This window comes from Desulfocurvus vexinensis DSM 17965, assembly GCF_000519125.1.
Taxonomy (GTDB): Bacteria; Desulfobacterota; Desulfovibrionia; order Desulfovibrionales; family Desulfovibrionaceae; genus Desulfocurvus; species Desulfocurvus vexinensis.
In genome coordinates this window covers 57,672-115,143 of record NZ_JAEX01000002.1, presented here as the reverse complement: position 1 = coordinate 115,143, position 57,472 = coordinate 57,672, and the positions used below count along the sequence as shown (strand labels likewise).

The 57,472-nt window shown below is 71.1% G+C and carries 47 protein-coding genes and 3 tRNA genes (2 of these 50 only partly in view); 19 read left to right on the top strand and 31 right to left on the bottom strand.

Annotated features, from left to right (window positions below):
* From G495_RS0103445 to G495_RS0103430, 4 genes are all read left to right on the top strand, one after another.
* A protein-coding gene (locus G495_RS0103445) for a hypothetical protein (RefSeq protein WP_028586659.1) crosses the window boundary here: on the top strand, positions 1-145 show its final stretch. Its footprint begins 488 nt before the window's first position; the window shows 145 of its 633 coding nt (coding positions 489-633); its start codon lies beyond the left edge, outside the window; the stop codon is at positions 143-145.
* Positions 145-1,770, top strand: coding sequence for a LamG-like jellyroll fold domain-containing protein (locus G495_RS0103440; protein ID WP_084457815.1), 1,626 nt, complete (start codon positions 145-147; stop codon positions 1,768-1,770). Before G495_RS0103445 ends, G495_RS0103440 begins: the two co-directional genes overlap by 1 nt.
* Before the next feature lie 16 nt (positions 1,771-1,786).
* Positions 1,787-2,218, top strand: a complete 432-nt coding sequence (locus G495_RS17395) for a hypothetical protein (protein ID WP_035250865.1) — start codon at positions 1,787-1,789, stop codon at positions 2,216-2,218.
* 216 nt (positions 2,219-2,434) lie between these two features.
* Positions 2,435-3,205 (top strand): DNA adenine methylase, encoded by a 771-nt coding sequence (locus G495_RS0103430; protein ID WP_211234126.1) that lies wholly within the window; start codon positions 2,435-2,437, stop codon positions 3,203-3,205.
* Between the two features lie 544 nt (positions 3,206-3,749).
* Here the strand turns inward: G495_RS0103430 and G495_RS0103425 are convergent.
* The 7 genes from G495_RS0103425 to tmcD form a co-directional block, all read right to left on the bottom strand.
* A tRNA-Asp gene (locus G495_RS0103425) sits at positions 3,750-3,826 on the bottom strand.
* Positions 3,827-4,007: 181 nt separating this feature from the next.
* Positions 4,008-4,084, bottom strand: a tRNA-Asp gene (locus G495_RS0103420).
* Positions 4,085-4,103: 19 nt separating this feature from the next.
* A tRNA-Val gene (locus G495_RS0103415) sits at positions 4,104-4,179 on the bottom strand.
* A 173-nt stretch (positions 4,180-4,352) separates the two neighbouring features.
* Positions 4,353-4,748: an acidic tetraheme cytochrome c3 TmcA gene (tmcA, locus tag G495_RS0103410; RefSeq protein WP_028586656.1), complete on the bottom strand. Its 396-nt coding sequence runs from the start codon at positions 4,746-4,748 to the stop codon at positions 4,353-4,355.
* Between the two features lie 37 nt (positions 4,749-4,785).
* Complete coding sequence (gene tmcB / locus G495_RS0103405) at positions 4,786-6,219, bottom strand: electron transfer complex ferredoxin TmcB (protein WP_245588360.1); 1,434 nt, start codon at positions 6,217-6,219, stop codon at positions 4,786-4,788.
* Positions 6,220-6,261: 42 nt separating this feature from the next.
* Positions 6,262-6,924 carry a TmcC family electron transfer complex membrane anchor subunit gene (tmcC, locus tag G495_RS0103400; RefSeq protein ID WP_028586654.1) on the bottom strand — a complete coding sequence of 221 codons (663 nt, stop codon included), beginning with the start codon at positions 6,922-6,924 and terminating at the stop codon, positions 6,262-6,264.
* A 9-nt stretch (positions 6,925-6,933) separates the two neighbouring features.
* On the bottom strand, positions 6,934-8,187 hold the full coding sequence (gene tmcD / locus G495_RS0103395; protein WP_028586653.1) for an electron transfer complex subunit TmcD: 1,254 nt from the start codon (positions 8,185-8,187) through the stop codon (positions 6,934-6,936).
* Positions 8,188-8,562: 375 nt separating this feature from the next.
* On the opposite strand from tmcD, the gene G495_RS17390 reads away from it, so the two are divergent.
* Positions 8,563-9,612, top strand: coding sequence for a hypothetical protein (locus tag G495_RS17390; protein WP_035250863.1), 1,050 nt, complete (start codon positions 8,563-8,565; stop codon positions 9,610-9,612).
* Positions 9,613-9,699: 87 nt separating this feature from the next.
* On the opposite strand, the gene G495_RS17385 is transcribed toward G495_RS17390, so the two are convergent.
* Positions 9,700-10,482: a DsbA family protein gene (locus tag G495_RS17385; RefSeq protein WP_051445022.1), complete on the bottom strand. Its 783-nt coding sequence runs from the start codon at positions 10,480-10,482 to the stop codon at positions 9,700-9,702.
* A 201-nt stretch (positions 10,483-10,683) separates the two neighbouring features.
* Positions 10,684-12,525, bottom strand: coding sequence for a UbiD family decarboxylase (locus G495_RS0103380; protein WP_028586652.1), 1,842 nt, complete (start codon positions 12,523-12,525; stop codon positions 10,684-10,686).
* Between the two features lie 118 nt (positions 12,526-12,643).
* On the opposite strand from G495_RS0103380, the gene G495_RS0103375 reads away from it, so the two are divergent.
* Positions 12,644-12,925: a c-type cytochrome gene (locus G495_RS0103375; RefSeq protein WP_028586651.1), complete on the top strand. Its 282-nt coding sequence runs from the start codon at positions 12,644-12,646 to the stop codon at positions 12,923-12,925.
* Between the two features lie 42 nt (positions 12,926-12,967).
* On the opposite strand, the gene G495_RS0103370 is transcribed toward G495_RS0103375, so the two are convergent.
* The 17 genes from G495_RS0103370 to G495_RS0103290 form a co-directional block, all read right to left on the bottom strand.
* The gene (locus tag G495_RS0103370) at positions 12,968-14,269 is read right to left on the bottom strand and encodes a radical SAM/SPASM family putative metalloenzyme maturase (protein WP_028586650.1); all 1,302 of its coding nucleotides are present in this window, start codon (positions 14,267-14,269) and stop codon (positions 12,968-12,970) included.
* A gap of 89 nt (positions 14,270-14,358) precedes the next feature.
* A complete protein-coding gene (locus tag G495_RS0103365) occupies positions 14,359-15,558 on the bottom strand; it encodes a type IV pilus twitching motility protein PilT (RefSeq protein WP_028586649.1) in 1,200 nt (399 codons plus the stop codon).
* Entirely contained in the window at positions 15,555-16,505 is a 951-nt protein-coding gene (locus G495_RS22180; protein WP_211234125.1) for a hypothetical protein, read from the bottom strand. The genes G495_RS0103365 and G495_RS22180 overlap by 4 nt, the downstream gene beginning before the upstream one ends.
* Positions 16,506-16,639: 134 nt before the next feature.
* Positions 16,640-16,879: a hypothetical protein gene (locus G495_RS0103355; protein WP_028586647.1), complete on the bottom strand. Its 240-nt coding sequence runs from the start codon at positions 16,877-16,879 to the stop codon at positions 16,640-16,642.
* 160 nt (positions 16,880-17,039) lie between these two features.
* On the bottom strand, positions 17,040-19,319 hold the full coding sequence (locus G495_RS0103350) for a hypothetical protein (protein WP_028586646.1): 2,280 nt from the start codon (positions 19,317-19,319) through the stop codon (positions 17,040-17,042).
* 11 nt (positions 19,320-19,330) lie between these two features.
* Entirely contained in the window at positions 19,331-19,885 is a 555-nt protein-coding gene (locus tag G495_RS22175) for a prepilin-type N-terminal cleavage/methylation domain-containing protein (RefSeq protein ID WP_028586645.1), read from the bottom strand.
* Positions 19,866-20,273, bottom strand: coding sequence for a type II secretion system protein (locus G495_RS0103340; RefSeq protein WP_028586644.1), 408 nt, complete (start codon positions 20,271-20,273; stop codon positions 19,866-19,868). The genes G495_RS22175 and G495_RS0103340 overlap by 20 nt, the downstream gene beginning before the upstream one ends.
* Positions 20,270-20,767: a prepilin-type N-terminal cleavage/methylation domain-containing protein gene (locus tag G495_RS0103335; RefSeq protein WP_028586643.1), complete on the bottom strand. Its 498-nt coding sequence runs from the start codon at positions 20,765-20,767 to the stop codon at positions 20,270-20,272. The genes G495_RS0103340 and G495_RS0103335 overlap by 4 nt, the downstream gene beginning before the upstream one ends.
* A gap of 2 nt (positions 20,768-20,769) precedes the next feature.
* The gene (locus G495_RS17380; protein ID WP_035250860.1) at positions 20,770-21,177 is read right to left on the bottom strand and encodes a type II secretion system protein; all 408 of its coding nucleotides are present in this window, start codon (positions 21,175-21,177) and stop codon (positions 20,770-20,772) included.
* A gap of 65 nt (positions 21,178-21,242) precedes the next feature.
* Positions 21,243-21,647 carry a prepilin-type N-terminal cleavage/methylation domain-containing protein gene (locus tag G495_RS17375; RefSeq protein ID WP_035250858.1) on the bottom strand — a complete coding sequence of 135 codons (405 nt, stop codon included), beginning with the start codon at positions 21,645-21,647 and terminating at the stop codon, positions 21,243-21,245.
* 64 nt (positions 21,648-21,711) lie between these two features.
* A complete protein-coding gene (locus G495_RS0103320) occupies positions 21,712-22,929 on the bottom strand; it encodes a type II secretion system F family protein (RefSeq protein WP_028586642.1) in 1,218 nt (405 codons plus the stop codon).
* 34 nt (positions 22,930-22,963) lie between these two features.
* Positions 22,964-24,673, bottom strand: a complete 1,710-nt coding sequence (locus tag G495_RS0103315) for a GspE/PulE family protein (protein ID WP_035250857.1) — start codon at positions 24,671-24,673, stop codon at positions 22,964-22,966.
* A 30-nt stretch (positions 24,674-24,703) separates the two neighbouring features.
* The gene (locus G495_RS17370; protein ID WP_051445021.1) at positions 24,704-26,233 is read right to left on the bottom strand and encodes an AAA family ATPase; all 1,530 of its coding nucleotides are present in this window, start codon (positions 26,231-26,233) and stop codon (positions 24,704-24,706) included.
* Positions 26,234-26,242: 9 nt separating this feature from the next.
* The gene (locus G495_RS17365) at positions 26,243-27,877 is read right to left on the bottom strand and encodes a secretin N-terminal domain-containing protein (protein ID WP_051445020.1); all 1,635 of its coding nucleotides are present in this window, start codon (positions 27,875-27,877) and stop codon (positions 26,243-26,245) included.
* Positions 27,864-28,406 (bottom strand): hypothetical protein, encoded by a 543-nt coding sequence (locus G495_RS0103300; protein WP_028586640.1) that lies wholly within the window; start codon positions 28,404-28,406, stop codon positions 27,864-27,866. Before G495_RS0103300 ends, G495_RS17365 begins: the two co-directional genes overlap by 14 nt.
* Positions 28,407-28,409: 3 nt before the next feature.
* Positions 28,410-28,973, bottom strand: a complete 564-nt coding sequence (locus G495_RS0103295) for a hypothetical protein (RefSeq protein ID WP_028586639.1) — start codon at positions 28,971-28,973, stop codon at positions 28,410-28,412.
* A complete protein-coding gene (locus tag G495_RS0103290) occupies positions 28,970-31,060 on the bottom strand; it encodes a hypothetical protein (protein WP_028586638.1) in 2,091 nt (696 codons plus the stop codon). Before G495_RS0103290 ends, G495_RS0103295 begins: the two co-directional genes overlap by 4 nt.
* Before the next feature lie 321 nt (positions 31,061-31,381).
* Here G495_RS0103290 and G495_RS17360 point away from each other — a divergent pair, with 321 nt between their 5' ends.
* Positions 31,382-32,020 carry a response regulator transcription factor gene (locus tag G495_RS17360; protein ID WP_051445019.1) on the top strand — a complete coding sequence of 213 codons (639 nt, stop codon included), beginning with the start codon at positions 31,382-31,384 and terminating at the stop codon, positions 32,018-32,020.
* Between the two features lie 141 nt (positions 32,021-32,161).
* On the opposite strand, the gene G495_RS0103280 is transcribed toward G495_RS17360, so the two are convergent.
* The 3 genes from G495_RS0103280 to G495_RS21565 form a co-directional block, all read right to left on the bottom strand.
* Positions 32,162-33,904, bottom strand: coding sequence for a c-type cytochrome (locus G495_RS0103280; RefSeq protein WP_028586637.1), 1,743 nt, complete (start codon positions 33,902-33,904; stop codon positions 32,162-32,164).
* Positions 33,905-34,068: 164 nt separating this feature from the next.
* Positions 34,069-35,478, bottom strand: coding sequence for a sigma-54-dependent transcriptional regulator (locus tag G495_RS0103275; RefSeq protein WP_028586636.1), 1,410 nt, complete (start codon positions 35,476-35,478; stop codon positions 34,069-34,071).
* On the bottom strand, positions 35,471-37,405 hold the full coding sequence (locus tag G495_RS21565) for a hybrid sensor histidine kinase/response regulator (protein ID WP_051445018.1): 1,935 nt from the start codon (positions 37,403-37,405) through the stop codon (positions 35,471-35,473). The genes G495_RS0103275 and G495_RS21565 overlap by 8 nt, the downstream gene beginning before the upstream one ends.
* Before the next feature lie 498 nt (positions 37,406-37,903).
* On the opposite strand from G495_RS21565, the gene G495_RS17350 reads away from it, so the two are divergent.
* From G495_RS17350 to G495_RS0103210, 12 genes are all read left to right on the top strand, one after another.
* The gene (locus tag G495_RS17350) at positions 37,904-39,913 is read left to right on the top strand and encodes a CoB--CoM heterodisulfide reductase iron-sulfur subunit A family protein (protein WP_035250855.1); all 2,010 of its coding nucleotides are present in this window, start codon (positions 37,904-37,906) and stop codon (positions 39,911-39,913) included.
* Between the two features lie 24 nt (positions 39,914-39,937).
* Positions 39,938-40,360, top strand: coding sequence for a hydrogenase iron-sulfur subunit (locus tag G495_RS0103260; RefSeq protein WP_028586635.1), 423 nt, complete (start codon positions 39,938-39,940; stop codon positions 40,358-40,360).
* Positions 40,361-40,379: 19 nt separating this feature from the next.
* On the top strand, positions 40,380-41,528 hold the full coding sequence (locus G495_RS0103255) for a 4Fe-4S dicluster domain-containing protein (RefSeq protein ID WP_028586634.1): 1,149 nt from the start codon (positions 40,380-40,382) through the stop codon (positions 41,526-41,528).
* Between the two features lie 16 nt (positions 41,529-41,544).
* A complete protein-coding gene (locus G495_RS0103250; protein ID WP_028586633.1) occupies positions 41,545-44,991 on the top strand; it encodes an FAD-dependent oxidoreductase in 3,447 nt (1,148 codons plus the stop codon).
* The gene (locus G495_RS0103245) at positions 44,988-45,563 is read left to right on the top strand and encodes a 4Fe-4S dicluster domain-containing protein (RefSeq protein ID WP_035250853.1); all 576 of its coding nucleotides are present in this window, start codon (positions 44,988-44,990) and stop codon (positions 45,561-45,563) included. The genes G495_RS0103250 and G495_RS0103245 overlap by 4 nt, the downstream gene beginning before the upstream one ends.
* Positions 45,560-46,480 carry a CoB--CoM heterodisulfide reductase iron-sulfur subunit B family protein gene (locus G495_RS0103240; RefSeq protein WP_245588359.1) on the top strand — a complete coding sequence of 307 codons (921 nt, stop codon included), beginning with the start codon at positions 45,560-45,562 and terminating at the stop codon, positions 46,478-46,480. Before G495_RS0103245 ends, G495_RS0103240 begins: the two co-directional genes overlap by 4 nt.
* Before the next feature lie 129 nt (positions 46,481-46,609).
* Positions 46,610-47,566: a universal stress protein gene (locus G495_RS0103235; RefSeq protein WP_028586630.1), complete on the top strand. Its 957-nt coding sequence runs from the start codon at positions 46,610-46,612 to the stop codon at positions 47,564-47,566.
* Positions 47,567-47,662: 96 nt separating this feature from the next.
* Positions 47,663-49,021 carry a (Fe-S)-binding protein gene (locus G495_RS0103230; RefSeq protein WP_051445017.1) on the top strand — a complete coding sequence of 453 codons (1,359 nt, stop codon included), beginning with the start codon at positions 47,663-47,665 and terminating at the stop codon, positions 49,019-49,021.
* A 332-nt stretch (positions 49,022-49,353) separates the two neighbouring features.
* Positions 49,354-50,946 carry a sigma-54-dependent Fis family transcriptional regulator gene (locus G495_RS0103225; protein ID WP_028586628.1) on the top strand — a complete coding sequence of 531 codons (1,593 nt, stop codon included), beginning with the start codon at positions 49,354-49,356 and terminating at the stop codon, positions 50,944-50,946.
* Positions 50,947-51,066: 120 nt separating this feature from the next.
* Positions 51,067-51,876, top strand: coding sequence for an outer membrane lipoprotein-sorting protein (locus G495_RS0103220; RefSeq protein ID WP_028586627.1), 810 nt, complete (start codon positions 51,067-51,069; stop codon positions 51,874-51,876).
* A gap of 33 nt (positions 51,877-51,909) precedes the next feature.
* Positions 51,910-54,708, top strand: coding sequence for an MMPL family transporter (locus G495_RS0103215; protein WP_028586626.1), 2,799 nt, complete (start codon positions 51,910-51,912; stop codon positions 54,706-54,708).
* A gap of 4 nt (positions 54,709-54,712) precedes the next feature.
* Positions 54,713-56,272, top strand: coding sequence for a hypothetical protein (locus G495_RS0103210; protein ID WP_028586625.1), 1,560 nt, complete (start codon positions 54,713-54,715; stop codon positions 56,270-56,272).
* Between the two features lie 111 nt (positions 56,273-56,383).
* On the opposite strand, the gene G495_RS0103205 is transcribed toward G495_RS0103210, so the two are convergent.
* Both G495_RS0103205 and G495_RS0103200 read right to left on the bottom strand, forming a co-directional pair.
* The gene (locus tag G495_RS0103205; RefSeq protein WP_028586624.1) at positions 56,384-56,629 is read right to left on the bottom strand and encodes a hypothetical protein; all 246 of its coding nucleotides are present in this window, start codon (positions 56,627-56,629) and stop codon (positions 56,384-56,386) included.
* Positions 56,630-56,698: 69 nt separating this feature from the next.
* A protein-coding gene (locus tag G495_RS0103200) for a radical SAM protein (protein ID WP_051445016.1) crosses the window boundary here: on the bottom strand, positions 56,699-57,472 show its 3' portion. 525 nt of this gene lie beyond the right edge of the window; 774 of the gene's 1,299 nt are visible here — the last part of the coding sequence; the start codon falls outside the window, past its right edge — the gene reads right to left on this strand; its stop codon occupies positions 56,699-56,701.

The following is a 57,472-nucleotide window of genomic DNA, read 5'->3' as shown; positions in this document are numbered from 1 at the left end:
GGCTGCCGCCTTCGTGGGGCATGGCGTGGGCCTGGTCGAGCAGTATGGCAGCTGCGCCGACATGCTGGCGGGGCGGACCTACCTGGTCCACCTGCTCGGCCAGGGCGACGGGCAGTTGCACGCCTACATCGAAGAGGTGCTCTGATGTCCGCGCCGCTGACGCCCTCGCTGCCGATCCGCCGCTGCTCGTGCCGGTATCCGGTGCAGATCGGGAACGGCCTGTTGCTGGACAGCGCCGCCGGGACGGCTCAATACCTGTCGCGCACGCCGCCCAGCACGGCGGGCAATCGGTCCACCTGGACGTGGAGCGGGTGGGTGCGCCGGGGCTCGCTGGCCGGGATCGCGGGGCTCTTCGGCGCGCGCCAGGCCGGGGCGACCAGCGCCACCTACCTGGCGATCGTATCCCACTGTCTGGTGTACTACGACGTGCTGGCTGGCGTCGTGCAGGCCCACGCCACCTCCGCCCCGCTGCTGCGCGACGTGGGCGGCTACTACCACATCGTCTGCGCCGTGGACTATACCCACGCCGACCCCCTGGAGCGCGTGCGGCTCTACGTCAACGGGGAGCGCCAGGCGCTCACGCTGGTGGCTACGCCGACCCCCTCCCACCAGAGCCGCGTCAACAGCGTGCAGCCGCACAGCCTGGGCCGCAGCGTGGACGGGGCGGGCACTGCTTCCTACCTGGACGGGTTCCTGGCCGCCGTGGATTTCGTGGACGGCGCGGCCCTGGGCCCGGAGGCGTTCGGGGCCCCGCGCGGGGACCACTGGGTGCCGCTGGTCTACACGGGGGAGCGGGGCTTCAACGGCACGCGGCTGGAGTTCGGGGCCCCGGGCGACCTCGGCGCCGACACCAGCGGCGCGGGCAACCACTGGACGGTCAACGGTGCCCCGGTCCAGACCCTGGACAGCCCGACCAACACCTACCCGACGCGGCAGCAGGCGTGTGGCTCGGACTACTACTCCGGCACCGAGTACGGCGTGACCACGCTGGGCGGGCTGCGGACCCGGGCGAGCGCCTACACGTTCGCGTGGTGGCCGACGATCCACCTGCCTGCCCGAGGTCGCTGGTATTTCGAGGTCCGGCAGAGCGTGGCGGGCGATATCGGCCTGCGGCTCGGCGTGGTGGTGCCGACCCAGCGCGACCTGAACCATGGCGCCTACACGCTTGGGGACACCGTGGCCGGAGGCGGCGTGCTGTATCGCGTGGACAACAGCACTGTCGTCCGCTGGGCCGGGGCCTCGTACGAGACGCTGGCCACGGGCCTGGGCACCAACGTCGCCAACAACGTCCACGGCGTGGCCGTGGATCTGGACGCCCGGGAGATGAGATGCACCTGCAACGGCGTTCAGGTCAGCGGCCCCCACGCGCTGCCCGCAGTTGGCGACCGTTGGAGCTTCGTCCTCGCCGCGCACCTGGCGGGGAGCAACATCCTGATGGACTTCGGGCAACTCGGCTGGTGGTACGGCCCGCCTGCGGGCTACCAGCCCCTCTGCACGGCAAACCTGCCCTGCGGCCTGGCCACGGTGTCGGGCACCTACACCGGCACCGGCCTCGCAAACGGGCCGTATGTGCCCACGGGCTGCGAGCTGGACTCGCTGACCATCAACGGCACGGCACTCTACAACGACGGCTCGGCGCGGGGCGTGGTCGATTTCCTGGCCGCTGGATTCAAATTGCGCTCGTCTGCGCACAACGCCAACGGCACAACCTACACCTGGACTGGCGTGGTGCGCACCGAGCAGCGGTGCGCCAACGCCGTGGTCAACTAGAGCTAGGAGAGCAAGCATGTACCAATACCCTGACGGCACCGAGCACCGGGGGCTGCCCCCGACCGTGGAGCGGGACGGCGTGCAGTACTACACCGCGCGCCTGGCGGAGGCGCATCTGGTAGGCCTGGGCTACCGGCGGATCGTGGACGTGACAGAGGTGCCCCCGGGCCAGCAGCGGGCCAGCACCTACACCGACGCAGTGGTGGACGGGCGCGTCCTGCGCACCTACGACCTGGAGCCGGAGCCCGCCCCGTCCCCCGAGGCCCGGCGCGAGGAGATCCTGGCCGAGCTGACGGCCCTGGACGCCGCCAGCGCCCGGCCCCTGCGCGCGGTGCTGACCGCCCAGACCGCCGGGCAGCCCCCCGCCGCCGAGGACGTCGCCCGCCTGGCCGACCTGGAAGCCCAGGCCCAGGCCCTGCGCACCGAGCTGGCGGGGCTGGCCGAGTAGCCGCAGGCTCTTTGACAAGGAGGCCCGGCCCCAAGACGGGGCCGGGCGCATGAGAGGAACAGGCGGGGGTGCTGCCGCACCCCCACTGGCCCGGTGCGCGAACACCGGACCACCGCCCGCAGGCAGCTGCTCCATTCCCCTGATCAGGGTGGAGATTCCCTAGCAGGCGCGGGCCGAATCGTAAAGAGAGCCATGACAACCCAGGAGACCGCCTCAGTGTCACCGGTCGCCCCCTACATCGGGGGCAAGCGCCGCCTGGCGGCGCGCGTCATCGAGCACATCAACGCCTGGCCGCATGAGACCTACGCCGAGCCCTTCGTGGGCATGGGAGGCGTGTTCCTGCGGCGGCCCACCCCGGCCCGGTGCGAGGTCATCAACGACGCCTCGCGCGACGTGGCCACCTTCTTCCGGATTCTCCAGCGCCATTACCCGCAGTTCATGGAGACGCTCAAGTTCCAGATCACGAGCCGCGCAGCGTTCGAGCGGCTGTGCGTCACGGACCCAGACACCCTCACGGACCTGGAGCGCGCCGCCCGCTTCCTTTACCTCCAGCGGCTGAGTTTCGGGGGCAAGGTCACAGGCCGGACGTTCGGTGTGGACCAGGGCCGGGGAGCCCGTTTCAACCTCAACACCCTGGGCACGCGCCTGGAGGAGCTGCACGAGCGCCTGGCCGGAGTGGTCATTGAGTGCCTCGACTTCGAGGTGTTCCTGCGCCGCTACGACCGCCCGGGAACCCTGTTCTACCTGGACCCGCCTTACTACGGAACCGAGGGCTACTACGGCCCCGGCCTGTTCGGGCGCGATGATTTCGAGCGCCTGGCCCGGGCCCTGGGCCAGCTCCGGGGGCGCTTCCTGCTCTCCCTCAACGACTGCCCCGAGGTCCGGGCGCTGTTCCAGGGGTTCGAGCTGATCCCGCTGACAACCACCTACACGGTCCGTGGCCGAGGCGCCGCCGCCCCGGCCCGTGAGCTGTTGATCACCTCATGACCACACAAACGCCCCTGGCCAGGTTGCTAGCCAGGGGCGTTTCTGTAATGCTGTTGCACATAGTGCAACGGCAAGGGCCGTTCAATTATCGCGATTTTGGCGCGGATTTATCGCGACGCGCTTCAGCTGCCGTTCGCGATGATAGACGTATCTCCCACCTCTCCGGCGCCCCCGGCCACGCACGCCCCGGCATCGGCCTCCCTCCTGCGCCGCGCGCGAAGAGGCAATCTTGTGGTTGAGGAACGTGCGCACGCGCGCGCCAGAACAAAGTCCCAAAGCACGCACTCCCCGGCTTGCTGTCTGGTCAGGCGCGACGGCACGCGCTTTTCCAGAACCGCACTCCCTTCCCCGCAACGGCGACCCGCCCAGGCAAAGGAACTGCGTGCCCTGCGTGCGCGCAAGGCGTTGCCCAGGAAACAGGCCTTGCGAAGCCCGGGCAAAGAGCAAAGCCTCGGCCCGGGCACCCCGGACCACGATAAAAAGCCCGGAAGCTTGCGCTTCCGGGCTTGGCAGGATTTCGCCCCTTGGGGGCGGTCAGTGTCGGTGGCGGAGCCGAAGGGACTCGAACCCTCGGCCTCCGGCGTGACAGGCCGGCGTTATAACCAACTTAACTACGGCTCCGCATATGTGAAAATGGCGGGTTGAACGTCGCGCAGCAGCGCGAGAGGTTCGTCAGGGCTGTGGCCGCATGACCACGGGCTCCCCCTGGAAGCCGTCACCCTCGGGCAAAGTCGCCCCCAACTCCCGCTCACAGTCTGGGGCATCAAGAAGGGGCTTGCGTGCAAGCCCCTGGTCTTTCAAGTGGCGGAGCCGAAGGGACTCGAACCCTCGGCCTCCGGCGTGACAGGCCGGCGTTATAACCAACTTAACTACGGCTCCGCGTGATCCCGTGCCTCTGTGGTGGGCGGAACAGGGCTCGAACCTGTGACCCTCGGCTTGTAAGGCCGATGCTCTCCCAGCTGAGCTACCCGCCCGCGCTCCCACAGTCGGGAGCACTGTGTCTATCCACAGCGCCCCTTCTTGTCAACGGTTTTCAAAAACCCCGGCCAAGAATTTTCCCGGCCCCGGCTGCCCGCTGGCAACCCATTGAAACAACAGGCGTTCCGGAGCGCCTTGCAGCGCCCCGGAACGCCCGGTCAACTCGGCTCTAGTTGCCCATGTGGCACTCGCCGCAGGCCATGGGCCCGGCGGCGCGCTCGGCGTGGCATTCCTTGCACTGGCGATGGTAGGCCTCGCGCAGGCCGGGCTGCGTGCCCACGCGCTTCAGGGTATGGCATTCGGCGCAGGCGGTGCCCACGGAGTCCTGGCCTTCCACCAGCTTGCCGTCCTCGTAGACGTGGTGGCAGCGGGCGCAGTCGTCCAGCTCGGCTTTCTCGTTGTGCGCGTCGTGGTTGAAGACCGCCGCCGGGCGCAGGTGCGTCCCGAAGGCCTCGGCCTTGAGCTCCACGATGTCGTCCTGGCTCCAGGCGGCGGGCGCCGCCACCAGGGCCACGGCGGCAAGGACCGCGAGGGCCAGGGCCGCAAGAACGTGTCTGGGATGCATATGGTCCTCCCCGCCCCGTTGCCGGGGCGTTGTCGGTTTACTCCGCTTCCACGGCCCCGGGCTTCTCCATGTACTTGAAGAGCAGGTCGCCCAGGAACATGAGCTTCATCTCCAACCCGTAGTGGTGGATGATGTCCTCCAGGCCGCCGTGGCAGTTGTGGCAGGGCGAGATGATGGTGTTGATGCCCTGGTCCTTCATGCGCGCCAGCTGCTCGGCCTTGTAGCGGTTGGAGAGCACGCGCTTGGTCTTCCACGGCGGACCGCAGTTGATCACGCCGCCGCCCGCGTTGCAGCAGATGTTGAAGACCTTGTTGGGCGCCATTTCCACCACGCCCTGGGTGAAGGCGCTGGCCACGTAGCGGCCCATCTCGTGCAGGCCGCGCCCGCGCACGGTGTTGCACGGGTCGTGGAAGGTCACGCGCTCGGGGAACAGCTCGCGCGGGCGCACCCGCCCGGCCTTGACCAGCTCGTAGAAGAACTCGATGGAGTGGACCATGGGCACCGGGGGCATCTTCCAGCCCAGCCAGCGGTTGCCCACGTCGTAGACGCTGCGGAAGGCGTGGCCGCACTCGCCCATGACGATCTTCTTCACGCGCAGCTTCTGGGCGGCCTCGTAGTGGGCCTTCTTGATGCGGCCCATGGTCTCGAAGTCGCCGGTGAACATGGCCATGTCGGAGTTGTCCCAGCCCGGGGTGGCGGGCATGGTCCAGTCGCACCCGGCCTGGTCGAAGATCACCGCCGCCTGGTAGATGAGGTGCGTGCGGAACTTGGGCTCGGGCGCGATGACCGAGTACATGAAGTCCGCCCCGACCTTGCCGACGGGGATGCGGATGGTCGGGATCTCGTCGCGGGCCTCGTCCTCCTGCCATTGCAGGGTGTCGGTCCACTCGTCGTCCTTGACCCACATCTGGTTCAGGGTCGCGGCGTGGGAGTGGCAGGTGTCCTGGATGTACTGCGGGGTGATGCCCAGCTTGTGGCAGATGCGCCGCACGGTCTGGATCATGTAGGCCACGTCGATGCCAAACGGGCAGAACTGCTGGCAGCGGCGGCACAGGTTGCATTCGGTGTGCGCGACGACCACGGCCTCGCGGCACTCCTCGGGGCTCAGCTTGCCCTTCTTCTCAAGCATGTTCCAGATGGTGCGCTTGACCTTGCCCACCGGGGAATACTTGGGGTCCTTGTCGTTGGAGAGGTAGTGGTGGCAGGCGTCCGAGCACAGCCCGCAGTGGACGCAGGTCTGCACATAGGCGCGCATCCGGGCGCCGCACTCGCCGCGCAGCACCTGGTTGATGGTCTTCTCGATGCGTTCGGGCGTCAGGCGCGCGACGCCATCGTCCACGCCCACGTCCTTGATGGACGCGAACTGGGCATATTTCCCGTCGGCCTTGTCCTGGGCCGACTTGGCCGCAACGCGCTCCAGGCAGGACATGGCCTGTGCGGCGGCTTGGGTGTTTTCGGCGGTCTCAGCCATTGTAGGATCTCCTTGCAATGCGTTCGCGGGTTCGGGCCGGGCCTACCAGTCGTACACGTTGCGCACGGCGCCGAACTCGGACGCCGTGTAGCCCCGGGTGTACCAGAAGGTCAGCATGTGCGAGAGCCGCGTAAAGGGAATGGCCACGAGCATGATCTCGCCGCAGAGCATGTGCAGGCTGGTCATGAGCAGGTTGTCGCCAAAGCCGTGGTAGGCCATGATGCCCGTGACGAACGGCGCGGCGACCACCGCCAGGATGGCGAAGTCGGAGCAGCTGGTCACGAAGCGGACCTCGGGCTGGGTCAGGCGGCGCCAGGCGAAGTAGACGCAGCCGAAGACCACGATCCACGCGGCGGCGTCCGCCACGCTGTCGGGCAGCGCGGCCCAGCTCACGCCGAGCGCGCTCTCCTCCAGGAGCACCAGGTGCCCCAGGGTGAACAGCGGCACGAGGACGATGCCCACGTGGAACAGGAAGGTGACGATGGTCATCACCGGCTGACGGCGCGAGTTGGTGCTCATGAAGGGCACCAGCCAGTGCAGGAAGCTCGCCAGGGCGTGGCGCCAGCTCCAGTACTCGACGACGTAGGTGTCCTTGGCCTTGGTTTCGGCCAGAAGCGAAGCGATCTTCCAGATGCTGCCACCCAGGAAGACGGCGAAGGCCACCCACACCAGGGGGCCGCTGACAAGGGCGTAGAATGCGTGCATGGCTCCCCCCTATTTGAAATCGGCCACGGGCACCACGCGACGGTGGTACTTGCCGTTTTCGATCATCTTGACGAGAACAAGGCGCCCGTCGGGGCTGAACGCCGGGTCGAAGCAGGCCTCGCCGGCGCGGGAGTACTCCTTGCCGTTCACGGCCACGGTGTACTTGCCGCCCTTCTCGACCTTGGCCGCAACGTGGGCGCCGTCGAGGCTTAACACCGGGGCCCAGGCCATGTCGTAGCGTCCGGCCCAGGCCTTGCCATCGACCATGACGGCCCACTTGCCGCCGTCCTTGCCCAGGGCGGCCGCGCGGGCGCCATCGGGCGACAGCGCCAGGTCGGTGACCATCTCGCCGAAGGTCAGGCCCCAGGGCTTGTCGTCCACGGCCACGGTCCAGCGGCCGAACTGCGGGCTGACGATGGCCGCCAGGCGCGCGCCGTCGGCGCTGAAGGCCGCGTGCCAGCACTGGCCGTACAGGCTCCAGATCAGGTGCCCGTCGCGCGCAAGCGACCACTTGCCGCCCTGGCGCACCGGGGCGACCACGGAACCGTCGCGCGGGTCGAACAGCGGCTTCCACACGCCCTGGAACCGCGCGGCCCACGGCGCGCCGTCCACGGCCACGGTGAAGTCGTACAGATTGGTGCGCACCTCGGCTGCGGCATGGCTGCCGTCCGCCGACAGGGTCACGCCGAAGACGTTGGTGAACAGGGTGTCCCAGGCGTTGCCGTCGATGGCCACGGTGTAGAGGCCTTCCTGGTAGCGCTTGATGTCGGCCTGGCCCAGCTCCTTGGCCTGCACGGCGGCCGCGCTGTGCGCGCCGTCGGCGCTCAGCGTGAAGGCCGTGCCGTTCTCGAAGAGCGTCTCCCAGGGCGTGCCGTCCACGGCCATGCCGTAGGCGCCGTCATTCTGGATGGCGGCGGCGATGACCGACCCGTCGGCGCTGAAATGCGTATCCCAGACGTAGCCGAAGCTCTCTTCCCAGGGTTCGTCGTCCACGACGAACTTCCACTCGCCCATGTCCGAAACGCAGGCCGTGAGACGGCCATCGGGCCCGAACCCGAGGTTCCAGACCCGCTCGAAGGTGTTTTCCCAGGCCTCGTCGTTCACGCAGGCCGTGAACTCGCCCTGGACGTTGGCCACGGCGGCGTACGTTTCGCCATCGGGGCTCACGTGCGGCTCCTCGACCCATTCGTACTTGTCCCGGCTGGCGCCGAGGTCGGCGACAAGCCGTTCACCCGGCTCCCAGTTCCATCCCGATGTATCCACCGCAGCCCTCCTTTCGCGCCCGACACGCATGACGGGGTCACTTGCTCGTGGTTCGGAAAGCCCGCCCTCCGAACCGGCATATTCCGAACCCCCATAATTCGGCCACGTGGTTCATGTCCAGAAAAATGGGCGCAACACACTTAAATAACTAAAAATCATATCACAAGAATAGGATATTCACCTACTGGAAGGGTGTGAATGCAGCCCGCCGGATTTCAAGCCGAATCCTGGCCACGCGGCGCCAGAGCCCCGCCAAAGGGGAGCCCGGAAGTCGGAAATCCGCCCTGGCGCGCGGCCCATGTCCTTGATATTCCATACCTTGGAGGTTCCAGGCGCCCAGGCGCATCTGGACAATCGCGCCCCGGGGCGCTATCGTTGCGCGATGCCAAGAACTGCGCCCGCTTCCGCACCTGCCGCGCCATGAACGCGCCCCTGCCGCCCCGCAAGACCCTGGCCTGGAACGGCGTGAGCCTTCAGGTGCCCAGAAGCTGGGATTCGGCGGAGTTCCAGGCTTTCGCCCTGTCCGTTGCGGGCCGCGACGGCCAGGGGCTGGACCTGCGCTGGGCCCGCACCAAGGGCTCCTTCGACCCCCAGGCCCATCTGGCGCGGGTCGCCGCGGCCATGGGCCCGGGCGCCGTCGCCGACCCCGACCCCGCCGCCCTGCCCCCGGGCTGGGCCGGGGCCGGGCAGGCCCTGGCGGCGGCGGGGCTGGCCGTGCTGCCCTTTGCCTGGCGCGCCGGGGACGGCGCCGGGCCCGGCGCCGTGCTGCACAACCCCGCCACCGGCCTGGCGGCCCTGGCCCGCTTCACCCTGCCCGGCCCGGCCCCGGAGCAGGACATGGCCACGGCCCTGGCCGTGCTGGACAGCCTGGGCGACCATCCGCCCGGGGGCCCGGTGCCCTGGGCGGCCTTCGGTGTCACCGCCGTGGTGCCCGGCGACCTTGAGTTGCGCGCTTTTTCCTTCACTCCCGGGCACTTCCGCCTGACCCTGGCCGCGCCGCACACGGGCTGCGAGTTGGTGCTCGACCGCCTGGGCCCGGCGGACGCCCTGCTGGGCCGCCGCACCCTGGCCCAGTACGCCGACGCCTTCTACGGCACCCTGGGCGCGCCGGAGGGCTTTTTCAGCGAGGCCCCGGCCAGCGCGCCCGGCCTGCCCGAGGCCGCCCCCGACGCCCCCGACGCCCCGCCCCCCGGCGCCGCCCCCGCCCGGGCCCCGGAGCCGGACATGGTCGCGGGCAGCGGCTTCCGGCCCGCGCCCCTGCTGGCCCGGCTGCTGCGCAGGCCCTGGCCCGGCGCCCGCCGGGGGCGCCTGTGGCGCGCGGGCATCGGAGCCATGCTCCTGGGCGCCTTCATGCGCGCCCCGCGCGAGCGCGACCTGGAGGCCTTCGAGGCCATCTGCCGCGACTACGCCCTGGACCGGCCCTGAGCCGAGGCGCCCCGCCGCCCGCAACGCACAGGGGCCCGCAACCGTTTCCGGCTGCGGGCCCCTGCGTTCGTTCCGTGCCCGGGCGGGCTACTTGCCGCCCTGCACCAGGTCCAGGACCTCTTCCATGGTCCGCTCCGACAGCGCGCCCTCCACGGCCACGCCGTTGAACAGGTACACCGGCACCCCGGTGAAGCCCCAGTCCAGGAACTCGCGGGCGTCGTCGCGCACCCGGTCGCGCACGGTGTCGCCCTGCATGTCGGCCTCCAGGCGCGCGGCGTCCACCCCGGACAGGGCCAGGGCCAGCGCCAGGAAGGCCTCCTTGGGTTGCGGCGCGGCGGCGATGCCCGCTTGCTGCGCGAAGGCCTGCCGGGCAAAGGCCAGGGCCAGTTCCCCGTCCTGCAGCCCCAGGGCCTCGTAGACCCGGGCCGCGTATTCGCCGTTCTCGGACATGGGCGCGTGCTTGGAGAGGTGGCGGACCCGCCCGGGATGGCGCTCCACCAGGGCGTCGATGGTCCGCGAGCCCTGGGCGCAGTAGCCGCACAGGAAGTCGGAATAGGAGACCACGGTCACCGCCGCGTCGGGCGCGCCGTGCCAGGGGCGCGCGGGGTCCAGGGCCGGGGCCAGGGGCGCGTCCAACTGCTGGCGCCACCTGTCCTTCATGGCCCGGTCGCGGCGCTCGCGGGCACCCTGCTCCACCAGCTCCAGCAGGGCCACCTTGTCCTGGGCCAGGGCGTCCAGGACCAGTTGCGGGTCCTCGCGCACGGCGGCGCGGATGCGTTCCTTCAGGGTGGCGTCACCCGTGCGCGGCGCACAGGCGGCCAGCGGCAGGGCGAAAAGCACGGCGAGCAGCAGGGGCAAGAGTCGGCGCATGGGCGGGGGGTCTCCTTGGGCTGGGTGGGGTCGCAAAGCCCCGGTCTTACGCCCGGCCCGGGCCGGACGCAAGGGCCAAGCGGGCCCAAAGCCGGGCGCGAGGGCCGGGCCGGGGCGCGAGGGCAGGGCCGGGCGCGAGGGCCAGGCGCAGGGCCGGAGCGGACGCCCAGGCCGGGCCGGAACACGGGCCGGGCCCCGCGCTCAGATGAGGCCCGCCAGCGGCCCGCCGGGCGCGCCCAGAGCGTCCACGCGCCGCTCCACCTCGGGGTCGGGCTCCAGGGGCGGGGCGTGGTAGGTCTTCAGGCGCGCGTCGAGCACCAGCGGCCCGGTGCAGCCCCAGTGCTTGCAGTGGGTGAAGGCCCCGGCGCCGTAGAGGTCCGTGGCCGGGTCCGAGCGGGTGAAGGCCACCCAGAGCAGGTTGTCCCAGCTGCGGGCGGTAAACGCCGCGTCGTCGGCGCAGACCACCAGGGGCAGGCCCTCCAGCCCCGGCACGCCCTCCAGGGCCCGGGCCAGGGCCTCCAGGCGCGGGTCGTGGGCGTCGCGGCCCTGGTCGTGGGCCGGGCCGCGCAGCACAAGGATGCCCGGGGCGGCCAGCTGCGGGTCGGAGAAGCCCCCGGGCAGGGCCAGCCCGCCGGGAACTTCCGTGGCCAGGGTCCGCCGCGCGGGGCCGCACGAGGCCCACAGCAGCTTGGAGCCCTGGTTCAGGCTGATGCCCGAGTAGTCCAGGGTGTCCATGGTGGTGCGGGTGATGAAATGCAGGTCGCGCGCGAGGTCCACGCGCTCCAGCATGTGGCGGAAAAAGGCGGGCACGTCGTGGGCCGACAGGCGTGCGTCGTCCTCGCGGGCGGCGATGAGCACGTATTTGGACAGCGCGGTCTGGGTGGATCCCAGCAGGGCCATGCCGTTGGTCAGCAGTTCCTGGGGCGTGCGGCGCTCGGCGTAGGGCACGTAGCGTTCGCTGCCCACGGCCAGCAGCAGCGGGTGGACCCCGGCGGCGTCCACGGCGTGGACCTCGTGGACCCCCGAGAACACCGTGGGCACCAGCTCGGCGGTCAGCTCGTGGATGAAGGCCCCGAACACCGTGTCCTCCTGGGGCGGGCGGCCCACGGTGGTGAAGGGCCACACGGCGTCGGGCCGGTGGTACACGGCGTCCACCTCCAGCACGGGGAAGTCGTGGGTCAGGCTGTAGTAGCCCAGGTGGTCGCCGAAGGGCCCCTCGGGCTTGCCCGTGCCGGGCACGATATGGCCCTGGATGCAGAAATCGGCCCGCGCGGGCACGGGCAGGGCCCCGGGGCGGCGGACCATGGCCAGGCGCCGCCCGCCCAGCACCCCGGCGAAGAAGACCTCGGGCATGCCGTCGGGCAGGGGCATCACGGCGGCCAGGGTCATGGCCGGGGGCCCGCCCACGAAGATATTCACCGGCAGGCGCTGGCCCCGGGCCAGGGCCTCGGCGTGGTGGTGGCCCAGGCCGCGGTGGATCTGGTAATGCAGGCCGACCTCGCGGTCCGGCGCGTAGGCGTTGCCCGAAAGCTGCACGCGGTACATGCCCAGGTTGGAGGCCGCATAGCCGGGCCGGGCCGGGCTTTCGGAATAGACCTGGGGCAGGGTCACGTAGGCCCCGCCGTCCATGGGCCAGGACACGAGCATGGGCAGGTCCGACACCTGGGCGCGCTGGGCCAGGGCCGGGCCGGAGCGCACCGTGCGCGGCAGGGCCCGGGCCAGGGCCAGGGGCACCCCCGCGTAGCGCCAGGGGCGGCGCAGGGCGTCCAGGGGGTCCACCTTGAGGGCGAAGAGGCGCTCCATGGTCCGCAGGGTGTCGCGGAAGATGAAGCGCAGGCGCTCCATGGTCCCGAAGACGTTGCCGACCATGGAGAAGCGGCAGCCGCGCACGTTCTCGAAGAGCAGCGCCGGGCCCCCGGCGGCGAACACGCGGCGCTGCACGGCGCCGATTTCCAGGCGCGCGTCCAGCTCCTGGCGGATGCGCACCAGTTGCCCGTGCCGTTCCAGGTCGTGCAGGCAGGCCTGCATGTCGAGGTAGCCCATTGCGTCGGCCTCCGTGCCCTGCTAGGGTTTGCGAAAAAGAAAATGTGCCAGACCCCGCGCGCCCTTGGCAAGGCCCAAGGCCGCGCGCCGCGCAACCGCAACCGCAAGGGGAAACCCCATGCCGCGCATCGCCGCGTTCGTTCTCGCCGCCGCCCTGGCCCTGGCCGCCACCGCTCCCGCCGCCGCGCCCGCCGCAGACCTGGCCCGGGGCGAGGCCCTGGCCAAGGGCTGCCAATGCCACGCCACCGAGTTCCACGGCGCCGACCCGGCCCGGATCGTCACCGCCCTCAAGGCCTTCCGCGACGGCACCCGCTTCAACAAGGCCATGCAGAACAAGACCAGGACCATGACCGACGAGGACATGCAGGCCGTGGCCGACTGGTTCGCAGCCCAGAAGTAGCCCCCGCCCGCCCTGGCGCCCCCGGCTCCCCGGGGCTGCCCGCTACCCCAGGCACTGGTAGAGCCCCAGGGCCCAGGGGCAGTCGCCGCAGGGCACGTCGCGCCCGTAGCAGTCCAAGTCGTGCGGCTCGGCGGCGATGAGGTCGCAGGGGCTCATGGCGCAGTCCAGGCAATAGGGGTAGTCGTAGCGCAGCACGGCCTCGCGGAAGCGCACGAACGGCTCGGCGCGCCACAGCTCCAGCGGGCCCTGGCCGTTGACGGCGCCAAAGCGCGCCGGGGTCACGGGCTTGCGCCGCCCGTCCAGATGGCAGACGTAGCGGTGCCACAGGAAATAGCACGGCGCCAGCGCCCCGAAGCGGTCCACGAACACCCGCCCCTCCTCCACGAAGGCGCAGTGCCGCTCGAAACGCGGCGCGGCGGCGGGCAGACGCAGGTCCAGCCCCTCGCGCGCGGCGGCCAGGGCAGCGGCCCCGAAGGCGTCCTCCAGGCGGCGCAGCTCGCCCCCGTCCTGGCCCAGCAGCCGCTGGGGCCGCATCCAGACCCCATCCTGCGCGCCCTCGTCCAGCATGGCCCGCACCAGGGCCACCAGCCGCTTCTGCTCCCCGGTCTTGTCGAAGCGCCACAGCACGTCCAGGTAGGCGTCCAGGTCCAGCCCCTCGCGCGCGGCGCGGTCCTTCCAGCGGCGGTACAGGGCCAGGGCCGCGTCGCTGGACGAGGGGTGGGCCACCAGCCCGGCGGCCTGCGGCGCGTAGGGCAGCATGTGCGACACCAGCAGAAAGCGCACGCCCCGGGCCGCCACCCAGCGCACCAGCTCCGGCAGGTCGGCCACGGTGTCGCGCACGAGCACGGTTTCGGCCCCCGGCTCCAGGCGCGCGCCGGGTACGGCGCGGCGCACCCCGGCCAGGGCCGCCAGGGCGCGCTCCACATCGCCCAGCTCGCCCCCGGGGCGCAGGGTGCGGAAGGTCTGCGGCGCGCTGCTGTCCACGGACACGCAGACCCGGTCCACCCCGGCGGCGGCCAGGGCGGCGGCGCGCGCTGGGGTCAGCAGGCGGCCATTGGTCTGGATGCCGATGCGCGCGGCCCCGGGCATGGCCGCGCGGGCCAGGCGCGCGAAATCGTCCAGCCCCGGGTGCAACAGCGGTTCGCCGATGCCCGTGAGCACCAGCGAATCCAGGTGCGCGAAGGCCGGGGCCAGGCGCGCGAAGACGGCGGGGTCCATGTCGCCGTCGCCGATGTCCGCGCCCGGGGCCTGCTTGACGCACAGGGCGCAGCGCATGTTGCAGCGCGTGGTGACCTCCACGGTCATGCGCGAGGGCTGGGGCAAAAAGGCGGGATGTCCGGTCATGCTGGCGTGGTCCTGTGGGCTGTGGTCCCGGAGATGGGCGCGTTGCGGGCCAGGATGCCCCGGGCGCGGGCGCGCCGCATTGACCGGGATCAAGCCCCGGGCAGCGGGCCGCGTTCGGTGATCTGGCGGATCACGTCGGACAGGGCGTCGTCGTCCTCGATGGTCAGGGCGCCGGGGGCCGGGGCGGCGGGGGCCGGGGCGGCGCGCAGCGCCGCCAGGGGGTCGATGAGCGGGGATTCGTAGACCGTTTCGCGGGCCGTTTCCTGCCCGGAGCGCAGGGTGCGCGAGGGGTGGATGTAGGGCTTCCTGCGGGCCTGCATCTCCTGGGCGTAGGTGCCGAAGGTGAACATGCCCGCCTCGCGGCCCAGCTCCATGGCGTTCTCGATCTGGCTCAGGCGGTTCTCGCGGATGATGCTGCGCACGGCCTTGCCCGTGCGCAGCACAGCCAGCTCGGGCACCCGGAAGCCCAGCTCCGGGCGCAGGGCCAGCCGCTGCACGATGACCCCGCACAGGGCCGAGGACAGCTGGTAGCGCGCGAACTCCTGGGCGTCCGCCGGGAAGGCGTTGAGCATGCGGTACAGGGCCTCCTCCACCGAGCTGGCGTGCAGCGTGGCGAAGACCAGGTGCCCGGATTCGGCGGCGTCCAGGGTCAGGCGGACGATCTCCGAACGGCGCAGCTCGCCCACGCAGATCACGTCCGGCGCCTGGCGCAGCACGTCCACCAGCCCCTGCTCGAAGCTCTGGAAGCTCGCGCCCAGCTCGCGCTGCTCGATGAACGACTTCACCGAGCGGAAGCGGTATTCCACCGGGTCTTCCAGGGTGACCACATGGGCAGCGCGGGTGCGGTTGATCTCGCCCAGCAGGGCGGCGATGGTCGTGGTCTTGCCGCTGCCCGTGGCCCCGCACAGGAGCACCAGCCCCGAGGCCTCGCGGCAGAAGTCGCCCACCGAGGGATGCAGATTGAGCATCTCGATCTCGGGGGCCTCGCCGGGCAAAAAGCGCACCGCCAGGGACAGCCCGCGCGTGGTGGCGAAGATATTGATGCGCAGGCGCGTGCCGCACACGGAGATGGCGAAGTCCACGGACCACTGGCGGCGCAGGGTCTCGGCCTGCTGGCGGGTCATGAGCGAACGCGCCAGCTCGTCCACCTCGCTGTGGCGCAGGACGATCTTGCGCTGGGGCGCCACGGTGCCGTCCTTGCGCAGCACCACGGGATGCCCGCCGGTGATGTGCATGTCCGACACGCCCTGCTGCACGCAGGACTGGACCAGGGCCTCGAAGTCGCTCATGGCGCCGGGGCGGCCTGCGGAGCGGCGGGCGCCGGGGCCGGGGCGGCGTCCGGGGCCGGGGTGTCGTCGGACGCCGGGGCGGGCAGCGGCGCGGGGGCGGGCTCGGGCCGGGGCTCGCCCGGGGGCCGCTGGGGCGCGGCAGGCCCTGGCAGGCCGCGCCAGCCTACGGTGGCCACGTAGGGCACGGCATGGACGCCCATGCGCCGGAACACGGCGTGGTTGTGGGCCAAAAGCGCCCGGTAGCGCAGGCGCCGCCAGAAGCCCTGGGGCCCGGCCTCGAAGTCGGGGCGCACGGCATTGCGGAAGGCGTCGATGAAGGGCGTGCCCGCCAGCACGTCCTGGTGCAGGGCGATGAGGCGCGTCACGTCTTCGGGGTGCTCGGACACGGGGATGTAGGCCACGCCCGAGGGCGTGCTGGTGGCCAGGTCGGCCACGGCGCGGCGGCAGGCCGGGCAGCTGGGGGAGAAATACACGCGGGTGGCGGCGTTTTCGGTGTTGCCGTAGATGGCCCAGCCCCCGCCGTCGCCCGCCAGGGCCACGAGATTGGGCGACAACGCGGCCAGCCAGAGCATGGCCAAAAGGGCCCCCGCCGAACCCCGGGGGCGCACGGCGGCCAGCAGGCACAGCCAGACCACGAAGAACCCCGCCCCGGCGATGAGGCAGTTGACGCACGGGGCCAGGAAGGCCATCACCGTCAGCAGCCCGGCGTCCAGCAGCACGATGGGCCCGGCCAGGCCTAGGGCCGTGACCGGCGAGACCACGGCCACGACCGCCAGCAGCCCGAAGCCGCCCACGCCCCACCACCACAGCGACACATCCCACAGCGACCAGTCCTGGTACAGGGCGCAGCCCGAGGTCACGCACAGCCGGTCGGCCAGCCCCAGGGCGGCCAGGGCGCAGAACACCAGCCAGGCCAGGGAGAAGATCATCGCCAGACGGCGGGCCATGCCACCGTTGTCGCGTCGGTTCAAAGCCACGGGAACCTCGCAGGGTTACGCGATGCCTTGGGCCGGGCCCCGGCCCGACCGCCCTTGTGGTTCCAGGTCGGACGAGGATTGTCAAGCCCGGGGCGCGAATTCGCCTACTGGGCCGGGGCCGGAGCCGGGGCTGGAGGCTGGGCCGGGGCCTTGTCCTGCGGGGGTTGCGGGGGTTGCGAGGGCTGGCGCTCCCCGGGGCCCGGGGCCGCAGGCCGGGGGGCCGGGGCCTGCGCCGGGGGCGCGAGGGTGTCGGGCTCGATGGCCAGCAGGGCCCGGGCCGGAGCCGGGGCCAGCAGGGCCGCGCAGAGCGCGGCGGCAAGAAGCATGGCTGCAAGGCGGTGCATGGCGTGTCCTCCGGCGGGCCGCCCCGAAATGGCGGTCTGCCGCGTTGCTCAAAAAATCCAGACCCTCGCGTCTGCCTTTCTGCCCGTCGGCCCTGGATTCTTTCGCGTCCTCATCTCACCACTGTTCAACGGTCGGCAAAAAAGGCTTGCCGCCAGTCGGCTAGTCCACCAGGGGCATGGGCGTGTCCTCGTAGAGCAGAAACCCCAGGGCCAGGTCGTCGAAGGTCACGGCGTTGTTGCCCGCGTCGGCGCGGATGAGCCTGCCGTAGGCGTGCAGCCCCACCTCGGGCCGGTTGGTGGGCCAGCTGTTGGGGTTGGCGGGCCACTCGGCGCTGTTCGGCGTCAGGAACTCGCGGGTGCGGATGGTGCCGCCGTCGGACAAGATGCGGATGTCGGCGGCGGTGTCGGCGGCGATGGCCGCCGTGTTCACCCCGTCCCACTTGCACTGGTGCAGAGTGTAGGCCGGGGCGTCCATGACGAAGGAGAAATAGTCCGCGCTGGCCGACCAGTCGCCGATGCGCAGCACCGGGTAGATGGGATAGCTGTGGCCGCGGTTGGACACCCATTCCGGCCTGTAGCGCAGGCGGCCCCGGTCCTTGCTGGCGGCGTTGGAGGCGCCGGTGATGATGTTGTAGGGCGTGGCGTCGCCCGTGCGCGTGGTCAGGCCGCTCTGCTCGGTGGCGTCGCCGTAGAACACCTTGAAGCGGTTGACCTTCTCGCCGTTCACGAACTGCTCTTCGGCGCGCACCACCAGGGTGGTGTTGTCGTTGACGATACGCCCGTCGATGTTGAGCTGCTTGGGATACAGGCCCCATTCGCCGGTGATGGAGGCGCCGTTGTTCCGGTAGCCCAGCACCTTGTAGGCCAGCCAGGTGCTGACCCCGTTCTTGTTGCGCCAGAAGACCAAAAGCACCCGGTCGGACTCGGTAAGGCTCAGGGGATAGTCGCTGGAATCCACCAGTTCGGGCGGGGTGTTCCAGGTATGCACGGTGGTGCCCTGGCTCGCAGGCTTGACGCCGCTGGGGATGTGGTCGCCCAGCACGGTATACCAGGTGCCCCGGTACCGCTGGCTGGGCAGCGGGCCGCTGCCGTAGAACTTCAGGAACGACACGCCGTAGAAGTCGTACTGCCCGGCGGTGGCCGTCTCCCGCAGGCGCAGGGAGAGCCCGGCCAGGGCGAAGGGCAGCTTCCAGCCCGAGGCAATCTTGGTCTGCACGTCGTAGGATAGCCGGGTGTCCTGCTTCCAGCGCCACTTGAACAGGCTGTCCTTGTTCAGCCGCACCACGTGGCCCCAGGGGCCGCTGCTGTCGCGCTCCAGGCTGTGGATGGCCGCGTAGTTGATGTGCGAGCCCTGGGTGGACTGGTAGGACTTGACCTCCAGCACGGTCCTGTTGGCGCCGTCCAGGCGCAGGGTCTTGTCCGCGCTGTTGAAGGCCGTCAGGTCCGTCATGGTCGTTTCGATGACCCGGTTGGGGTCGGCCACGCGCTCGGTGGGGTCGATGTTCGCGGCGCTGTCCACCGGGGAGTCGTAGTGGACCAGGGTCTTCTGCGCCGCGTAGGTGCCGGTGCCCACGCTGCCCGTGCAGCGCAGGGCGTAGGCGTTGCGCAGGATGAGGGTCGCGTTCTGGAAGTCGGCCAGGGCGAAGGAGCCCGTCTCGGGCGTCAGGCCCTTGAGGGTCACGCTGCCGCCGCTCTCCACCACGCGCTCGCGGTAGGTGTAGGTCTTGTCCACCCCGGGGATGTGGATGCGCCCGTTTTCGGGCGGAAAGTTGGCCATGGCGGCAGGCAGGCCGGTCAGGCTGGCGGCGCTGCCCGCGGGGGTGTTGCTCGTGGCGTGGGCGATGTTCACGAAATCCAGGTCGGCGCTGGCCCCGAGCACGGCCCCGCCGGACAGGGGCGCGTAGGTGAAGGCCACGGTCTGGCTGCCGTCCGGGGCGGTGGACACGGTGGCGGCGGAGGCCAGGGTCACGGGGATGTCGTTGCCGATCTCGTCGCGCACGCTGATCATGCTGCCCGCCGGAAAGGCGATGGGGCCCGAGGCGGCTTCGGTCATGTCGGCCAGGGGCACCCGACGCACGGCGGCGGCGGTGATGGTCCGCGTGGCGGTGTTGTGCGCCAGGGCCTTGAAGCCGTAGGAGAACGCCCCGAGGTTGAAGCGGGAGTTGGTGTTTGCGTCGAGCACGAAATCGCGCCCGTCGATGGCCTCGAACAGGGCCGTGCGGTCGGCGCCTGCGGCCTGGGCGTTGTATTCGGCGGCGGCCAGGCGGATGCCCGCCTCGGCGGCGTAGGTCGCGGCGCGCCCGGGCACGGCGCCGGGCTGCTCCAGGGCGCTGGTGGTCAGCAGGTCATGCACGGCCACCCCTGCCCCGGCCATGAGCAACAGGGCGATGACCAGGGGCACGATGGCCGCGCCCGGACGCGACGCCATGGTCTGGCGCATGGGCGGCCTCCTCATTGCAGCCTCGGCGCGCGGGCCGCGCCGGTGAACAACGGGTTGACGGTGGTGGTGAAGGCCCGCTCGGCGTTCAGGTACTGCGAGGCCAGGGCCACGCGGATGCGAATCTCGTACAGGTCGCGCAGTGCGCCGCTGGTGGGGTTCCAGGCGCTGCCGTCGGCGCGGTGGTAGGTCAGCATGCTCCCGCCGGTGGCCACGCCGTCCAGCAGCACCCGCCCGCCGAGCACGATGGTGCTGCCCACGCGGCGCAGGGCCAGGGGCTGGCCGTCGGTATCCAGGAAAAAGAGGTTGTCGGCGTCGTTGCCCGCGCGCAGGGCCGGGTCCATGCCGCGCAGTTCCTGCAACTCGACGAACAGGCGCGTGAGCGCCAGGCGGCCCTTCTGGGCCAGCTCCACGGACTCGGCGGCGGCAATCCAGCTCGTGGCCGAATAGGTCAGCGCCGAGACGAACATCACGCCCACGAAGGCCAGGATGGTCATGGCCAGGATCAGCTCGACCAGGGTGAAGCCCGGGCGCGGGCGCAGGGCGGGTCTACTGGGCGAAATAGGCATACATCACGTAGTCGCCGCAGGTGAAGCGCACCTTGCGCAGCGGCGTGGAGAAGGTGAACGTGCCCCCGGTGTCCGACACGGTGTGCGCTTCCACGGCCAGGGTCACGGCGCCGCTCTCCGGCGCCCAGCCCGAGAGCAGGGTGTTCAGGTTCAGGGTTCCGGCCTCGAGCTGCTGGCGGTAGGCGGCCTGGAGCCGCTCGATCTCGCGCAGCAGGTCGTACTGGCGGTCCACCTGGATGGCTGTCTCGTTGCCGAAGTGGGGCATGTGCTGCTGGGCCATGGTCGTCACCAGGGTCGCCAGCAGGGCCCCGACCACGAAGACCACGATGAGCTCGACCAGGGTGAAGCCGCGCCGGGCGCGGCGGGGGCAAGGGGCGGCGGGCGTCATGGGATGTACCCCGTGTGCGCGGTGACGGTGAAGGACTGGCTCTGGCCCTCGTGGGTCAGGGTCACGGCGAAGTCGGCCGCAAGGCGGCCCGCGTCGGTGTACACGGCGGAGGAAAAGGCCTGCCCCCGGCCGTTGAAGGCCAGGGTGAAGGCCGCCGGGGCCACGCTGCTGGCCAGGGTCACGGTGTCGGCCTCCTGGCCGGGCAGGCGCACGGACGTGCCCGTCGCCGTGCCGGTGAACAGCCAGTAGGCCCCGTCCTGGCAGCGGATGCCGTAGGGCGTGTTCAGGCCCATGGCCTGGGCCTGGGCGAAGCGGATATGCGTCTTGAGCACGGAAAATTCGTAGGGCAGCGTGCGGTCGTCGCCGTCGTTCATGCTGCTCGCCGCCACGGCGGCCAGGATGCCCAGCAGCAGCAGCACGGCGATGACCTCGACCATGGTGAAGGCCGGGGCGAAGGCGGCGCGCGCGCGGCGCAGGGGGCGCGAGGCAGGCACGGCTAGCGGCTCCAGGCGGCGGGTTCGGCCAGGGTGGCGGCGCTGCGGGCCAGGGGGGCGGAAACGTGCTGGAACTCCAGGGTCCCGCCCGAGGAGCCCGGGCCGGAGGTCCAGGCGTAGTGGTCGCCCAGGGCCGTATCCACCCGCGCCAGGACCGCCGCGTCCATGGCGGCGTCGCTGGCGGGCACGGCGTTGTCGATGCGCAACCCGCCCCAGGCCATGGTCTCGCGGGTGTTCAGCTCGGCCACGGCGGCGTCCAGGGCGCGCAGGGCGGCGTCCTCCTGGAGCGTACCGAAGCGGGGCAGGAGCACGGCGGTGAGGATGCCCAGCAGCACGAGCACGGCCATGATCTCCACCAGGGTGAAGCCCGGGGCGCGACGGTCCCGTGGCCCGGCCTGGGGCCGGGCCACGGGGCCACCGCAGAGCGATCTCCGCAGGGGGCGCCTGGCCCCCTGCGGAGTTCCCGTGGTCACGGCTAGCGGCTCCAGCGTCCGGGCGCGTCGGTGGTCGAGGCCGTCCGGGTCAGAGTCACGGTGTCGGCGTCGGCCATGCTCTTGTGCTTGATGGCGCCGCCGGAGGCGGAGGCGGCGGTGGTCCACACGAAGTCGGTGCCCACGCCGGTGCCGTAGTCCGTGTGGCCGGTGACGGAGGTGTCGGCGGTCCACCCGGCGGTGGAGAGCTTGACCTTGCCCCAGACGATGTTCTCGCGACCGTTCAGCTCGGCGATGACGGCGTCAACGGCCTTGTTGCCGGCCTCTTTCTGCAGGTCGATGTACTTGGGCACGGCCACGGCGGCCAGGATGCCCAGGATCACCAGCACGGCGATGATTTCGACGAGGGTGAAGCCCTGGCGTTTCAGGGTGTTGGAAGTGGTCTGCATGTGTTCCTCCAGAAGCGGTTGTTGGGTTGAAAAACGCCAAATGCCTATGGCCCGGGGGGCGGGCCTAGTGCGCCATCTTGGTCAAATCCCACATGGGCATGAAAATGGCCAGCGCGAAAAAGCCGACCACCGCCGACAGGGCGACCATGAGCAGCGGGCCGATCATCTCGGCCATGCGGCCCACCTGGTATTCGACCTCGTAGTCGTAGTGGGCCGCCACCTCGGAGAGCATCTCCTCCAGGTTGCCCGACTCCTCGCCCACGGCGATCATGTTGACCACCATGGGCGGGAAATAGTCGCTGCCGCGCAGCGGCGCCGAGATGCCCCGGCCCTCGCGCAGCTTCTCGCCCAGCCCGTCGAACACGCGCGAAACCGCCGCGTTGCCGATGGTCCGCGAAATGATGTCCAGGGACGCCAGCACGGACACGCCGCTGGATTGCAGCAGCCCGAAGATGCTGGCGAAGCGCGACATGGCGCCCTTCTGGAACACCGGGCCCACCAGGGGCAGGGCCAGGAGCAGCCGGTCCTTGTGCAGCCGCCCGGGGGGCGTGCGCACATACAGCGACGTGGCGCCGACCACGCCCACCACCGTGAGCAGCATCAGCGGCCAGTAGGCCACCAGCCCCTTGTACATGGCGATGCAGATTTCCGTGGGCAGGGGCAGGTCGATGTTGGCCGACTCGAAAAGCATGGCGAACTTGGGCACCACGAAGGTCAGCAGGAACAGGAAGGCCCCGAAGAGCATGACCAGCACGATGGTCGGATAGGTCAGGGCCGAGACGATCTGCTTGCGGACCTTGTACTCGTGGTCGATGAGGTAGATCAGCCGGTCGAAGACGTTGACCAGGTTGCCGCTGATCTCGCCCGCGCGCAGCATGGCGCAGTACAGCTCGTTGAACACCTTGGGGTGGCGCGAAAACGCGTCGTAGAGCGTCGCGCCCTGCTTGAGGTCCTGGACCACGGCGCTCACGGTGCGGCGCATGAGCGGGTTCTCGGCCTGCTGCTCCATGATGCGGAAGACGTTGACGATGGAAATGCCCGCATGGACCATGGTCCTGACCTGCTTGGTGAACAGGATCAACTCCTGGGGCTTGACCGTCTGCAACAGCGCAAGACCGCCCCCGCCGCCCTCGGCGGCGTCGGACCCGCCCGCGCGCACGGACTGGGGGATGAGCCCCCTGGCGGCCAGCAGCTGCATGGCCTGGGCCTCGTCCGCCGCCGCCACGACCCCGCTCACGGGGGCGCCGGTTTCGCTCATGGCCTTGTATTTGTAGTTGGGCATCCGTGTCTTCCTGTGGCAACCGGCAAAAGGGAAACTAGACCAGCACCGCCGTGAGCGCTTCTTCCACCGTGGTCAGGCCCTGGGCGACCTTGTGGGCCGCGTCGTCGCGCAACAGGCGCAGCCTGCCCGCGTCCATGGCCGCCCGGGCGATCTCGGGGGCGGCGGCCCGCGCCAGGATCAGGCCCTGGGTGGCGGAGTCGATCTCCAGAATCTCGTAGAGCCCCACCCGCCCGCTGTAGCCCGTGCCGCCGCACAGGCGGCAGCCCACGGCGCGGTAGTAGGTGCCGTCCTCGGGCAGGCCCAGCAGGGCCAGGCCCGCCGGGCGGCTGCCGTCCACCTCGCGGCAATGCGGGCAGACCCGGCGCACCAGGCGCTGGGCGATGGACACCAAAAGCGTGGAGGCCACCAGGAACGGCTCCACGCCCATCTCGATGAGCCGCGTCACCGCGCCCGCCGCGTCGTTGGTGTGCAGGGTGGAGAGCAGGCGGTGGCCGGTCATGGCCGCCTGCACGGCGATGCGCGCGGTTTCCTGGTCGCGGATTTCGCCGACCATGATCACGTCGGGGTCCTGGCGCAGGATGGAGCGCAGGCCGCTGGCGAAGGTCATGCCCGCCTTGCGGTTGAGCTGCACCTGGCGGATCTTGGGCACCCGGTATTCCACCGGGTCCTCCAGGGTCACGATGTTGATGTCGGGCGTGTTGAGCTTGCGCAGCACGGCGTAGAGCGTGGTGCTCTTGCCGCTGCCCGTGGGCCCGGTGGTCAGGATCATGCCGTAGGGCTTGACGATGGCCGCCTCGATCTTGGCCCGCTCGGCCTCGGGCATGCCCAGGTCGTCCAGGCCCAGGGCCGCGCCCGTGCGCATGAGCAGGCGCAGGATCATGTTCTCGCCGTGGATGGTCGGCAGGGTCGAGGCGCGCACGTGGACCTCGCGGCCCTCGACGTTGAAGGTGAAGCGTCCGTCCTGGGGCACCATGGCCACGGCGATGTCCATGTTGGCCAGGATCTTCAGCCGCGAGACGATGGGCAGAAAATAGTTGCGCGGCGGGGCGGGCACCTCGCGCAGCCGCCCGTCCACGCGAAAGCGCAGCTGCACGTGGTCCTTCTCGGGGCTGATGTGCACGTCCGAGGCGCCCTCGCGCACGGCCTGGGTCAGGATGGAGTTGACCAGCCGGACCACCGGGGCCTCCTCGGCCATGTCCTGGAGCGAGGCCACGGCCACGTCGGGGCCCTGCTCCATCTCCTCGGTGGTGGCCTCGCCCGCGGCGGAGAGGTCCTCCATGCCGTCCATGACGCCGCCCAGGTCGTTGGCGATGCCGTAGAGGGCGTAGGTCAGGGCCTCGAAGTCCTTCTCGGTGCAGATCACCGGCTCCACTTCCAGCCCGGTGTGGATCTCCACGGCGTCCAGGGCGGCGATGTCCATGGGGTCGGGGGTGGCCACGGTGAGCAGGCGGCCCTTGCGCGCCACGGGCACGATGCGGTGGCGCTGGGCCAGCTCGGCGGGCAGCACCGACTCCAGGTACACGTCGTAGGAATATTTCTCGGAGCTGTAGGTGTCGATGGCCAGCTGGCGGCTGACCAGATCGATGATCTGGGCCTCCTTGAGGATGGCCCGGTTGACCAGGTATTCGCCCAGGCGCATGCCGCTGCCGCGCTGCTCGGCCAGGATGCGCGACAGCTCCTCCTGGCCCAGCAGGCCCGCCTCCACCAGCATCTCGCCGAGCTTCTTCTTCCGTATCGCCTGCATGTCTGCCTCGTATCCCGCAGTGGTCCGCGTCTAGCGCGGGGAAAGCATGGCCAGCCCGTGGCCCACGGCCAGCAGGGCGCCGCTCCCGGCGGCCTGCCGGGCCGCCTGGGCCTCCTCGCGCGTGGCCCAGGGGCCGCCCAGGGTCACGGCGAAGCGCAGGGCGCCGTCGTCGCCGCGCCAGGGCAGCACCCGGGCGTCCAGCCCCAGGGCGCGCGCGCCGCGCCGCGCGGCCCAGGCCGCGTCCAGGGTCGGGTGCTGCTCCAGCTGCACCCAGAAGCGCGGCCCGGCCCCGCCCAGCAGCGGCAGTTCCACGCTCTGGCCCTCGGGCAAGGCCCCGGGGTCCGCCAGGGCGGGGTTGACCGCCAGCACCCGCTCCAGCAGGGCCGGGCTGTAGCGTCCGTAGACCCCGTGCACCACGTGCGACAGGCTCTCGCCGGGCCCCAGGCGGACCTGCCCCAGCAGCGGGCCGGGCGCAGGCGCGGGGGCGGCAGCGGGCGCGGAAAGGGGCGCGGGGGCCTGGGGCGCGGGGGCCGCTTCGGCCTCGGGCGCGGTAAAAGGCGCGGGCGCGGCGCCAGCCTGGGCCGCCCCGGCCTGGGGCAGCGCGAGGGCCACGGCAGCCTGGACGCCGGGCGTCGCCGCCCGCAGGCCCAGCCCCGGCAGCCACGCCACAGCGCCCGCCACGGCCAGGGCCACCGCAAGCGCCCCCGCCGCCAGGGCCGGAGCCGCGCGCCGGGCCGCAGGCCGCTCCTCGCGCGCCACGGCGCGCACCAGGCGCCAGGTGGCCCGCCTGCGGTCCTGCACGATGAGCGCCAAAAGCGCCTTGTGCCCCAGGCGGATGATCCGGCGCGGGAACCCGCCCGAGGCCAGCCGCAGGGCCAGATAGCCCCCGGGGGTGAACAGCTCGGGCGCCCCGGGCGCGGCCCCGGCGCAGCGCAGCCGATGGCGCACCAGGGCCCGCGTCTCGCCCAGGCTCAGGGGCCCCAGGCGGAACAGGGCGTTGACGCGGTCGGCCAGATTGGGCGCCGCGTCCAGGGCGGCCTGGAATTCCTCCTGGGCCAGCAGCACGATCTGCAACAGCTTGCTGTCGTTGGTCTCGTAGTTCAGCAGTTCGCGCAGGGCTTCCAGGGCCCCGGGGTCGAGCTTCTGGGCCTCGTCCACCACCAGCACCACCGTCAGCCCCTGGTCCACACCCTTGCGGAACAGGGCGTCCTTGATGTCTTCCTTCACGCGCCAGGGCGAGTCGCCCGGGGCCGGGGGCGCGCCGCAGAGCATGGCCCGCAGCACGCCCAGGAACTCGGCGGTGCTCCCGCAGGCGGGGTCGAGCAGCAGGTGCGTCTGCACCCCCGGGTCGGCGGCCAGCTCGCGCAGCAGCCTGCGGCACAGGGTCGTCTTGCCCGTGCCCACCTCGCCCAGGACCACGTTGAGCCCCCGGCGCAGGCGCAGGGCGATCTCCAGGCCGTGCAGCACCGCCCGGTGCCCGCGCGACTCGTGGAAGAAGTCCGGGTCCGGCGAGTTGGAGAACGGCTCCCCGCGCAGGTCGAATATCTCGTAGTAGCGCATGGCCAGGCCCTAGCCCCGGGCGTCCTCCTCGGCTTCCCGCGCGCGCTTTTCCTCCAGCTCCTGCTCGATCTCCTCCAGGGTCTTCTGGCGGAAGCCGGGCTGCCACTCGCCCAGCACCGTGGGCGTAATGAAGATGAGCACCTCTTCCAGGGTGTTGCTCTTGCTCGACGACTTGAACAGGTGGCCCAGGCCGGGCACGTCCTGCAGGCCGGGGATGCCCGCGTCCTCCGACGACAGGCGCTTGCGCGTCAGTCCGGAGATGACGATGGTCTCGCCGTCGCGCGAGATGAGGGTCGTTTCGGTCTTCTTCTTGATGATCAGCGGGTTGCCCGACACGCTGCGCGTGAAGTCCACCTCGTCCTTGTTGACCAGGATGTTCAGGCGCATGTGCGCGGCGTCGATAAGGTGCGGGGTGATCTCCAGGCGCATCAGCGCTTCCTTCCACTCCACCTCGGCGTTGCCGGCCTCATCCAGGGTGATGAAGGGCACTTCCTCGCCGTTCTCGGTGACGGCGGTCTGGTTGTCCAGGGTGGTGATGGACGGGCTGGAAAGGATGTTGAGCTTGTTGTCCTCTTGCAGGGCCGCCAGCTGGGCTTCGAGGATATTGCCGCCCAGGGTGCCGAACATCAGCGCCAGGGAGCCGCCGCGCCCGCTCTCGCCCAGGTCGGGCAGCATGTTGGAGAAGGCGCCCTGGTTGGACAGGCCCGTGGTGCCGCCGACCACCGGAGTGTAGCCGGTGGTGCCGGTGTTGGCGCCGGAGACGGGGTCGCCGGTGCCGCCGGTGCCGCCCGGGGAGACCCACAGCGAGTCGCCGTTGCCGCCCACCGAGGCGCGCTTGTACGCGCCGCCCCACATCACGCCCAGGCTGCGCGCGGTCTCGCCCGTGGTCTCCACGATGAAGGCCTTGATGCGGATCTGCCTGCCGGGCTTGTCGGTCTCCCCGATGAGCCGGGTCATCTTGCGCAGGTCGCCGGGCACGGCGTTGATGACCAGGGAGTTGGTGTGCTCCACCAGTTCCACCGAGCCCCGGGGTTTGCCGTCGGCGTCCTTGGTCAGCAGCGCGGCCAGGGTTTCGCGCAGCCGGGCGGCGTCGGCGTAGCGGACCTTGACCGTGGCCGAGCCCAGGGCCTGGCGGTTGCGCAGTTCGTCCAGGCGCACGGCCTCTTCCATGTCCGCCACGGTCATCACGCGCAGGATGTCGCCCTCCCACTCGTAGGTCAGGCCGTGGGTGCGCACGATGCCCCGGAAGACCTGGCTCCAGGGCACGTCCTTGACGCTGACGTTGATCAGCCCCTCGACCTTGGGGCTGACCATGATGCTCTGCCCGGCGATGCGCCCCAGGGCCCGCAGCACGGCCACGATATTGGCGTTGCGCATGTCCAGGCTGCCGACGACCACGTCGGGCAGTTCGCGCTCGGGCTGGGCCTGCGGGGCCTGCTCCTGCTCGGCGTCCATGTCCAGGGGCTGGCGCGAGGGCGTGTGCCCCTGCGACTGCTCGGCCATGGCGCGCCATTTCTCGAAGAAGGGATCGTCCTTGGGCTTGCCCTTGCCCGTGCAGCCGCCAAGGGCCAGGGCCAGCAGCAGCGCCAGCGCCAGGAGCCCGGCGCCCCGGGGCCTTCCGAAAATGGTCTCAGTTTTTCGCATCGCCTTCCTCGACGAAATTGATGATGTCTTCCTCGATGGGCACGACCACGTTTTCCAGCGTGCCCGTCTGCGGGTTGCGCCCCTGGAGCACCACGGCGTCGGGGCGGATGTCCATGAGGGTGAAGCCCGTCTCGCCCACCAGCTCGCCGGTGCGGTACTCGGAGTCGTTGACGATGGCCAGCAGGGAGCCGCCCAGGGCCACCAGCCCGCTGTAGAAGAAACGTCCGCCCTGCTCCAGCACCTGGCTGGCCTGCTCGCCGCCCGGGCCCTCGCCGGGGCGGGCGCGCACCAGGGGGTCCGCGGTGCCTCCGGGGGCCACCAGGGTCAGCCGGTAGGCCTCGACGGTGGTCAGGCGGTCCTTGTCCACGGCCTCGCGCACCGAGGCGGCCACGGCTTCCAGCTTGCGGTCCTGCTCGGCGGCCAGGGCCTGCTGGTCGGCCCCGCCCTTGCCCGCGAGCAGCAGGTCGTAGCCCGCGTATCCCAGGGCCAACACCAGGGCGGCGATGAGCACGATTTGACGCTTGGGCATGGCTTATCCTTTCCCGGCCACGGCGGGATGTTGCCCGGCCAGACGGACCACGGCCTTCAGGGTGGCCAGGGTCCTGCCGCCGGAATCCTCGAGGCGCAGGGCCAGCAGGCCGCGCACCCACTCCACCCCGCCCAGGCTGGCCAGGAAGCGGCGCACGCCGTCCAGGTCGCCCAGCAGCACGCACTGGGTTTCCAGGGTGCCCGCCTCCACGTCCAGGGACTCGGGCGCGGGCGTCACCGAGCGCACCTCCAGCCCGTGGGCCCGGGCCAGCTCGCCCAGCATATCGGGGATGCGCGGGATGTCCTCCAGGGCCAGCAGGCCACCCCGGGGCTCGGGCAGGGGCGCCATGTCCGCCCGGGCCAGGTCGGCGGAGATGGCGGCGTACAGGGGAAACAGCTTGTCCTGCCGGGCGATGACGTCCCGGGCCTCGGCGATTTCGGCGTCCAGGCGGCCCACGGTGTCCATCCGGGGCAGCACCAGCACCCAGAAGAACACCCCCAGGGCCCCGAGGCACATGGCACCCTTCAGGCAGACCTGCCCGCCAAGGTGCATGGTCTTCACGCTCATGCCGCGCCCTCCTTGCGTACCCGCACATGGACCACGAAGCGCAGCACCTCGCCCCCGGAGGCGGGGCGCAGGGTCTGGCGCTCGTGGATCACCGCCCCCTCGAACAGCGGGGAGCCCTCGAGGCGGATCAGGAAGGCCGCCAGCCGGGCGTCGAGCATTTCCGGATCGCCAGCCACCTGGCCGTCGAGGATCACGAAGCCCGCCGCAGCCGGGGCGGGCGCCGCCCCGTTGGCCGGGGCCTGCGCCGGGGCCTTGGGCGGGGCGGGCAGCTCCACGCCCACGCTGCGCAGCAGCACGGCCTCGGGCAGCAGGGCCGAAACCTCGTTGAACAGCGCCAGCCCCTCGTAGCGGGACGACAGGTCCTTGAGGCGGCGCTGCCGGACGCCCAGGTCCCCGGCCATGCTCAGCAGCAGATTCTGGTTCACCACCGGGCTGAAGGTGGCGATGCGCGCGCGCAGGGCGTCCAGCTCGGCCTGCCTGCCCCGGACCTCGCCGCCCTGCCAGAACCAGACCCCCGTGAGCACCAGCACCAGGGCCAGGAACGCGACATAGACCGCGTTGCCCTGGCGCACGGTCCGCAGTTCGCGGTCCTTTTCCTTGTAGGTGTGCAGCAGGTTGGGCGTGATGCGCCCGTCGGACAGGGCCAGCCCGGCCACCAGGCTCAGGGCCAGCCGGTCGGCCTGGGACTGCGGCAGGGCCACCTCCGGCCCGGGGCGCGGGCCGATGGCCAGGGGGTCCAGCAGATCCGCCGGGATGCCCAGGTCGCGGGCCAGGGCGTCCAGCAGGGTCCGGCTGGAGCACAGCCCGCCCGAGAAGCACATGTGCTCCACGGTGGCCCCGCCGTGCAGCTCCGTGAAATGATGGAAGGTCCGGTCGAGCTGGCGGCCCAGGCGGTGGATGGCCGGGGTGGCGAGTTCCACCACCTCGGCCTCGGTCAGCTCCGCCCCGGGCAGGTCGGGGTCCACGTCCCGGCCCAGCAGCCGCGCGGTCAGCACCTGGCGCGCGGCCTCGGCGTCCATGCGCGCCGCCGGGGCCGGAGCCGGGGCGGCGGGGGCCGTTTCCGGGTCGAACTCCAGGGCCAGGGGCGCGGCCCCGGCCTCCTGAACGGACGCCGGGCCGGGCTCCTGGGCCTCGCCGTCCAGCAGTTCCAGCTCCAGCTCGAACTCGGGCTGGGGCGCCGCAGGTGCGGGCGCGGGCGCGGCGGGCCGCGCGGCGGCCTCGGCCAGGGCGCGCTGGTGCTCGTTGTAGCCCTCGGCCAGGGCGTCCACCAGGCTGCCCACGCCGGTGTTCACGCCCCGGCTGAGCACCAGGTTGCCCTGGGAGAAGATGTCGATGCGCGACCAGTTGCGGCCCATGAATATATTGGCGCAGACCCGCCCGGCCTCGGGCACCCAGCCCCTGCGGAAAAGGGTCTGCAGGGCCAGGGGCGAAATGGTCAGCCCGGCCAGCCTGTAGCCCGCCTCGGCGAACAGCGCGCGCACCCGGGCGGTTTCGGCGGCGGGCACGAGGTAGACCAGCACCCGGCGCTTGGCGATGCCCTTGTCGTCCACGTCGCCCTGGAGCTCGTAGTCCATGACGTACTGGGCGGCGTCGAAGGGGCGCTCCTTCTGGGCGGTCCAGAACACGGTCTCGGAAACCCGCGCGGGCGGCACCCGGGGGATGTTCACATGCAGCAGCTCGGCCTGGGAGCTGGGCACCAGCGACCAGAGCTCCCCCCCCTTCTCGCCCTGGAGGAACTCGCCCAGCTGGCGGCCCAGGAAGGCGGGGAAGTCCGGGCTGTCGGGCCCGAGCTTGGGCCCGAAGGGAATTTCGCGGCAGCCCAAGAGGCGCGGCCCCTCGGCGCCATGGCTCATCCTGGCCAGCCGCAGGCCCGTGGGCGCGATATCCACGCCCACGACGACGCCCTTGCGCGCGGCCTGCCTGGGGGCCATCAACTGGGACAGCACGGCGCGGCCCCCGCGCACCGGGCCCGCCCCGGGCGCCCCGGCCCCCGCCCCGGCCTGCCCCGGGGGGGCCGCCTGCTGCCCCTGCGAGCCGCGGATGATGCCCAGCAGCTTGTCCGTGGAACTTCCGCCCCGTGCGGTCATGGCCTCTCCTTCTCCCTGGTCCGTGTTTTCCGGAATGCCTCGCGGCGTCGCGTCTTGGCGTGTCAGTTTCAAGACTTTCTCTAGACACCGCGAAAAACGCCACACTCTACCTATTGGAAGCGGGTATGCGGGTCAATAGGGGGTTCCGCTCAAATCATCCCAAAGGTATCGGGAGAAGTCCCTAGACGATGTAAGAATAATCTGGCAGCATGGGAAAAAGCCCTAAAAGCAGCGCTAACCCCTTTGCGGCAAAACATATTGCTGTCGCAATAGTGCCCCCTGCTCCCGGAAAATTCACAGTTATCCACAGGTGTAAAACCCATGGACGTGCTCCTCATCGACGACCAGCCCATTGTCTGCCGGGGGGCCATGGCCGTGCTCGCGGCGGCCCTGCCGCAGTGCGCCTGCGCGGTGGCCGAAACGCCCCGGCAGGCCGAAGCCCGCCTGGCCCTGGCCCCGCCCGACCTGGTGCTGCTGGACCCGGCGCTGGCCGGGGGCGCGGGCGACGAGGTGCTGCGCGGCATCGTCACCCGCCACCCCCGGGTGCCCGTGCTGGCCTTCAGCTTCCTGCCCGAGCAGGCCCACGCCGCGCGCGCCCTGCGCAGCGGGGCGCGCGGCTTCGTCTCCAAGGGGGCGGGAGAGCGGGAGTTCCTGGACGCCGTGGCCACCGTGCTGGCGGGCAGGCGCTACGTCAGCCCGGAGCTGGTCAGCGTGCTGGCGGCCCGGCTGGCCACGCCGCGCCCCCGCCCGGCCCGGGCCCTGCTCTCGGCCCGCGAGCTGGAGGTGGCCCGGGCCCTGGCCCGGGGCGTGCGCCTGACGGACATCGCCCGGGCCATGGGCGTGAGCGTGAAGACGGCGGGCACCTACCGCACCCGGGCCCTGGCCAAGCTGCACCTGGGCTCCAACGCCGAGCTGGGCGCCAGCGCCCGGGCCCTGGGCCTGCTGGACACCACGCCCTGACCCGGCGCGGGCAGCAGCGCCACAGCGCATCACAAAACGGCACAGGACCAGAACCGCGCGAACAAGCCCGCCCGGGCGTCACAGCGCCCCGCCGCCTTGCGGCGACGGGGCGCTCCGGTCACATGCCTGCGGATTCACCAGCTAGCGCATGGCGTGGTGCGGCGACATTTCCGGGGTCAGCCCGGCGTCGGGCCCGTGGCACACCGCGCAGTTGCCCTGGGCGCCGATGGCGGCATTGAGCTGCTGGTACTGCAACGGCTGCACGGCGTCGCGGTCGGCCCCGAAGGGGTTCACCGAGGGGTGGGTGGCGTGGGGGCTGTTGTGGCAGGCGATGCACGACACCTTGCCCGTCCGCTCCTTGCGCGCGCGGTACAGTCCGCTGGCGTCGGCTGTCCAGGTGTTGAAGGCCACGGCGTCGGCGCCGGGGCGCGTGTAGTGCTCGGTGTGGCAGGTCAGGCAGTCGGGCTCCTGAAGCCACGGGGTGCGCGCGTTGATGGCCGCCACGTCGGGTACCAGGCGCGGGCTCACGGCGCGCATGAGCAGCGGCGCGCGCGTGTTGCCCCGCTCGTTCTCCTTCTTGAGCAGCGACAGGGCGTGGTCTTCGAGGTAGCCGTGGCAGGGCGTGCAGGTCATCCCGGCGCTGCCGTGGCTGTCGCGCAGGCAGCGCGTCAGCCCTGCGGTGCTGTCGGGGTGGCAGAAGGAGCACGTCTCCGCGTCCCGGCCCTTCAAGTAGTTGACGTGGAAGCCGTGCAGGGCGGCAGGCAGGTTGAGCCGCGCGGGGTCGCCCGGGGCGTTCAGCAGCGGGTCGGGGTGGCAGCTCTGGCACAGCACGGGCTTGCCCGCGTCGGCGCGGGCGATGAGGTCCGTGCCGCTGCGCTTGTCGTGCACGGCCAGGATGGAGCGGGCCGTCTCCAGGGACACGCCCGTGCCCTCGGGGCGGCCCCAGCCGCCGCCGTGGCAGCGCCAGCAGCTCATCTCCGTGCCCACGGGCACGACCACCTTGGTGCTGGCCAGCTCCTGGCCCGAGGCCTTGTCCACGGCGCGCACGGTGAACAGCGGATAGGGGTTCACCGTGCCGTCATCGGAATACGGCACCACCGGGATGCCCACGGCCTCGAAATTCATCGACTTGGGGTTCCACTTCATGGGGCCCTGCATGGTCGCCCCGGCGGTGGAGGTGTCGGCGGGCAGGACCTTGCCGGAGATGGACGCGGCGAAGTCCCAGTAGCGGACATGGCGCGAGGGGTTGCGGAAGCCCTCGGGGGCCTCGTAGCTCAGGGCCACGGCGTCCCCGCCCAGGACCTCGGGCACGGGCCCGCGCCGGATGAGCGCCGCCCCCAGGGCGTTGCCCGGCGGCAGGTAGGAGTAGGCCGCGTCGCAGTCGGTAATGCACTTCATGCCCAGGGTGTTCCAGGTCAGCAGCACGTACTGGGCCGTGGCGGAATCGAAGGGCGGGATGGTCACGGGCAGTTGCGGCAGGGGCCCGCCCTCGGGGGCGTCCGCCCTGCCGTGCAGGCCCGCCACCACGTAGTCGGCGATGGCGTCGCGCTCCTCGCGGGTGCCCGTGAACACGGGCATGTGCGTGAAGACCAGCCCCTGGCCTTCGATGGCGGCTTCCAGGCCCAGGCGGGTCAGGTGCGCGGTGAGGGGCATGATGTCGATGGCCCCCGGGCCCGCGCTGTGGCACTGGCTGCAATGAGCGGTGAACAGTGTGGCCCCGGCGGCGAGCTGGGCCTGGGTGGGCGCGGGCCGGGGCGAGTAGGACGCCAGGGCCAGCGCGGGCAGCCCCAGGGCCAGCAGCGCCAGCCCCACTGCGGCGCACAGTCGTGCCCGGCGGCGCGGGGCCGGTCTGGAATGCGAAGACACGAAACATGCGGCGGACATGAGACCTCCCTTGTTGCGGAAAGCGGCCTTGCGGCCGAACACCGGCGCGGCGCCCCCGGCGACGGGGCCCCGGCCCGGGCGCACAGGCCCGATTGTCCTGTTTCCTGATACATATTGCGCGTCGCGTCAAGCCCGGGGCCTCCCGGCGCGCCCCGGGCCCGGGCTCAACCCGGCCGACGACGCAGCCCGTGCCGCTTGAGCAGCGCGTAGAGCCGGGCCCGCGACAGGCCCGACACCGCGCAGGCCCGGGGCACCTCCCCGCCGGTGACGCGCAGCAATTCCTCCAGGTAGAAGCGTTCGGCCTCGTCCACCCGGGCCTGGCGGAAGGCCGCCAGGGGCGGCAGCTGCGCTTCGCCCAGGCCCGGAGTGCCGCCCGCCGGGGCCGGGGCGCCCTCGTCCAGCGTGGCCCGGGCCAGGGCGGCGCGGATGTTGGTCGGCAGGTGGCGGGCCAGCAGGTTGGGTTCGCCCTCCGCCGAGGCCAGGGCGTTCTCCACCGCGCCCATCAGCTCGCGCACGTTGCCCGGCCAGCGGTAGCGGCCCACGGCGTCCACGAAGTCCGTGGCCATGCCCTTGACCACGATGCCCAGGCGGCGGCAGAAGCGCTCCAGGAAGCACCCGGCCAGCAGCACGGCATCGCCCTCGCGCCTGCACAGGGGCGGCAGGTCGATGGTGATGGTCCGCAGCCGGAAGAGCAGATCCTCGCGGAACTCGCCCTGGCGCGTCATGGCCTCCAGGTCGCGGTTGGTGGCCGCCACCAGCCGGAAGTCGCTCTCCACCAGGGCCGAGCCGCCCACGGGCAGAAAGCGCCGCTCCTGGAGCACCCGCAACAGCGCCTTCTGGATCACCAGCGGCAGCTCGCCCACCTCGTCCAGGAACAGCGTGCCCCCGTCGGCCTGGCGGATGAGCCCCTCGTGCCTGCGCTCGGCGCCGGTGAAGGCCCCGCGCTCGTGGCCGAACAGGGTGGATTCCGCCAGGTGCTCGGGGATGGCCGCGCAGTCCACGACCACGAAAGGCCCTTTGCCGCGCGCGCTGTTGGCGTGGATGGCCCGGGCGAAGAGCTCCTTGCCCGTGCCCGTGGCGCCGATGAGCAGCACCCCGGCGTCGGTGCGCGCGGCGCGGGCGGCGCGCTCCAGGCAGGCGGCCATGGCCCGGCTGGCGGAAAGGATGCCCGTGTCCTTGAGGGGCGGCACGGGCCCCGAGGCCTCGCGGGTGCGCCGGTAGGCCACGGCGCGTTCCACGGGCTGGCGGATGCTGGCCAGGGTCGGGGGCTTGGTGATGTAGCTCCAGGCGCCGCCGCGGATGGCCAGCTCGGCGCCGTCGGCGTCGCCCGCCCCGGTGAGGATGATGACCTCCGGGGCCCCGGGCGCGGCGCGCAGGCGCGGCAGGGCCTCCAGCCCGTCGCCGTCGGGCAGGCGCACGTCGAGGATGACCACCTCGTAGTTCCCGGCCTCGGCCATTTCCAGCCCCCGGGCCAGGGTCCGCGCGCTGTCGGGGGCGTGCCCCAGGGCGCGCAGCACTTCGGCCAGGGCCGTGCAGAGCATGGGGTCGTCGTCCACGATGAGGATCTCAGCCATGGCCGCCGCCCTCCCGCCGGGTCCGGCCCAGGGCCCGGCGCACGGCGGCGCCCAGGCTGCGGGTGGTGAAGGGCTTGCGCAGATAGTCCGCGCCCAGCTCGCGCAGCAGCTCGGGGGTCACGATCTCGCTGTAGCCCGAGACAAGCAGCGCCGGGATGTCCGGACGCCGCTGGCGCAGGCGCCGGACCAGGGCCGTCCCGGTCATGCCGGGCATGGTCACGTCGGCCAGGACCAGGGCGAAGCCCTCCCCCCCGGCCTCGAAGCGCTCCAGGGCCTCGGCGGGCCCGGCGCAGGCCGCCACCCGGTAGCCCAGGCCCTGGAGCACCATGGCCGTGCTCTGGCGCAGGGGCGCCTCGTCCTCCACCAGCAGGACCAGCTGGCCGCCGCCGTCCGCCAGGGCTCCGGGGCCCCCGGCGGGAGCCTCGTCCCGGCGGCCTTCGTGGCGCGGCAGCAGCACGTGGAATGCCGCCCCGGCCCCGGGGCTGCTGCGCACATGCACGGCCCCGCCCAGCCGCCCGACGACGATGCCGTGGACCACCGTCAGCCCCAGGCCCGTGCCGCCGCGCTGGCGCGTGGTGAAAAAAGGGTCGAAGATGCGCTCCAGGCGCTCGGGGGGGATGCCCTCGCCGGTGTCGCGCACGGTGAGCAGCACCGCGCGCTCCAGCTCCGCGTCGGGAAACATGGCCCGGCACGGCGCGCCCCGGTCGGCGGCCTCCAGGGCCAGGGTCAGGGTGCCTCCGGCGCGGCGCATGGCGTAGGCCGCGTTGGTGGCCAGGTTCATGACCACCTGGTGGATATGGGTCGGGTCGGCCAGCACGGCGTCGTCGGGCGTGCGCAGGTCGAGCACGATGTCGATGGTCGCGGGCAGCGAGGGCCGCAGGAATTTCTCGCACTCGCGCAGGATGCCCGCGAGGCTGAACACGCTGGGCTCCTCGGCCTCGCCCCGGCGCGACAGCGACAGGATCTGCCCCACCAGGGCCCCGGCGCGGTGGGCCGCGCCCAGGATCTCGCCCAGCCCGGCGCGCACGGGGTCGCCCTCGGGCAGCCGGGCCAGGCCCAGCTCGGCGTGCAGGATGATCGGCCCCAGGATGTTGTTGAAATCGTGGGCAATGCCTCCGGCCAGGGTGGCGATGGCCTCCATCTTCTGGGCCTGGCGGAGCTGGCGCTCCAGCTCGGCCACGCGGGTCACGTCGCGCCAGACGCTGACGAAGCCCAGCACCACCCCGCCCCGGCCCCGGATGGGCGAGACGGTCTTCTCCACGCGGATCATCCGCCCGTCCTTGACGGTGTGGAAGGTCCGCCCGGTCCAGGCGTCGCCCTCGTCCAGGGCGGCGCGGATCTCGGCGTAGGCCGCCTGCTGGTGCGCCCCCTGGTAGAGCATGGCCACGGGCCTGCCGCGCACCTCGCTGTGCGGGTAGCCGGTCATGGCCTCGAAGGCCTGGTTCACGTAGCCGATGGTGAAGTCGTTCTCGATGAGGATCACGGCCTCCACGGCCTGCTCCAGGGCGGCGGACAGGCGCACGCGGTCGTGGGCCAGCTTCCAGTGCCCGGTCACGTCGCACACGAACACCGCCAGGGCCTGCACGGCCCCGTCCGCGCCCAGCACCGGCTGCACCAGCACGTCGAGCACATGCCCCGAGGACGACCTGTCCTGGTAGGAACGCGGCAGCCCGAGGCGGGCCACGTCCTCGGCCACGGTCCGGCGCAGGGTCGCCGCGCCGGGCGCGAACAGGTCGAAGATGCAGCGGCCCACCAGCTCGCCGTGGGCCAGCCCCAGCCGCGAGGCCAGGGCCTCGTCGGCGGCCAGCACGGTGCCGTCGGGGCGGATGAGCATGGCGTAGTTGGAGGCCGGGTCCAGTGTGGGCACCGCCGCAGCGCCGTCGGCTGGCAGGAACCAGTCCGGGGCCAGGCGTGTCGCGTCCTGCATGGCACTCACCCCCCGTTGCAGACCAGGCGGAGCAACCCGATGCTGACTATGGGCCGCTTTGGCGCAAATTGTCAAACCGCTCCAAATGCAAGAATGGCGGTAGGATTTCCCCGCCCGCCCCCCCCTGGCGCACAGGGAGTCTTGCCGCGCAAGACGACCCGCAGCGCCAGCCCCTACCCTGCGGACAGCCAGTGCTTTTTTGCGCCGTCTCGCCACGCAAGACAGCGCCGCCGGAAGCCAGGCACTCAACCAATACCCTGTGTAAACAGGAGAATTCGCATCCTCCCGCTTTTGCGGCAGGTTGTCGCCCTCCCCGCGCCGTCTTGCGCCGCAAGACGGCGCGGGGGCCGACGCCGGAGCACCAGCCGCCCGGGCCCGGCCACGCCCATGCAACACACCGGGAAAACAGCCCTTCCCCACGCAGGTACGCTTCTTGTTCTTGGGAGGGGCAAGCGACATGCCCAGGCGCGCGCAGCAGCGCGCAAGGAGGGGGGAACCATGCCGAACCGCATCGGCGTCTATGTCTGCCATTGCGGCACCAACATCGCGGGCAAGGTGGATTCGCAGGGAGTGGCCGAGTTCGCCAGCAGCCTGCCGGGCGTGGTGGTCTCGCGCGACTACAAGTTCATGTGCTCCGACCCCGGGCAGGACATGATCATCGAGGACATCAAGAACCACGGGGTCAACCGCGTGGTGGTGGCCTCCTGCTCGCCCCGGCTGCACGAGAAGACCTTCCAGAAGGCCTGCGCGCGGGCCGGGCTCAACCCCTTCCATTTCCAGATGACCTGCATCCGCGAGCACGTCTCGTGGGTCACCCGCGACCCGGTGGAGGCCACGCGCAAGGCCAAGCACCTGGTGGCCGCCGCCGTGGCCCGCGTGCACTGGCACGAGGACCTCTACTCGCGCAAGGAGCGCGTGCATCCCGACGTGATGGTCGTGGGCGGGGGCATCGCGGGCATCCAGGCCGCCCTGGACGTGGCCCGCTCGGGCCACCGGGTGCACCTGGTGGAACGCGCGCCCTCCATCGGCGGGCACATGGCCCAGTTCGACAAGACCTTCCCGACCCTGGACTGCGCGGCCTGCATCTCCACGCCCAAGATGGTCGCCGTGGCCCAGGACCCCAACATCCACCTGCTGACCTGGTCGGAGGTGACCAAGGTCGAGGGCTTCGTGGGCAACTACACCGTCACCGTGCACAAGAAGCCCCGCTACGTGGACGAGGAGCGCTGCACCGGCTGCGGGATGTGCCTGGAAAAGTGCCCGACCAAGGTCGTCTCGGAGTTCGAGGAAGGCCTGACCACGCGCCGGGCCATCTACCGCAATTCGCCCCAGAGCGTGCCGAGCTTCCCGGTCATCGACCCCGACCACTGCCGCACGCTGACCGGCAAGAAGTGTGGCGCCTGCCAGAAGATCTGCCCCTCGGGGGCCATCGACTACGAGCAGACCGCCCAGGACTTCGAGCTGGAGGTCGGCTCCATCATCCTGGCCACGGGCTTCGACACCCTGGACCCCACGCCCATGGCGCAATACGGCTACGGGCGCTACCCCGAGGTCTACACGTCGCTGCAATTCGAGCGCATGAACAACGCCGTCGGCCCAACCGGCGGGCGCATCCTGATGAAGAACGGCCAGCCGCCGCAGAGCGTGGCCATCCTGCACTGCATCGGCAGCCGCGACGTGAACTATCATGAATACTGCTCGCGCGTGTGCTGCATGTACGCCCTCAAGTACGACCACCTCATCAAGGACAAGGTCGGCCACAAGGCCAAGGTCTACAATTTCTACATCGACCTGCGCTGCTTCGGAAAGGGCTACGAGGAATTCCTGCGCCGCGTGCAGGAGGAGGACGTGACCTTCATCCGGGGCCGCCCGGCGGAGGTCGTCCAGGAAGACGGCAAGCTGGTGGTGGTCGCCGAGGACACGCTCTCGGCCACGCCGGTCCGCGTGCCGGTGGACATGGTGGTGCTCTGCACGGCCATGCAACCGCGCGCCGACGCTGGCGAAACCGCGCGCGTCTTCGGCATCAGCCAGGGCCAGGACGGCTTCTTCCTGGAGGAGCACCCCAAGCTCGGCCCGGTGTCCACGGCCACCGACGGCATCTTCCTGGCCGGAACGTGCCAGGCCCCACGCGACATCCCCGACGCCGTGGCCCACGCCTCGGGCGCGGCGGCCCAGGCCCTGGCCATGGCCGCGCGCGGCACGGTGGAAATCTCGCCCACCGTCTCCAGCATCGACCCCGATATCTGCACCGGCTGCCGCGCCTGCGTCGGGCTGTGCGCCTACTCGGCCATCGAGTTCGACGCCCGCCGGGGCGTGGCCGTGGTCAACGAGGCCATGTGCAAGGGCTGCGGCAGCTGCGCCGGGCACTGCCCCAGCGGCGCGGCGCGGGTCCGGCACTTCAATGGCCGCCAGGTCTTCGCCGAGCTGGAAGGCCTGCTGGACGCCCTGCCCCCGGCCCCCGCAGCCCAGACGCAGGCCAGCCCTGAAACCCCCGCCGCAAAGGCGTAGACCGGCACCGCAAGGGAGGAGCCCATGAGCCAATTCGAACCGACCATCGTGGCCTTCGTGTGCAACTGGTGCACCTACACCGCCGCCGACCTGGCGGGCACCTCGCGCATGATCCAGCCGTCCAACGTCAAGCTCATCCGCATGATGTGCACCGGCATGGTCGATCCCAAGTACATCATCCGCGCCCTGCTTTCCGGGGCCGATGCGGTGCTCGTCAGCGGCTGCCACCCTGGCGACTGCCACTACATCAACGGCAACTACAAGGCCCGCAGGCGAGTCAAGCTGCTCCAGGAGATGCTGGCGCAGTTCGGCATCGACCAGCGCCGCCTGAAGCTGACCTGGATCGGCGCCAGCGAAGGCAACGACTTCGCGCGCACCGTGGCCGAACTGGTGGAGGAGATCCGCGCCCTGGGGCCCAGCGAGGCCCGCGCGGTACCGGCCCTGTAAGGCCGCCAAGGAGGACGCCATGGCTACCATCGCACGCATCGACATCGGCGAGGGCGGACCCGTGCGCGCCGTGCAGGGTTTCCTGAAGACCCTGCTGGCCAGCGGCGGCGTGGACGCCGTGCTGACCCCGGCCCACCTGGCCCCGGGGGGCACGGTCATGCCGGTCCTGATCAACGACCCCAAGGCCCTGGACCGGGCCGACCCGCTGTCCCCGGCCTTTCCGCTCAACGCGGCGCGCCTGGTGTCGCGGCTCACGCGCGGCTCCACCTCGGGCCGCCACGTGGCCGCCGTGCTGCGGCCCTGCGAAATCCGCGCCTTCATCGAGCTGGTCAAGCTCAACCAGGGCGGGCTGGACAACGTGCTCCTGGTGGGCGTGGACTGCCCCGGGGCCATGACCAACGCCGACTTCCGGGCCTTCGGCCTGGAGGGCGACCCCCTGGAACGCAGCGCCGAATTCCTGCACGCGGCGGCCAGGGGCGAGGCCCGGCCCGGCGGCCAGGCCCTGGCCGGGGCCTGCCGCGTGTGCGAGCATCCGGCCCCCGACGGCGCGGACATCATCCTCGGCCTGCACGGCGCCGACCTGGACCAGGCCATCCCCGTGCTGGGCAACACAGCGCGCGGCGAGGGCGTGCTGGCCCGCCTGGGCCTGCCCGACGCCCCCGGCGCCCCGGGCCGCCGCGAGGCCGTGGAGGCCCTGACCGCCCGGCGCAGCGCCGCGCGCGACGCCATGTTCGAGGCCACGCGCGAGCGCACGGCCTCCCTGGCCGGGCTGGCCGAATACCTTTCGGGCTGCGTGAACTGCTACAACTGCCGCGTGGCCTGCCCGGTCTGCTACTGCAAGGAGTGCGTGTTCCTGACCGACGTGTTCGACTACAAGCCCGACCAGTACCTGGGCTGGGCCCACAAGCGCGGGGCCGTCAAGCTGCCCACCGACACGGTGTTCTTCCACCTCACGCGGCTGGCGCATATGAGCACGGCCTGCGTGGGCTGCGGGCAGTGCTCCAACGCCTGCCCCAACGATGTGCCGGTGATGGAACTGTTCCGCACCGTGGCCGAGCGGACCCAGCGGGCCTTCGGCTACCAGCCGGGCCGCAGCCCCGACGAGGCGCCGCCCATGACCGTGTTCCGCGAGGACGAGTTCAGCGAGATGACGGGCGAGGCGCACTAGCGCGACGGAGGACGCCATGAAGAGGAAGCACTACGCGGCGCTGGTGGTGGGCGCGGGCATAGCGGGCATCCGCTCGGCCCTGGACCTGGCCGAATCCGGCCTCAAGGTCGCGCTCATCGACAGGCGGCCCAACATCGGCGGCATCCTGGCCCAGCTCGACCACCAGTTCCCCACCGACGCCTGCGGCATGTGCAAGATGCTCCCGCTGACCAGCCGCGACTCCTCCAGCCAGTTCTGCATGCGCAAGGGCCTGTTCCACAAGAACATCGACATCCTGCTGCACACCGAGCTGGCCGCCCTGGAAGGCGACCCGGGCAAGTTCCACGCCACCTTGCGCCAGCGGTCCACCTTCGTGGACCCCGCCCGCTGCATCAGCTGCGGCGAGTGCGCCCGGGTCTGCCCGGTGCATGTGCCCAGCGAGTACAACTCCGGGCTGTCCTCGCGCGGGGCCATCTACATGCCCGTGCCCCACGCCATCCCCAACCACTACGTGGTGGACCTGGACCGCTGCACGCGCTGCTGGTCGTGCTTCGAGGCCTGCCCCACCGACGCCATCGACTTCAAGTACGCCGAACGCAAGGATTTCCGCGTGGTGGCGGCCCTGCCTGACGAGGCCGCGCGCACCAATCTGGCCGCCTGGCTGGCGGACCAGAACTTCCCCCTGGCCCTGGCCGAAAGCGGCGCCGCGGCCCAGCAGGCCCTGGAGCAGGAACGCACGGCGCTGCTGCTGCTGGACCTGGCCGTGGCGGACGTGGACCCGGAAAAGGTCATGCGCCGTGGCCTGGAGCTGTATCCCGACCTGCACGTGATCCTCGTGGCCGGGCCGGACGACCAGGACCGCGCCGAGGCCCTCGTCCAGGCCGGGGCCCGCCAGTGGCTGGCCCGGCCCCTGGAGCGCACCGTGGTGCGCTGGCTCGACCACTACTACATCCGCGCCGTGTCCGACGCGGCCCACGAGCTGGAGGTCGGCGCGGTGGTGCTGGCCTGCGGGTTCGACTGCTACGACCCCGCCCAGGCCGGGCAGCTCTGGGGCTATGGCTCCGTGCCCGGCGTGGTCACGGCCCTGGAATTCGAGCGCATGTGCTCGGGCACCGGGCCCACCGGCGGCCGCCTGCTGCGCCCCGACGGGCGCCCGGCCCGGAACGTGGCCTGGCTGCAATGCGTGGGCTCGCGCGACCCGGCCCACGGCGCGGACTACTGCTCGGGCATCTGCTGCATGTTCGCCATCAAGGAGGCCCGCCTGGCGCGCAGGATCGACCCCGACGCGCGGGCGACCATCTTCGCCATGGACGTGCGCACCTACGGCAAGGATTTCCAGCGCTACCGCGACGAGGCCGAGGCCCGCGACGGGGTGCGCTTCGTGCGCACGCGCATCCACTCCATCGAGCCCGACCCCGAGGCCGACGGCGTGCCCATCACCTGGATGGACGACGACGGCACCCTGTGCCGCGAGGTCTTCGACCTGGCCGTGCTGGCCACGGGCGCGCGCCCGCCTGCGGGCAGCGACCGGCTGGCCGAGGCCGCGGGCATCGCCCTGGACGCCAACGGCTTCGCCGCCGCCCCGCCCCTGCAGCCCGCGCGCACCTCGCGCCTGGGCGTGTACGCCGCCGGGGCCTTCAACGAGCCGCGCGACATCGCCGAGTCGGTCATCCAGGCCGGAGCGGCGGCCCTCAACGCCGCACGCACCTTCAAGGTCCACTCCCCGCCGCGCGAGGAGGAGCCCGGGCCCGCCCCCGAATACCGCGACGTGACCCGCGAGGCCCCGCGCACCCTGGTCGTGCTGTGCGACTCGTGCCCGACCCTGGAGACCAAGGTGGACATGGACACCCTGGCCGCACGCCTGGCCGGGCTGTCCACGGTGGTCCGCGTGGCGCGCATCCAGGGCGCCTGCTCCGCCCCGGGCTGGCAGGCCGTGCAGGAGCTGGCCGCGGAGCTGCGGCCCAACCGCATCCTCGTCGGCGCCTGCATGCCCTACGCCTACGTGCCCCGGCTGCGCGAGCTGGGCGCGCAGATCGGCCTGGACCCGGCCTTCATGGACGTGACCGACATCTACACCCCGACCTTCCCCGGGGCCATGGAGCCGGGCCCGGCCCTGGAAACCGAAGTCTACACCGCCCTGGCCATGGCCGCCGTGAAGCTGGCCGGGGCCGAGCCCTCGCCCGTGCTGGGCCGGCTGCCCGTGACCCCGCGCGCGCTGGTTGTCGGCGGCGGGCTGGCGGGCATGACCGCCGCCATGGCCCTGGCCGACATGGGCCACGACGTGTGCCTGAGCGAGAAGGCCGCGCGCCTGGGCGGCATGGCCGCCGCGCACCACACCCTGCTGGGCGGCGGCGACCCGCGCCGGGCCATGGAGGACCTGGCCGAGCAGGTCATGCGCCACCCCAACATCAAGGTCTTCACCCAGTCGCGGATCATGCTCTCCATGGGCCGCGCCGGGCGCTTCATGACCGCCCTGGCCACCGCCGAGGGCCCGGCCATCACCGTGGAGCACGGGGCGACCATCATCGCCACCGGCGGCCACGAGGTGGTGCCCGACTCCTACGGCTACCGCGTGCACAAGACCGTGCTGCGCCAAAGCGAGCTGGAAGCCCGCCTGGCCGACGGCTCCCTGGACACCGGCGCGCTGACCGGCGTGGCCATGATCCAGTGCGTGGAGTCGCGCGAGGAGCCGCGCAACTACTGCTCGCGCATCTGCTGCGCCGCGGCCCTGAAGAACGCCCTGACCCTCAAGGAGCGCAACCGCGACCTGCCGGTCTACGTGTTCTACCGCGACATCATGAGCTACGGCTTCAGCGAGCGCTTCTACACCGAGGCCCGGGCCAGGGGCGTGCTGTTCATCCGCTACGCCCCCACCGACAAGCCGCGCGTGACCTTCGGCCAGGACCACAGGCCGACCATCGCCGCCACCGACCCCGTGCTGGGCCGCGAGCTGCGCGTGACCGTGGACCTGCTGGCCCTGTCCGTGGGCCTGGAGCCCGGCGACAACGAGGAGCTGGCCGAGGTCTTCAGCCTGCAGACCGGGCCCGACGGGTTCTTCCGCGAGGCCGAGAGCAAGTGGCGGCCCGTGGAGTTCCTGCGCCAGGGCATCTTCGTCTGCGGGGTGGCCCACAGCCCGCGCAACATGAACGAGACCATCGCCTCCGCCGAGGCCGCCGCGCAGAAGGCGGCGCGCATCCTGGCCCACAAGGACGTGGTCGGCGGGCGCGTCACGGCCCAGGTGCGCCACAGCCTGTGCTCGCTGTGCGGGCGCTGCGTGTCGGCCTGCGCCTACGGCGCCCGGCGCATCGACCTGGAGCGCGGGCGCGTGGAGATCGACGAACTGCTCTGCCAGGGCTGCGGCTCCTGCGCCGCCGTGTGCCCCAACAGCGCCAGCGTGCTGGCGGGCTTCAAGGACGGGCAGGTCCTGTCCGTCATCGACGCCGCCCTGGCCGAAACCCCGCAGCCCACGGAGGCCACGCCATGACCCGCATCCCCGTGATCCAGGCGGCCGACCCGGCCCTGGCGCAGGCCATGGGCGAGGTCCGCGCCATGCTGGCGGCCTGCATGCAGTGCGGCACGTGCAGCGCCTCGTGCCCCAACGCCCAGAGCATGGACATGACCCCGCGCCGCATGTGGCGGCTGGTGCTCATGGGCCGCGCCGACGCGGTGTTCTCCAGCGGCGCGTTCTGGATGTGCTCCAACTGCTACGCCTGCACCCTGCGCTGCCCGCGCGGGCTGCCGCTGACCTCGGCCATGAACGCCCTCAAGCGCATCGCCGGGGCCTCGGGGCACCCGGCCCTGGCCCGGCACGGCGCCTTCTACCGCGCCTTCCTGGACAACGTGCGCCGCCGGGGCCGCGTGCGCGAGACGGAAATGATGATGCACTACTTCAGCGCGGCTGGCCCGGGCGAGGCCTTGCGCTTCACCCCGCTGGGGCTGCGGCTCATGCGCCGGGGCAAGGTCCGCCTGGAGCTGGGCTCCGGCCCGTGGGACGGCGCCCTGGCCCCGCTGTTCGAGCGCGCCGCCCGCCTGGAAGGCAAGGAGGCCCGGCAATGACCACCGCAACGGATGTGCAGTACGCCTACTACCCCGGCTGCTCCCTCACGGGCACGGCCCTGGAGTACGACGTGTCCACCCGCCTGGTGCTGGAGCGCCTGGGCGCCCGGGTGACCGAGATTCCGGGCTGGACGTGCTGCGGGGCCAGCGCGGCCCCCGCCGTGAGCGCCCTGCTGGCCATGGCCCTGCCCGCGCGCAACCTGGCCCTGGCCGAACGCGACCTGCCCGGGTGCGACGTGCTGGCCCCTTGCAGCGCCTGCTACCTGAACCTGCTGGCCGCGCGCCAGGAGGCCCGGCGCGACCACAAGCTGTACGCCCGGGTTCAGGACGCCCTGGCGGGCGAGGGCCTGCCCTGGGAGAACAGCGCCGAGGTCCGCCACCTGCTGGACGTGCTGGCCAACGACATCGGGCCCGCGCGCATCGCCGGGGCGGTGGAACACCCGCTGGCCGGGCTGACGCTGGCCCCCTACTACGGCTGCCAGACCCTGCGGCCCTACGCCGCCTTCGACGACCCCGAGCACCCCGTGAGCATGGACGCCGTGCTGCGGGCCACGGGGGCCGAAGTCCTGGCCTGGGACAAGGGCGCCCGCTGCTGCGGGGCCTCGCTGTCCACCACGCACCGCGAGGCGGCCCTGCCGCGCATCGCGGAGATCCTGAACGCCGCCGCCGGGGCCGACGCCGTGGTCACCGTCTGCCCCATGTGCCAGATGAATCTCGAAGCGTTCCAGAGGCAAGCCGGGCTGGCCAGGCCCGTGGCCGTGCTGTACCTGCCCCAGGTTCTGGGCCTGGCCATGGGCCTGGACGCCGGGCAGGTGCTGCTTGGCAAGAACCTGGCCGTGCCGCCCGGCTTCCTCGCCCGGCTGCGGGAGGGCCCGCCCGCCCCGCAGCCCGTGACCCAGGCGGCAGGGGCCGGCTAGGCCGGCCGGCCCACCACCGCGCCCCGCAAGGGGCCGCCGGAGGGCGGAGGCGCGCCCGCCCCCCGGCCCAGGCCCGGCCCGTCCGGGCACCAAGGCCGAGGATCAACCCTGCAACAGGGGGGTAACGCCATGTTCAAGGACATCGTACTGGCTGTGACACCGTCCGAGGTCTGCCGCAGCGCGGCCAACGCCGCCTTCGCCTTCGCCCGCAAGCACGAGGCGAACATGACCCTGCTTCACGTCTGTGGCCTGCCGTCCCACGGCTGGGGCGCCATCGAGCACCTCATGCCGTCGGGCGAGGTGGAGCGCATCACCGCGACCATCCGGCAGGTCTACGCCCGCCAGCTGGCGGACTGCCCGGGCTGCGACGTGCTCGTGGTGCCCGGCATCCCGCACGCGGAAATCCTGCGCCTGGCGCGCAAGAAGAACGCGGACCTCATCGTCATGGGTTGCAGCACCGAAGACGACCTGCAACGCCGTTCGCGCATGTGGGGCATCGCGGGCTCGAACATCGAGCGCGTGAGCCAGAAGGCGCGCTGCCCGGTGATGATCGTGGCCAACGAGGTGCCCGAGGGCCGCATGCAGTTCGCCAGCATCGTGGTCGCCACGGACTTCTCCTTCCAGGCCGAATGCGCCGTGGGCTACGGCGGGCAGCTCGCCCGCCAGTACGGCGCGGCCCTGCACGTGTTCCACGCCCTGGACGTGGGCCACGGCATGGAGGCGCCCGACCAGCGCCAGATCGAGGCGGGCATCGCCGAGGCGCGCGGGCGCATGCTCAAGGAGTTCGCCCCGCGCCTGGAGGGCATCCGCGAGGTGTCCTACGAGAGCTGGGAGGGCGTGCCGTCCATGGAGATCCTCAAGTACGCCCGCATGCGCGGGGCCGACCTGATCCTCATGGCCCACCACAGCCGGGAGAAGGACCCCGAGGAGGCCTACCTGGGCTCCACGGTGGCCCAGGTGGCGCTCAACGCCAGCTGCCCGACCATGAGCATCAACCGCCACTTCGACCTGCGCTGCGGCATGTTCTACGACCAGTCCGGCGCCGCCGTGCGGCCCGAGCAGGCCGCCGAGCCGACCACCGCCTAGCCCCAAGGCCCCGGGGCCCCTGCCGCCCCGGGGCCGCAACGGCCCGCCGCAGGAGCATCCCGCCCCCGGCGGGCCCAAGCGCCCAAGGAGCACGCCATGGACACCGCACCCCAAACCGCCGCGCCCCAGGCCCCGCCGCCCGTGGTTCCCCGGGCGATGCCCGCCGAGGTCCGCGACTATCTGGCCAAGTTCGACTTCAACGCCTGCATGGCCTGCGGCACCTGCTCCAACGGCTGCCCCGTCACCGGCACCCCGGGCATGGAGGGCTGGGACACCCGCCGCGTCATGCGCATGCTGGCCCTGGGCCTGGTGGACGAGGTGGTGGCCTCGGCCTTCCCCTGGCTATGCACGGGCTGCGGCCGTTGCTCCCAGGCCTGCCCCCAGGGCGTGGACATCCCCGGGGTCATGGGCCACATGAAGCACCTGCGCGAGCGCGACAAGGTGCCCGGCAGCCTGCACAAGGGCATGGCCAACAACGTCGAGAGCGGCAACAACCTGGCCATCGCCCGCGAGGACTACCTCACCGGCATGGCCGAGCTGGGCCAGGAAATGGCCGACGACGACTGCCCGGGCTTCTACGTGCCCGTGGACCGGCAGGAGGCCAAGATCCTGTTCTTCCCCAACTCCAAGGAGGTCTACGGCGACTTCGAGGACCAGCTCTGGTGGTGGCGCATCTTCTACGCCGCGCGCGAGAACTGGACCGTGCCCAGCGAGGGCTGGGAGGCCGTGGACTGGGCGCTGTTCACCGGCAACTACGACGCCAACCGCCTGTTGGCCAAGCGCAAGATCGACTACATGCAGCGCATGGGCATCGAACGCATGATCATGCCCGACTGCGGCGGCGGGTCCTACGGCTGCCGCAAGGGCATGGAGCGCTGCGTGGTGGAGGACCCCAACAACCGCGTGGGCTACATCTACCTCTACGACTACCTGGTGGAGCTGATCCGCGACGGGCGCATCCGCCTGGACCCGTCGGTCAACGCCGGGCGGCGCTTCACCTGGCACGACTCGTGTAAGCACGGACGCGAGCTGCTGCGCCACTTCGGGCGCGGATTCTTCGAGGAGCCGCGCTGGATCCTGCGCCAGTGCGTGGACGACTTCGTGGAGATGACCCCCAACCGCGAGCTGAACTACTGCTGCGGCGCCGGGGGCGGCATGTGGCCCATGCCCTACGAAAAGGAGTCCGCCTGGCACGCGCGCCACAAGTTCAACCAGATCCGGCGCACCGGGGCCGACGTGGTGGTGGTGGGCTGCTCCAACTGCCGCGACCAGATCATGAAGCGCATCCCCAAGTTCTACCCCGAGGCCAGGTACGAGGTGAAGTACATCTGGCAGCTCGTGGCCGAAACCCTGGTGCTCGACCCCTGGGCCGAGGCCGAGGCCGGGCGGGCCCAGGCCGAGGCCAAGGCCCAGTGGGAGCGCCTGGGCGTGGACCTGGAGAACCAGGAATACTGACCCCGGCCCGCGCAGCCCCGCCCGCCCCGCAGCGCATCGCCCGCCGTGCATCACCCGGCCCGCACCGCCCGGGCAAGCCCGCCGCCGCCGACACCCCCGGCGGCGGCGGCGTCCGCGCGCCCTGCGGGAATTGACAATTCCATCCAGAGCGTTCGACAATTTTGACCAAACCAGGGGCGTCTTTTCCGTTTTTGTCAAGCAGCGCAGAAGCCACCCGCGCAGCACCTGCCGCCGCCGCCCAGAAAAAGGCATTGAAATCAGCACACTGGACGCAGCCCCCCGGGAACGCCGGGCGCCGTGCGCTCCGGCATTGCGGTTGCATAGCTCCCCGCATGCCGCCGTCCCTGACCCAGATCAAGCTCCAGGTGCTCTCCGAGATCAGCACCATCATCCACAAAGCCCTGGACCTCGGCCAGGCCCTCAAGGAAGCCCTGCGCATCCTGTCGGCCTCCCTGGCCATGGAGCGCGCCACCGTGACCATGCTCGACCGCGACACCGGCGAGCTGGTCATCATGGCCTCCCACGGGCTGACCGACGAGGAGCGCCGCCGGGGCGTCTACAAGACCAGCGAGGGCGCCACGGGGAAGATATTCCGCACCGCCGCGCCGCTGCACATCCCCAACGTCTGCGACGAGCCGCTGTTCCTGAACAAGACCCGCGCCCGCGACGGCGGCGCGCGCCCGGTGTCCTACACCGGGGTGCCCATCATCCTGGGCAACGAGACCATCGGCGTGCTCAGTGTGGACCGGCTCTTCGGCCAGGGCGTGGACGTGCGCGAGGACATCGACTTCCTCAACGTGGTGGCCACCCTGTTGGCCCAGATGTTTCGCATCAGCGAGACCGTGCGCCAGCGCGAGGAGGAACTGCGCCGCGAAAACGTGACCCTCAAGTACCAGATTTCCAAGGAGACGCGCGGGCTGTACATCGTCGGCGCCAGCACGCCCATGCAGGAGGTGGAGCGCCAGATCGAGAAGGTCGCGCCCACCAAGGCCACGGTGCTGCTGCTCGGCGAGTCCGGCACGGGCAAGACGCTTATCGCGCGCATCATCCACGACCTCTCCGAACGCAAGGCCCATCCCTTCGTCAAGGTCAACTGCGCCTCCATCCCCGAAAACCTCCTGGAATCCGAGCTGTTCGGCTACGAGAAGGGCGCCTTCACCGGGGCCACGTCCTCCAAGCCCGGGCGCTTCGAGGACGCCCACCGGGGCAGCATCTTCCTGGACGAAATCGGCGAACTGCCCCTGCCGCTGCAATCCAAGCTGCTGCGCGTGATCCAGGAGCGCGAGTTCGAGCGCATCGGCGGCAACCGCACCATCACCGTGGACGTGCGCATCCTGGCCGCCACCAACCGCGACCTGCGCGAGCTGGTGGACCAGGGCGACTTCCGCCTGGACCTCTACTACCGCCTGAACGTGTTTCCCATCACCGTGCCGCCCCTGCGCCGCCGCAAGGAGGACGTGCCCGGCCTGCTCAACCACTTCCTGCGCAAGATGGCCCACGAGTACGGGCGCAACCTCTTCCTGACCCCCGGCGCGCTGGACTTCCTCACCGCGCGCGACTGGCCGGGCAACGTGCGCGAGCTGGAGCACCTGGTGGAGCGGCTGGTCATCATGGCCGAAGGCGACCGCATCGACGAGCAGCTGGTGCGCCTGGCCCTGGACCCCGGGGCCGGGGCGCCTGCGGAACCGGGCGGGCCCGCGCCCGAGCGCGCGGCCTCCCCGGGCGCCTTTCCAGTCCGCAAGCACTCGCTCAAGGAAATGGAGCGCGCCGAGATCATCGCCGCCCTGCGCGAGGCGGGCTGGATCAAGCGCCGCGCCGCCGAAGCCCTGGGGCTCACCGAGCGCCAGATCGGCTACCGCATCCGCAAGTTCGACCTCGAAGGCCGCGTGAGCTCCGAGCGCATGCGCCTGCGCAACGCGCGCTGACCCGCCGCCCGACCGCGCCCCGGCCCCGGCCAGCCCCCGAAAGCGAGGGCCCGGCCCAATATTTCCGATGGAAATGCTGGCGTTGTTCATTTATGCTCCGCCCCGAAAAAGGAGCACGCCATGCACAGCACGATCATCGCCGCCTTCGCGGCATGCCTCTTCCTCGCCCTGGGTCCCGCCCCGGCCCTGGCCGACGCCAAGGCCGAAGGCCGGGCCATCCTGGAGCGCCAGCGCGACCTGCACGAAACGTCCAGCGCCACGTCCACCGTGGTCATGATCCTGGCCGACAATGCGGGGAACAAGAAGCAGCGCGAGTTCAAGACCTGGAAGAAGACCATGGACGACGGACTGGCGCGCACCCTCATGGCCTTCACCGCCCCGGCGGACCTGGCCGGCACGGCCCTGCTGAGCTGGGAGACCGGCGACGGCCAGGCCAAACAGTGGCTGTACATGCCCGCCACGGGCAAGATGCAGCGCGTGGCCTCCAGCTCCAAGGCCGACTTCTTCATGGGCACCGACTTCACCTACGAGGACATGGAGCCCGACGACCTGGACCAGTACGACATGACCCTCACCGGCTCGGCGGAACTGGACGGCCAGGACTGCCACATCGTCGAGGTCACCCCGGCCACCGAGGCCAAGGCCAAGGAGTCGGGCTACGGCAAGCGCGTGTTCTACGTGCGCAAGGACATCACCTTCACCGTCAAGATCGAGTACCACGACCCGCGCGGCCGCCTCGTCAAGGTCCAGACCGCCCACGACCTGGAAAACGTGCGCGGCCAGATGTGGATCGCCCGCAAGACGCTGATGAACAACCTGCGCGCCAAGCACCAGACCCTCATGGGCCTGGCCGCCTTCGAGGTGGACGCGGCCATCGACGACGCGGTGTTCACCGAACGGTACGTGATGGAAGGCCGCCCCCTGCAATAAGCCCGGGGCCAGCCCGCCCCGTGGAGGTGTCCCGTGCAGCGTCTCATGCGCCAGGCCTACGACAGGCCCTGGACGGTTGTCCTGATCCTGGCGGCGATCACCGCCTGCGCCCTGTTCATCGCCAAGGACCTGCGCATCGACCCGTCGGTGAACGGGATGATGACCGACGACCCCCGGGCGCGCGAGGCTTACGAGCGCACGGTGGCCACCTTCGGCACCGACCAGGTCACCGTCATCTGCCTGCGCGACGCCGACCTGTTCGACCCGGACCGCCTGGCGCTCATCGAGGAGTTGGCCTACCAGCTCGAAGGGCTGCCCGGGGTGGTGCGCGTGGAGAGCCTGTTCTCCGCCGCCGACTTCCGCCACGACGAGGGCACCCTGCGCTCCGGCCCGCTCATGCGCCAGCCCCCGGCGGACCGCGCCGAGGCCGAGGCCATCCGCCAGCGGGCCCTGGAAAGCCCCCTGGTGGCGGGCAACCTGCTCTCCGAGGACGGCACCACCACTTCGGTCAACGTGTTCATCGAGCCCGACAACGCCGACCCCGAATACTACAACACCCTGGCCGCCTCCATCGAAACCCTGCTCGAGCCCTGCCAGGGCCGCTTCGAGGAGGCCTTCCAGCTCGGCAACCCCTATTTCCGCACGGTCATCTCCAAGACCATGATCGACGACCAGCTGCGCCTGGTGCCGCTGTCGGTGCTGGTGCTGGTGCTGACGCTGGTGCTCATGACCCGCTCGCCCGCCAGCGCCATCCTGCCGCTGCTCACGGCGGGCACCAGCATCTGCTGGATGGCCGCCTTCATGGTCCTGGCCGACATCCCCCTGAACATCCTGACCATGATCGTGCCCTCGCTGGTCATCGTCATCGGCTCCACCGAGGACATCCACCTCATTTCCGAATACCGCGAAGGGCTGCACAAGCGCGGCCCGGGCCGGCTGGCCTTCGACTACATGGTCTCCAAGATGGGCGTGGTCATCCTCATCACCAGCCTGACCACCTTCCTGGGCTTCGCCTCCATCACGGTGAACAAGATCGAGATCCTGCGCCAGTTCGGCATGGCCGCCGCCTTCGGGCTCTTGGTCAACCCCATCGTCACCGTAGTGCTCATCCCGGCCTACCTGCGCCTGACGGGCGGGCGCGGCGCCTCGCCCCAGGCCCCCGCCGGGCCCGCCCAGCCCGACGACGACGAGGACGGCGAGCCCCAGCCCTGGAAGAAGGGCCTGAGCGTCTTCGACATGCTGGGCCGCGCCGCCAGCGCCGCCGCCAACCGCCACGACCGCAAGCTCGTGGCCGGGCTGCTGCTCTTCGCCGCCGGGCTGGCCCTGTTCTCCTTCAACGTGCGGCTGAACAACGACATCCTGGGCGTATTCAAGAAATCCTCGCCCATCCGCCAGCGCACCGAGGCCATGAGCGCGCACCTGCCCGGGGTGCAGACCTTCTCCATCGCCATCGCCAGCGGCGTGGAGGGCATGTTCAGAAAACCCGACGCCCTGGGCAAGGTCGCCGCCATCCAGGACTACATCGCCGCCAGCCCGGCCTTCGACGCGTCCTTCTCCCTGGCCGACTCCCTGCGGCTCATCAACCGCGAGATGCGCGGCGGCGACCCCGCCCACTACACCATCCCCGAAAGCGAGGCGCTGGTCGCGCAGTACCTGCTGTTCATCCACGACTCGGACCTGCGCCGCAGCGCCAGCCCCGACTTCAGCGAGTTCCACATCCTGGTGCGCCACAGCCTGCAATCGTCCTACGAGCAGAAACAGGCCCTGGACGACCTGCGGCGCTTCATGAACCAGACCCTGGGCCCGCACTACAAGAGCGAGTTCACCGGCGAGAGCATGCTCATCCTGGGCGGGGCCGACAGCATCGCCGAGGGCCAGGCCCTGTCCATCGCCCTGCTGCTGGGCATCATCTTCGTCATCATGTCCGTGCTCTTCGTCAACGTGAAGGCCGGGCTGCTCTCGCTGCTGCCCAACGTCTTCCCGGTGCTGATCATGTTCGGCACCATGGGCCTGACGGGCATCCCGCTGAACATCGGCACGGCCATGGTCGCGGCCATCGCCATCGGCATCGCCGTGGACGACACCATCCACTTCATGACCCGCTACAACAAGGAAATGCTGCGCCTGAAAGACCAGCACCGGGCCATGGAGGTCTGCATCCACGCCGAGATCAGGCCGGTGACGGCCACCTCCCTGGCCCTGGCCCTGGGCTTTTCGGTGCTCCTGGCCTCGGAGTTCGTGACCATCGTCCAGTTCGGCGCCCTCTCGGCCCTGGTGATGATCGTCGCCCTGGTGGGCGACCTGCTGCTCACCGGGCCGCTGCTGACCAACACCAAGCTGCTCACCCTGTGGGACATGCTCTCGCTGCATGTGGACCCGCAGGTCATCCGCCAGTCGGAATTCTTCCGCGACCTGCGGCTGTGGCACATCAAGAAGATCATTCTCATGGGCCGCATCCAGGAGCGCCGCGCCGGGGAGACCATCTTCAAGGAGTGGGACCAGGGCGACTCCATGTACATCATCCTGCACGGCGAGGTGCGCGCCTTCTCCACCGAGGAGGACACCGGGCGCGAGGTGCCCTACGCCCTGTTCGGCGTGGGCGACGTGTTCGGCCAGACGGCCATGCTCGACCCCGGGCCGCGCTCCTACTCCGCCCGCGCCCACTCGGACCTGCACGTGGTCGAGATCAGCAACGCCGACTTCAACCGCCTGCACCGCCTCTACCCGCGCCTGGCCAGCATGGCCCACCGCAACCTGGCGCGCATCCTCGGGCACAGGCTGGCCATCGCCAACGTCATGTACTACCAGAAATCCCTGCAAAACCAAGGATGACGCCATGACACTCCCCGCCCCCCGCATCCGCACCCGCGCCCTGGCCCTGGGCGCCTGGCTGCTGGCCCTGGCCCTGGCCGCCCTGCCCGCCGCCGCCGACGAGGTGGACCTGCTCCAGGACCTGGACGCCGCCATGGCCTCCAGCGCGAAGAAACAGCAGGACGCCCCGCAGGACAAGGGCGCCGCCGCCCAGTTCGCCGACAACCTGGACCTCACCGTGCGCCTGCGCGGGGCCCACTTCACCCAGAGCGCGGGCGACGACCCCCTGCCCAAGGACACCCAGGACAGCCACGGCGAACTCCGCCTGGAATACGCCACCAGCGCCGCCGTGGAGCGCGTGCGCCTGGCGACCTCGGGCTGGTTTGAGATCGGCAACCAGGAGGACACCTACGCGGGCGTGAGCCGCTTCTTCCAGGACGACAACCGCCGCCGCAACGCCTGGGAAATCAACGAGCTCTACGCCGTGGTGGACCTGGACGCGGCGGAGCTGACCCTGGGGCGCAAGATATTCCAGAACGGCATCTCGACCCTGGTCTCCCCGGCCAACCGCTACAGCCCCGTGGACTTCAACGACCCGCTGGACCCGCGCCGCCTGGGCGTGTGGCAGGCGGCCCTGGACGTGCCCGACGGCGACACCACCTGGACCGTGGCCGTGATGCCCTTCTTCAGCCCGCCCAAGACCCCCAGCCCCGAGTCGCGCTGGGTCTCCGGCGAGGCCTGGGGCGGCATCCCCGGCTACTTCGGGGGCGACCAGGGCCAGTTCGACGACTTCCTGGAATGGCTGCACTTCTTCTCCAGCCTGACCCAGGTGGACCTGGTGTCGCTGTTCGAGCGCTTCTTCGACATCAGCTTCGGCGGCACCACGCCCGACATCACCACCACCTACGACCTGCCCGACGCCGACGACCCCGACCAGTGGGGCTATTTTGGCCGCGTGAAGACCTCGGCGGGCCAGTGGGACCTGTTCGCCTCGGCCTTCCGGGGCCCGAGCATCTACCCCGTGATGCGCGCCGACCTGGACCTGGCCGCCCCGGCGGTGCACATCGCCGTGGAGCACCCCATCACCGACCAGGTGGCGGGCGGCTTCTCCACCACCTGGAAGGAGCTGGAATTCCACGGCGAAGCCCTCTACTCCCACGCCGAGGACGGCAAGGACGACAGCTATGTGCACTATGTGGGCGGCAGCACCTGGTCCAACCAGTCCTGGCCGGCACGCCTGGGCCTGCACCGCATGGACCTGACGGCGGAGTACGTGGGTGAGAGCATCACCCAGCGCCAGAACGCCGACGGCTACTTCATCTCCTCGCGCGACGCGCGCCTGGGCCGCAACGACATGGTGCTGCGCGCCGAGCTGTTCCTAACCCAGGACCTGAGCCTGCACTACCTGGCCGACATCCTGCTCTCCAACTCCGCACGCATGCACCGCATGGGCACCGTCTGGCGCCTGACGGACAACCTGACCTGGCAGACGGCCCTGGAACTCTTCGACGGCCCCGGCACCAGCTACTACGGCCGCTGGCGCGACCAGGACCGCGTGGTCACCACGCTGGAATACCGCTTCTAGGGCCCAACGGGAAACGCAGGGCAGACACTGCCCCACCTCCACAACGACAAAAGCCCCGCCGATGCCTTCGGCGGGGCTTTTGTGTCTTGCTCTGCGGCCATCCGCCGCGGGTCAGCTCTCCGGGCCGATGGTGCGCACGGAAACGATTTTGTCCCAGTCGTAATAGGTGTTCATGGTCTTGCCGTCCTTCACGCCGGTCACGCGGACGAATTCCTCGCCAATGAACAGGGTCGCGTCGCCGTAGACCTCGCCCTCGTTGACCTGGATGGCGATGTCGCCGCGCAGCTTGCGCGACAGGGTGCCGTGAACAGGTTTGGATGCGTACTCGAAAACCTTCTCCAGGGTCGCCTTGTTCATCGTGTCCTCCTCGCCTTGCGGCGTTTTGTTGCTTTGTGTCTCGGCGCCCGGGGGGCGGCCCCGCCCGGGTCAGCCGCAGCCCTCGCCGCTGCCGCCGCCCCGGCAGCAGCCGCCGCCGACCCCGGCCCGGCGGGCCTTGAAGGGCGCCAGGTCGCCGCCGCCCAGGGCCGCGGCCAGCACGTCGGCGATGAACCCGGAGCAGACCTCCACCTCCAGGCCGTATTCGCCCAGGAGCTGGGTGGGCGTGGGCCCGGCGGCGGCGCACAGCACGGCGCGGCAGTCGCGCAGGGTGGCGGCCAGGGCCTCCCAGCGCTTGGGGCCGCAGCCCGCAGGCGGCGCCTGGCGCACCTCCATGAGCACAGGCGCGCCGCCGCGCAGGCCCCAGATCTGGAACTCCCGGGCCTCGCCCAGGTGCTGGTTGACCAGCATGCCCTCGCGGGTGGCCACGGCCACGAAGGGCCGGGCCTCGGCCACGGGCAGCTCCAGGCGCGAGCAGGCCGACAGGCAGCCCGCCATCTCGCCCGAGCGGTCGTCGTCCAGCAGGCCCACGGCGTCGGCGCGGCAGCGGCGGCAATGGGTCATCTGGGCCAGGTGCTCCCCGGCGGCCTTGCGCAGGGTGCCGATCTCGGCGGCGGTGGGCTCGGGCAGGTGGCCGAAGGCCGTGCCCGCATTGGGGTGCAGGGGGATGAGGTTGTGCAGGTCCACGCCCTCGGCGGCCATGGCCCGCGCGATCTCCACCACATGGTGGTCGTTGATCCCGGGCAGCACGATGGTGTTGACCTTGACGGTGATGCCGCGCGCCTTGAGCCCGCGCACGGACTCCATCTGGCGCGCCAGGATCAG

Coding starts and splice junctions, on each gene's coding strand:
- G495_RS0103440 (WP_084457815.1), top strand. CDS start 145: ATGTCCGCGCCGCTGACGCCCTCGCTGCCGATCCGCCGCTGCTCGTGC.
- G495_RS17395 (WP_035250865.1), top strand. CDS start 1,787: ATGTACCAATACCCTGACGGCACCGAGCACCGGGGGCTGCCCCCGACC.
- tmcA (WP_028586656.1), bottom strand. CDS start 4,748: ATGCATCCCAGACACGTTCTTGCGGCCCTGGCCCTCGCGGTCCTTGCC.
- tmcB (WP_245588360.1), bottom strand. CDS start 6,219: ATGGCTGAGACCGCCGAAAACACCCAAGCCGCCGCACAGGCCATGTCC.
- tmcC (WP_028586654.1), bottom strand. CDS start 6,924: ATGCACGCATTCTACGCCCTTGTCAGCGGCCCCCTGGTGTGGGTGGCC.
- G495_RS17385 (WP_051445022.1), bottom strand. CDS start 10,482: ATGCGCCGACTCTTGCCCCTGCTGCTCGCCGTGCTTTTCGCCCTGCCG.
- G495_RS0103380 (WP_028586652.1), bottom strand. CDS start 12,525: ATGGGCTACCTCGACATGCAGGCCTGCCTGCACGACCTGGAACGGCAC.
- G495_RS0103375 (WP_028586651.1), top strand. CDS start 12,644: ATGCCGCGCATCGCCGCGTTCGTTCTCGCCGCCGCCCTGGCCCTGGCC.
- G495_RS0103370 (WP_028586650.1), bottom strand. CDS start 14,269: ATGACCGGACATCCCGCCTTTTTGCCCCAGCCCTCGCGCATGACCGTG.
- G495_RS0103365 (WP_028586649.1), bottom strand. CDS start 15,558: ATGAGCGACTTCGAGGCCCTGGTCCAGTCCTGCGTGCAGCAGGGCGTG.
- G495_RS22180 (WP_211234125.1), bottom strand. CDS start 16,505: ATGGCCCGCCGTCTGGCGATGATCTTCTCCCTGGCCTGGCTGGTGTTC.
- G495_RS0103355 (WP_028586647.1), bottom strand. CDS start 16,879: ATGCACCGCCTTGCAGCCATGCTTCTTGCCGCCGCGCTCTGCGCGGCC.
- G495_RS0103350 (WP_028586646.1), bottom strand. CDS start 19,319: ATGCGCCAGACCATGGCGTCGCGTCCGGGCGCGGCCATCGTGCCCCTG.
- G495_RS22175 (WP_028586645.1), bottom strand. CDS start 19,885: ATGCCTATTTCGCCCAGTAGACCCGCCCTGCGCCCGCGCCCGGGCTTC.
- G495_RS0103340 (WP_028586644.1), bottom strand. CDS start 20,273: ATGACGCCCGCCGCCCCTTGCCCCCGCCGCGCCCGGCGCGGCTTCACC.
- G495_RS17375 (WP_035250858.1), bottom strand. CDS start 21,647: ATGCAGACCACTTCCAACACCCTGAAACGCCAGGGCTTCACCCTCGTC.
- G495_RS0103320 (WP_028586642.1), bottom strand. CDS start 22,929: ATGCCCAACTACAAATACAAGGCCATGAGCGAAACCGGCGCCCCCGTG.
- G495_RS0103315 (WP_035250857.1), bottom strand. CDS start 24,673: ATGCAGGCGATACGGAAGAAGAAGCTCGGCGAGATGCTGGTGGAGGCG.
- G495_RS17370 (WP_051445021.1), bottom strand. CDS start 26,233: ATGCGCTACTACGAGATATTCGACCTGCGCGGGGAGCCGTTCTCCAAC.
- G495_RS17365 (WP_051445020.1), bottom strand. CDS start 27,877: ATGCGAAAAACTGAGACCATTTTCGGAAGGCCCCGGGGCGCCGGGCTC.
- G495_RS0103300 (WP_028586640.1), bottom strand. CDS start 28,406: ATGCCCAAGCGTCAAATCGTGCTCATCGCCGCCCTGGTGTTGGCCCTG.
- G495_RS0103295 (WP_028586639.1), bottom strand. CDS start 28,973: ATGAGCGTGAAGACCATGCACCTTGGCGGGCAGGTCTGCCTGAAGGGT.
- G495_RS0103290 (WP_028586638.1), bottom strand. CDS start 31,060: ATGACCGCACGGGGCGGAAGTTCCACGGACAAGCTGCTGGGCATCATC.
- G495_RS17360 (WP_051445019.1), top strand. CDS start 31,382: ATGGACGTGCTCCTCATCGACGACCAGCCCATTGTCTGCCGGGGGGCC.
- G495_RS0103280 (WP_028586637.1), bottom strand. CDS start 33,904: ATGTCCGCCGCATGTTTCGTGTCTTCGCATTCCAGACCGGCCCCGCGC.
- G495_RS0103275 (WP_028586636.1), bottom strand. CDS start 35,478: ATGGCTGAGATCCTCATCGTGGACGACGACCCCATGCTCTGCACGGCC.
- G495_RS21565 (WP_051445018.1), bottom strand. CDS start 37,405: ATGCAGGACGCGACACGCCTGGCCCCGGACTGGTTCCTGCCAGCCGAC.
- G495_RS17350 (WP_035250855.1), top strand. CDS start 37,904: ATGCCGAACCGCATCGGCGTCTATGTCTGCCATTGCGGCACCAACATC.
- G495_RS0103260 (WP_028586635.1), top strand. CDS start 39,938: ATGAGCCAATTCGAACCGACCATCGTGGCCTTCGTGTGCAACTGGTGC.
- G495_RS0103255 (WP_028586634.1), top strand. CDS start 40,380: ATGGCTACCATCGCACGCATCGACATCGGCGAGGGCGGACCCGTGCGC.
- G495_RS0103250 (WP_028586633.1), top strand. CDS start 41,545: ATGAAGAGGAAGCACTACGCGGCGCTGGTGGTGGGCGCGGGCATAGCG.
- G495_RS0103245 (WP_035250853.1), top strand. CDS start 44,988: ATGACCCGCATCCCCGTGATCCAGGCGGCCGACCCGGCCCTGGCGCAG.
- G495_RS0103240 (WP_245588359.1), top strand. CDS start 45,560: ATGACCACCGCAACGGATGTGCAGTACGCCTACTACCCCGGCTGCTCC.
- G495_RS0103235 (WP_028586630.1), top strand. CDS start 46,610: ATGTTCAAGGACATCGTACTGGCTGTGACACCGTCCGAGGTCTGCCGC.
- G495_RS0103230 (WP_051445017.1), top strand. CDS start 47,663: ATGGACACCGCACCCCAAACCGCCGCGCCCCAGGCCCCGCCGCCCGTG.
- G495_RS0103225 (WP_028586628.1), top strand. CDS start 49,354: ATGCCGCCGTCCCTGACCCAGATCAAGCTCCAGGTGCTCTCCGAGATC.
- G495_RS0103220 (WP_028586627.1), top strand. CDS start 51,067: ATGCACAGCACGATCATCGCCGCCTTCGCGGCATGCCTCTTCCTCGCC.
- G495_RS0103210 (WP_028586625.1), top strand. CDS start 54,713: ATGACACTCCCCGCCCCCCGCATCCGCACCCGCGCCCTGGCCCTGGGC.
- G495_RS0103205 (WP_028586624.1), bottom strand. CDS start 56,629: ATGAACAAGGCGACCCTGGAGAAGGTTTTCGAGTACGCATCCAAACCT.